The organism is Pseudoalteromonas luteoviolacea H33-S, from assembly GCF_001625695.1.
In the GTDB taxonomy this organism is placed as follows: domain Bacteria; phylum Pseudomonadota; class Gammaproteobacteria; order Enterobacterales; family Alteromonadaceae; genus Pseudoalteromonas; species Pseudoalteromonas luteoviolacea_B.
This window is the reverse complement of sequence record NZ_AUXY01000080.1, coordinates 1-57671: the sequence shown is the minus strand read 5'-3', so window position 1 is coordinate 57671 and position 57671 is coordinate 1. Positions and strand designations below refer to the sequence as shown.

56 protein-coding genes are annotated in these 57671 nt (G+C 40.5%); 30 read left to right on the top strand and 26 right to left on the bottom strand.

All coding sequences use genetic code 11. The features are described from left to right. Positions 1 to 256: 256 nt before the first annotated feature. From N477_RS15140 to rluF, 3 genes are all read left to right on the top strand, one after another. A complete protein-coding gene (locus N477_RS15140; RefSeq protein WP_196760634.1) occupies positions 257 to 1027 on the top strand; it encodes a DUF418 domain-containing protein in 771 nt (256 codons plus the stop codon). Beyond that, positions 1028 to 2116 carry an ABC transporter substrate-binding protein gene (locus N477_RS15135; RefSeq protein ID WP_063363701.1) on the top strand — a complete coding sequence of 363 codons (1089 nt, stop codon included), beginning with the start codon at positions 1028 to 1030 and terminating at the stop codon, positions 2114 to 2116. 118 nt (positions 2117 to 2234) lie between these two features. Then, the gene (gene rluF / locus N477_RS15130; protein ID WP_063363702.1) at positions 2235 to 3131 is read left to right on the top strand and encodes a 23S rRNA pseudouridine(2604) synthase RluF; all 897 of its coding nucleotides are present in this window, start codon (positions 2235 to 2237) and stop codon (positions 3129 to 3131) included. Between the two features lie 33 nt (positions 3132 to 3164). On the opposite strand, the gene N477_RS15125 is transcribed toward rluF, so the two are convergent. Both N477_RS15125 and N477_RS15120 read right to left on the bottom strand, forming a co-directional pair. Continuing rightward, the gene (locus N477_RS15125) at positions 3165 to 6230 is read right to left on the bottom strand and encodes an efflux RND transporter permease subunit (protein ID WP_063363703.1); all 3066 of its coding nucleotides are present in this window, start codon (positions 6228 to 6230) and stop codon (positions 3165 to 3167) included. 2 nt (positions 6231 to 6232) lie between these two features. After that, positions 6233 to 7312 (bottom strand): efflux RND transporter periplasmic adaptor subunit, encoded by a 1080-nt coding sequence (locus N477_RS15120; RefSeq protein ID WP_063363704.1) that lies wholly within the window; start codon positions 7310 to 7312, stop codon positions 6233 to 6235. Positions 7313 to 7419: 107 nt separating this feature from the next. On the opposite strand from N477_RS15120, the gene N477_RS15115 reads away from it, so the two are divergent. From N477_RS15115 to hupB, 14 genes are all read left to right on the top strand, one after another. Beyond that, positions 7420 to 8310: a LysR family transcriptional regulator gene (locus N477_RS15115; RefSeq protein WP_063363705.1), complete on the top strand. Its 891-nt coding sequence runs from the start codon at positions 7420 to 7422 to the stop codon at positions 8308 to 8310. Then, on the top strand, positions 8303 to 8608 hold the full coding sequence (locus N477_RS15110) for an MGMT family protein (protein ID WP_063363706.1): 306 nt from the start codon (positions 8303 to 8305) through the stop codon (positions 8606 to 8608). The genes N477_RS15115 and N477_RS15110 overlap by 8 nt, the downstream gene beginning before the upstream one ends. A gap of 107 nt (positions 8609 to 8715) precedes the next feature. After that, positions 8716 to 9288 (top strand): LON peptidase substrate-binding domain-containing protein, encoded by a 573-nt coding sequence (locus tag N477_RS15105; RefSeq protein WP_063363707.1) that lies wholly within the window; start codon positions 8716 to 8718, stop codon positions 9286 to 9288. A 58-nt stretch (positions 9289 to 9346) separates the two neighbouring features. After that, on the top strand, positions 9347 to 9970 hold the full coding sequence (locus tag N477_RS15100; RefSeq protein ID WP_063363708.1) for a sigma-70 family RNA polymerase sigma factor: 624 nt from the start codon (positions 9347 to 9349) through the stop codon (positions 9968 to 9970). Continuing rightward, entirely contained in the window at positions 9963 to 10643 is a 681-nt protein-coding gene (locus N477_RS15095; protein ID WP_063363709.1) for a ChrR family anti-sigma-E factor, read from the top strand. Before N477_RS15100 ends, N477_RS15095 begins: the two co-directional genes overlap by 8 nt. Before the next feature lie 14 nt (positions 10644 to 10657). Then, the gene (locus N477_RS15090) at positions 10658 to 11614 is read left to right on the top strand and encodes a YbgA family protein (RefSeq protein ID WP_063363710.1); all 957 of its coding nucleotides are present in this window, start codon (positions 10658 to 10660) and stop codon (positions 11612 to 11614) included. Continuing rightward, entirely contained in the window at positions 11611 to 12993 is a 1383-nt protein-coding gene (gene phrB, locus N477_RS15085) for a deoxyribodipyrimidine photo-lyase (RefSeq protein ID WP_063363711.1), read from the top strand. The genes N477_RS15090 and phrB overlap by 4 nt, the downstream gene beginning before the upstream one ends. 2 nt (positions 12994 to 12995) lie before the next feature. Continuing rightward, positions 12996 to 13421 carry a nuclear transport factor 2 family protein gene (locus N477_RS15080; protein WP_247686794.1) on the top strand — a complete coding sequence of 142 codons (426 nt, stop codon included), beginning with the start codon at positions 12996 to 12998 and terminating at the stop codon, positions 13419 to 13421. Between the two features lie 2 nt (positions 13422 to 13423). Beyond that, positions 13424 to 14137 carry an SDR family NAD(P)-dependent oxidoreductase gene (locus N477_RS15075; protein ID WP_063363713.1) on the top strand — a complete coding sequence of 238 codons (714 nt, stop codon included), beginning with the start codon at positions 13424 to 13426 and terminating at the stop codon, positions 14135 to 14137. Then, the gene (locus N477_RS15070; RefSeq protein WP_063363714.1) at positions 14134 to 15387 is read left to right on the top strand and encodes an NAD(P)/FAD-dependent oxidoreductase; all 1254 of its coding nucleotides are present in this window, start codon (positions 14134 to 14136) and stop codon (positions 15385 to 15387) included. Before N477_RS15075 ends, N477_RS15070 begins: the two co-directional genes overlap by 4 nt. Next, positions 15384 to 16109, top strand: a complete 726-nt coding sequence (locus tag N477_RS15065) for a DUF1365 domain-containing protein (protein ID WP_063363715.1) — start codon at positions 15384 to 15386, stop codon at positions 16107 to 16109. The genes N477_RS15070 and N477_RS15065 overlap by 4 nt, the downstream gene beginning before the upstream one ends. A 1-nt stretch (position 16110) precedes the next feature. Continuing rightward, on the top strand, positions 16111 to 17376 hold the full coding sequence (locus N477_RS15060; RefSeq protein ID WP_063363716.1) for an SAM-dependent methyltransferase: 1266 nt from the start codon (positions 16111 to 16113) through the stop codon (positions 17374 to 17376). Next, the gene (locus N477_RS15055) at positions 17348 to 17866 is read left to right on the top strand and encodes a DUF2878 domain-containing protein (RefSeq protein ID WP_063363717.1); all 519 of its coding nucleotides are present in this window, start codon (positions 17348 to 17350) and stop codon (positions 17864 to 17866) included. Before N477_RS15060 ends, N477_RS15055 begins: the two co-directional genes overlap by 29 nt. A 151-nt stretch (positions 17867 to 18017) precedes the next feature. Further along, positions 18018 to 18293, top strand: coding sequence for a nucleoid-associated protein HU-beta (gene hupB / locus N477_RS15050; RefSeq protein WP_023397797.1), 276 nt, complete (start codon positions 18018 to 18020; stop codon positions 18291 to 18293). A gap of 183 nt (positions 18294 to 18476) precedes the next feature. Here the strand turns inward: hupB and ilvN are convergent, their stop codons facing one another. From ilvN to N477_RS15010, 8 genes are all read right to left on the bottom strand, one after another. After that, positions 18477 to 18974, bottom strand: a complete 498-nt coding sequence (gene ilvN / locus N477_RS15045; protein ID WP_063363718.1) for an acetolactate synthase small subunit — start codon at positions 18972 to 18974, stop codon at positions 18477 to 18479. Next, positions 18974 to 20695: an acetolactate synthase 3 large subunit gene (locus tag N477_RS15040; protein WP_063363719.1), complete on the bottom strand. Its 1722-nt coding sequence runs from the start codon at positions 20693 to 20695 to the stop codon at positions 18974 to 18976. Before N477_RS15040 ends, ilvN begins: the two co-directional genes overlap by 1 nt. A 491-nt stretch (positions 20696 to 21186) precedes the next feature. After that, on the bottom strand, positions 21187 to 22194 hold the full coding sequence (locus tag N477_RS15035; protein WP_063363720.1) for an isocitrate dehydrogenase: 1008 nt from the start codon (positions 22192 to 22194) through the stop codon (positions 21187 to 21189). A gap of 201 nt (positions 22195 to 22395) precedes the next feature. Next, positions 22396 to 24081, bottom strand: a complete 1686-nt coding sequence (locus tag N477_RS15030; protein ID WP_063363721.1) for a hypothetical protein — start codon at positions 24079 to 24081, stop codon at positions 22396 to 22398. Continuing rightward, positions 24071 to 24466 (bottom strand): DUF3192 domain-containing protein, encoded by a 396-nt coding sequence (locus N477_RS15025; protein WP_063363722.1) that lies wholly within the window; start codon positions 24464 to 24466, stop codon positions 24071 to 24073. The genes N477_RS15030 and N477_RS15025 overlap by 11 nt, the downstream gene beginning before the upstream one ends. A gap of 78 nt (positions 24467 to 24544) precedes the next feature. Further along, positions 24545 to 25312, bottom strand: a complete 768-nt coding sequence (xni, locus tag N477_RS15020; RefSeq protein WP_063363723.1) for a flap endonuclease Xni — start codon at positions 25310 to 25312, stop codon at positions 24545 to 24547. 112 nt (positions 25313 to 25424) lie between these two features. After that, positions 25425 to 26768: a nucleotide 5'-monophosphate nucleosidase PpnN gene (ppnN, locus tag N477_RS15015; RefSeq protein ID WP_063363724.1), complete on the bottom strand. Its 1344-nt coding sequence runs from the start codon at positions 26766 to 26768 to the stop codon at positions 25425 to 25427. Between the two features lie 14 nt (positions 26769 to 26782). Next, positions 26783 to 28315 (bottom strand): GGDEF domain-containing protein, encoded by a 1533-nt coding sequence (locus N477_RS15010; protein ID WP_063363725.1) that lies wholly within the window; start codon positions 28313 to 28315, stop codon positions 26783 to 26785. Positions 28316 to 28489: 174 nt separating this feature from the next. Here N477_RS15010 and N477_RS15005 point away from each other — a divergent pair, with 174 nt between their 5' ends. After that, complete coding sequence (locus tag N477_RS15005; protein ID WP_063363726.1) at positions 28490 to 30268, top strand: M61 family metallopeptidase; 1779 nt, start codon at positions 28490 to 28492, stop codon at positions 30266 to 30268. A gap of 48 nt (positions 30269 to 30316) precedes the next feature. Here N477_RS15005 and N477_RS15000 read toward each other — a convergent pair whose 3' ends face one another. The 13 genes from N477_RS15000 to hisG all read right to left on the bottom strand — a co-directional run bounded on the left by N477_RS15000 (position 30317) and on the right by hisG (position 42493). Beyond that, positions 30317 to 30868 (bottom strand): YkvA family protein, encoded by a 552-nt coding sequence (locus N477_RS15000; protein WP_063363727.1) that lies wholly within the window; start codon positions 30866 to 30868, stop codon positions 30317 to 30319. 887 nt (positions 30869 to 31755) lie between these two features. Continuing rightward, positions 31756 to 31908 carry a hypothetical protein gene (locus N477_RS26110; RefSeq protein ID WP_155731913.1) on the bottom strand — a complete coding sequence of 51 codons (153 nt, stop codon included), beginning with the start codon at positions 31906 to 31908 and terminating at the stop codon, positions 31756 to 31758. Between the two features lie 427 nt (positions 31909 to 32335). Then, the gene (locus N477_RS14995; RefSeq protein ID WP_063363728.1) at positions 32336 to 33358 is read right to left on the bottom strand and encodes a hypothetical protein; all 1023 of its coding nucleotides are present in this window, start codon (positions 33356 to 33358) and stop codon (positions 32336 to 32338) included. A 3-nt stretch (positions 33359 to 33361) separates the two neighbouring features. Beyond that, the gene (glf, locus tag N477_RS14990; protein WP_063363729.1) at positions 33362 to 34480 is read right to left on the bottom strand and encodes a UDP-galactopyranose mutase; all 1119 of its coding nucleotides are present in this window, start codon (positions 34478 to 34480) and stop codon (positions 33362 to 33364) included. A 440-nt stretch (positions 34481 to 34920) separates the two neighbouring features. After that, the gene (locus N477_RS14985; RefSeq protein ID WP_063363730.1) at positions 34921 to 35418 is read right to left on the bottom strand and encodes a hypothetical protein; all 498 of its coding nucleotides are present in this window, start codon (positions 35416 to 35418) and stop codon (positions 34921 to 34923) included. Positions 35419 to 35476: 58 nt separating this feature from the next. Further along, positions 35477 to 36088: a bifunctional phosphoribosyl-AMP cyclohydrolase/phosphoribosyl-ATP diphosphatase HisIE gene (hisIE, locus tag N477_RS14980; RefSeq protein WP_063363731.1), complete on the bottom strand. Its 612-nt coding sequence runs from the start codon at positions 36086 to 36088 to the stop codon at positions 35477 to 35479. Further along, positions 36085 to 36858, bottom strand: a complete 774-nt coding sequence (gene hisF / locus N477_RS14975; protein WP_063363732.1) for an imidazole glycerol phosphate synthase subunit HisF — start codon at positions 36856 to 36858, stop codon at positions 36085 to 36087. The genes hisIE and hisF overlap by 4 nt, the downstream gene beginning before the upstream one ends. Beyond that, positions 36840 to 37574 (bottom strand): 1-(5-phosphoribosyl)-5-[(5-phosphoribosylamino)methylideneamino] imidazole-4-carboxamide isomerase, encoded by a 735-nt coding sequence (locus tag N477_RS14970; protein ID WP_063363733.1) that lies wholly within the window; start codon positions 37572 to 37574, stop codon positions 36840 to 36842. Before N477_RS14970 ends, hisF begins: the two co-directional genes overlap by 19 nt. A 13-nt stretch (positions 37575 to 37587) precedes the next feature. Beyond that, a complete protein-coding gene (gene hisH, locus N477_RS14965) occupies positions 37588 to 38178 on the bottom strand; it encodes an imidazole glycerol phosphate synthase subunit HisH (RefSeq protein WP_063363734.1) in 591 nt (196 codons plus the stop codon). Beyond that, complete coding sequence (gene hisB / locus N477_RS14960) at positions 38175 to 39236, bottom strand: bifunctional histidinol-phosphatase/imidazoleglycerol-phosphate dehydratase HisB (protein ID WP_063363735.1); 1062 nt, start codon at positions 39234 to 39236, stop codon at positions 38175 to 38177. Before hisB ends, hisH begins: the two co-directional genes overlap by 4 nt. A gap of 9 nt (positions 39237 to 39245) precedes the next feature. After that, on the bottom strand, positions 39246 to 40295 hold the full coding sequence (gene hisC / locus N477_RS14955) for a histidinol-phosphate transaminase (protein ID WP_063363736.1): 1050 nt from the start codon (positions 40293 to 40295) through the stop codon (positions 39246 to 39248). After that, positions 40295 to 41590 (bottom strand): histidinol dehydrogenase, encoded by a 1296-nt coding sequence (gene hisD / locus N477_RS14950; RefSeq protein ID WP_063363737.1) that lies wholly within the window; start codon positions 41588 to 41590, stop codon positions 40295 to 40297. Before hisD ends, hisC begins: the two co-directional genes overlap by 1 nt. A 3-nt stretch (positions 41591 to 41593) precedes the next feature. Continuing rightward, positions 41594 to 42493 (bottom strand): ATP phosphoribosyltransferase, encoded by a 900-nt coding sequence (hisG, locus tag N477_RS14945; RefSeq protein ID WP_063363738.1) that lies wholly within the window; start codon positions 42491 to 42493, stop codon positions 41594 to 41596. Between the two features lie 264 nt (positions 42494 to 42757). On the opposite strand from hisG, the gene N477_RS14940 reads away from it, so the two are divergent. From N477_RS14940 to N477_RS14900, 9 genes are all read left to right on the top strand, one after another. After that, positions 42758 to 43069, top strand: a complete 312-nt coding sequence (locus N477_RS14940; RefSeq protein ID WP_155731912.1) for a hypothetical protein — start codon at positions 42758 to 42760, stop codon at positions 43067 to 43069. A 131-nt stretch (positions 43070 to 43200) separates the two neighbouring features. Continuing rightward, positions 43201 to 45123 carry an ATP-dependent DNA helicase gene (locus N477_RS14935; protein ID WP_063363740.1) on the top strand — a complete coding sequence of 641 codons (1923 nt, stop codon included), beginning with the start codon at positions 43201 to 43203 and terminating at the stop codon, positions 45121 to 45123. Beyond that, positions 45113 to 45799, top strand: coding sequence for a tRNA (adenosine(37)-N6)-threonylcarbamoyltransferase complex dimerization subunit type 1 TsaB (gene tsaB, locus N477_RS14930; protein ID WP_063363741.1), 687 nt, complete (start codon positions 45113 to 45115; stop codon positions 45797 to 45799). The genes N477_RS14935 and tsaB overlap by 11 nt, the downstream gene beginning before the upstream one ends. 40 nt (positions 45800 to 45839) lie before the next feature. Continuing rightward, the gene (locus tag N477_RS14925; protein ID WP_063363742.1) at positions 45840 to 46130 is read left to right on the top strand and encodes a hypothetical protein; all 291 of its coding nucleotides are present in this window, start codon (positions 45840 to 45842) and stop codon (positions 46128 to 46130) included. Between the two features lie 86 nt (positions 46131 to 46216). Further along, positions 46217 to 48289 carry an EAL domain-containing protein gene (locus tag N477_RS14920; RefSeq protein ID WP_231098157.1) on the top strand — a complete coding sequence of 691 codons (2073 nt, stop codon included), beginning with the start codon at positions 46217 to 46219 and terminating at the stop codon, positions 48287 to 48289. Positions 48290 to 48584: 295 nt separating this feature from the next. Continuing rightward, positions 48585 to 49346 (top strand): acyl-CoA desaturase, encoded by a 762-nt coding sequence (locus tag N477_RS14915; protein WP_231098158.1) that lies wholly within the window; start codon positions 48585 to 48587, stop codon positions 49344 to 49346. Between the two features lie 425 nt (positions 49347 to 49771). Next, positions 49772 to 50281, top strand: coding sequence for a phosphoribosyl-AMP cyclohydrolase (locus N477_RS14910; protein WP_196760633.1), 510 nt, complete (start codon positions 49772 to 49774; stop codon positions 50279 to 50281). A 355-nt stretch (positions 50282 to 50636) separates the two neighbouring features. Continuing rightward, positions 50637 to 51377 carry a DUF4437 domain-containing protein gene (locus tag N477_RS14905; protein WP_331245844.1) on the top strand — a complete coding sequence of 247 codons (741 nt, stop codon included), beginning with the start codon at positions 50637 to 50639 and terminating at the stop codon, positions 51375 to 51377. A 255-nt stretch (positions 51378 to 51632) separates the two neighbouring features. Further along, entirely contained in the window at positions 51633 to 52115 is a 483-nt protein-coding gene (locus N477_RS14900) for a helix-turn-helix domain-containing protein (RefSeq protein ID WP_063363743.1), read from the top strand. A 106-nt stretch (positions 52116 to 52221) separates the two neighbouring features. Here the strand turns inward: N477_RS14900 and N477_RS14895 are convergent, their stop codons facing one another. Both N477_RS14895 and N477_RS14890 read right to left on the bottom strand, forming a co-directional pair. Further along, positions 52222 to 53289, bottom strand: coding sequence for an esterase-like activity of phytase family protein (locus tag N477_RS14895; RefSeq protein ID WP_063363744.1), 1068 nt, complete (start codon positions 53287 to 53289; stop codon positions 52222 to 52224). Between the two features lie 191 nt (positions 53290 to 53480). After that, on the bottom strand, positions 53481 to 54170 hold the full coding sequence (locus N477_RS14890; protein ID WP_063363745.1) for an ArsR/SmtB family transcription factor: 690 nt from the start codon (positions 54168 to 54170) through the stop codon (positions 53481 to 53483). Between the two features lie 84 nt (positions 54171 to 54254). Here N477_RS14890 and N477_RS14885 point away from each other — a divergent pair, with 84 nt between their 5' ends. From N477_RS14885 to N477_RS14875, 3 genes are read left to right on the top strand one after another with little or no spacing between them, the layout of a single operon-like run. After that, positions 54255 to 54587 carry an NIPSNAP family protein gene (locus N477_RS14885; protein WP_063363746.1) on the top strand — a complete coding sequence of 111 codons (333 nt, stop codon included), beginning with the start codon at positions 54255 to 54257 and terminating at the stop codon, positions 54585 to 54587. Position 54588: 1 nt separating this feature from the next. Next, complete coding sequence (locus tag N477_RS14880; protein WP_063363747.1) at positions 54589 to 54915, top strand: antibiotic biosynthesis monooxygenase family protein; 327 nt, start codon at positions 54589 to 54591, stop codon at positions 54913 to 54915. Continuing rightward, positions 54905 to 55564: a DUF6058 family natural product biosynthesis protein gene (locus N477_RS14875; protein WP_063363748.1), complete on the top strand. Its 660-nt coding sequence runs from the start codon at positions 54905 to 54907 to the stop codon at positions 55562 to 55564. The genes N477_RS14880 and N477_RS14875 overlap by 11 nt, the downstream gene beginning before the upstream one ends. Before the next feature lie 71 nt (positions 55565 to 55635). On the opposite strand, the gene N477_RS14870 is transcribed toward N477_RS14875, so the two are convergent. Beyond that, positions 55636 to 56988, bottom strand: a complete 1353-nt coding sequence (locus tag N477_RS14870) for a M24 family metallopeptidase (protein WP_063363749.1) — start codon at positions 56986 to 56988, stop codon at positions 55636 to 55638. Positions 56989 to 57671: the final 683 nt, after the last annotated feature.

Here is a 57671-nt window from a genome sequence, read left to right as displayed (position 1 = left end):
TCTGATTTACATGGCCAATTTCACGTCGGGCGCTATGGCTCCAAGCAGCGCATGGTCTGATAATCTACTAATTTATCTTGTTGATATATTTGCACATGGAAAGTTTAGGACTATTTTTAGTATCCTATTTGGCGTATCGATTTGTCTGCTGTATGAGAAGTACGGAACAAAGAGCACTAAAATTATAAAAAACAGACTATTAGTACTTGGCTTTTTGGGTTGTATACATGGCTTTGTAGTATGGCCTGGTGATATTTTGTTAAACTACGCTGTATCAGGTTTGCTGGTTCTTGCTGTTATTAAGTTAAAGTCTTCTACACTTATTAAACTGGCCGTTTGCGCGATATTCATTCCTATACTCACCCTTATCTTACTTATTTTGCAAAGTGGCGATACAAGTATAGAGCAGGAGCTTATCAACTTAGACAAAATCGGGTTTACTGTCCTTGAGTTACTGCAATTTAATGTTAAAAATTTTCTAGCTATGGTGGCTTTACTACCTACCATCACGCTTTGGTACATATTTGGCTTGATGCTGATTGGCGTTTTGATTTATCGCTTGTATTGGATGAGTAAAGTCCATCTTTCAAGATTTGTTTGTATATTCATTCTGATCCCTCTATCTATTTTTGGCTCGCTTATAGCGCGTTTGAACTTTGCAGAGCAACATCGCTTAGTTTATGACTTACTAAATTGGCTATGTGCTATACCATTTAGCATTGCTTTAATTTGTTTAGTACTCAAACACAAACAACCTTTTGATACGAGCGTGTCACTTTTGTCATATGTTGGGCGTAACTCATTATCACTGTACTTGTTGCAATCCTTGGTGGGTGTAGTGCTTTTTCAATTTGCCTTTCCAACGTGGAAAATTTATTTCACGCAAACAGACTATTTTTTACTATTTATTGGCTTTACTATTCTACAATTGGCAGTAGTGTGGTGGTTTAAATTTAAATCTATAAGAGGGCCCGCCGAAGTTGTGTTTGCTCACTGTCAGAACTATTTGAATAGAAGAGAGTATTAAATGTCTTCGATAAAAGTGTTGTTTCTAATGTTTGCGCTGGCTGTTTCGTTTACGTCTTATGCTAAAAACAATTTTTCTGTGCTGCTTGTAAATCCATCTTTAGAGGGGGAGCCCTTTTGGGGGAAAGTACAAAAAATAACGCAAGAGGCGGCTGCACAACTCGATATCAATATTGATGTGATTTACGGTGATGGCAATCGCCATATTCAGCTTGCTGAGCTGAAAAAATATCTAGATTATCGAGCAAGCCCAGATTATGTGATATTGATGCTTTATCCCGGTGGTGCAGAGCAAACGCTCACCATGTTAAACAACTATGGCATTAAGTTTATTACGTTAGAGCAGACAATTACTGGGCTCGAAAAAGAAGAAATAGGCATTCCAAAAGAGCGCTTTGAGCATTGGTTAGGAGAGGTTTTTTTTGATAACTACCAAGCGGGTTATGATTTAGCAAAATCATTACATCAAAGTGTACTTGCTGGTGGTCACAAAGGGCAGGTAAATGGGTTAGCCATTAATGGGCACTACGGCAGTGAGTCGGATAAGCGCAATCAAGGGGCGGCAGATTATTTCAAACAACATAATATAAATTTGCAGCAGACAGTACATGCCAGTTGGTCCAAAGAACAAGCTTACTCAAAAACTAAGCGTTTATTTAAACGATATCCGCAAACACACATTATATGGAGTGCGTCAGATTTGATGGCGATGGGCGCGCAGACTGCAGTCCGCCAATTAGTTAAAAACGATGCGGGTAAGGTTGCTATTGGCGGGTTTGATTGGCTACCAGATAGTTTAGCTTTAATTGATAAAGGCGCATTATCAGCGTCAGTTGGCGGGCATTTTATGATGGGAGGATGGGCGCTGGTTTCTATCTTTGACTTTCATAACGGCGTAAAATACTGGCAAGAAAACAGCGCAATTACATTTCACTTATCCGCTATTACACTTGAGAATGTCGATGAGTACCTTTGGATTTCTTCTTCACCGGATTGGTCAAAGTTAAATTATAAAAGCCTAAGTATTTTAGACACTACATTAAAGTCGTATGATTTTTCGCCTGATCAGTTGCGACAAAAGAAAAACTAGACCCGACTCTTTGAAAACCTTAATTATCAGTACGGAAACTAGCTTGAACTTGTGCTATCCAATTCATTTTATGTTGGAATCATTATACAATTAGCGTTTTTAGAACATTGAGAATGGCGTGGATACACCAAAGAGACTAAATAAGTATATCAGTGAGACTGGATTCTGCAGCCGTAGAGAAGCAGATACGCTGATCAGTGACGGAAGAGTTTCCGTGAATGGTCAAATTGCAGAGATGGGCTTAAAGGTCACTGATGCAGACACTATTTTGGTAGATAACAAGCCTTTAAAATCCAAGCCAAAGCGCGTTTATATTGCTTACAACAAGCCCGTTGGTGTGACCTGTACTACTGAGCGAAAAATTAGAAGCAATATTGTCAATGCAATCAATTACCCGGAGCGAATTTTCCCTATAGGGCGCCTAGATAGACCTTCTGAAGGTCTTATTTTCTTGACCAATGAAGGCGATATCGTCAATAAAATTTTGCGTGCGGGCAACAATCACGAAAAAGAATATATCGTCACAGTTGATAAAGTTATCGATGATAAGTTTATTCATGGCATGCGCTCAGGCGTGCCCATCCTCGGCACTGTCACCAAAAAATGTTTTGTGAAAAAAACTGGGCCAAAGAAGTTTACGATTACTCTAACTCAGGGCCTCAATAGACAAATCAGAAGGATGTGTGAACACTTCGGATATGAAGTGCAAACGTTAAAGCGTGTTAGGATCATGAATGTGAATCTTAACGGGCTTAGAGCCGGAGAGTGGCGCCATCTAAGTGAAAAGGAAATGGCTGAAATCAACGCGTCGATTGAGGGGTCATCAAAAACTGAGGAAGCATCGGTCGATAATAAAAAAAGAGCGAAACCAAAAGAATCGTTTAATCAAAATCGAAGCGTATCTGATAAGCCTCGCAGTAAAAATAAGAGCAATCATGCTCGCCCAGATAAACCAAACAGAAAATCAGGTAAAAAGCCTGAACGTGTGAAAGGGACGTTATCACTCAAGAGATAAAAAATGGCCGCAATTGCGGCCATTTTTTTGCAGTTATTGTGCGTTGGGTGCTTTGATCTTAAATACTAAGCAGTACACAACAGGTATCACGATTAATGTGAGGATGGTTGCAAAGCCCAGCCCAAACATAATTGTTACAGCCATCGATTTAAAAAACACGTCAAATAGCAGAGGGATCATCCCAAGTATTGTTGTGATTGCCGCCATCGAAACGGGTCTTACACGACTCACTCCAGAGTCAAATACGGCTTGGTAAGGTGACTTACCACTGCCGACTTCAAGATTTATTTGGTCCATCAGCACAATACCGTTTTTAATGAGCATGCCAGAGAGACTCAGCAATCCAAGTAAAGCCATAAAGCTAAAGGGGGCTTGGAAGGCAACCAGTCCGGCCGTTACACCAATAATTGCCAGTGGTACAGTACTCCAAATGACCAGAGGCTTTTTAACCGAGTTGAACAGTAACACCGTGATCATAAACATGCTTAAATAGCCAAGAGGTAGCGAGCCAAAGATGGCTGTTTTCGCTTTAGAGGAGGACTCATATTCACCGCCCCATTCCATTTTATAACCAACCGGTAGCTCAATGGCCTCGATATCTGCTTTTATGCGACCAAATAACTTAGCAGGGGTTTCGTTGCCAATGACATCATGATCGGCCATGACAGTAATAGTGCGTTTTCTATCACGACGCATGATCAAGCTGTCTTCCCAGACCACTTCAAACTTATCTACGATTTGGCTAACTGGTACGTAGACATTTAATACCGGACTGAACACTTGTAAGTCTTGTAAGTTTTCAACACTGTATCTCTCTGTCTCCGGAGAGCGAGCGACGATAGGCAGCATCTGAGTGCCATCACGGTATAGGCCAACTTGCTTACCCGATACACTCGTCAACAGAAGTTGGTCTAGATCGCTTTTACTTATTCCTAGACGACGTGCTTTTTGCTCGTTAAATACAGGTTGTAGTACTTTGCTGCGTTGACGCCAGTCATCTTTAATACTGTGCGCTCCTGGGTCACTCGCCAAAATGGCTTTCGCTTCTGCTGCAAGCTGGCGCAAAACTACGGGATCAGGACCAGAGAACCTTGCTTCAATTTTTGCATCTGTGGAAGGACCAATTTCCATTCGCTTAATTTTAAGCTGTCCATCGAGCTCATTTTCTGCGCTGAAGGCACGTACTCTCGCAATCATATCTGTCACGTCTTCGCGAGTTTTTACTCGAATAATGAGCTGTCCATACGCGTCATATTGCTTTTCAGGGCTATAAGTCAACATGAATCTCGGTGCGCCTTGGCCAATTGTTGCTGTCACGTCCGTTACCGCATCATGTTGTTTAAGGAAAGCCTCTAATTTTTTTACATTCTCTGATGTTGTGCGGATATCCGAACCTTGATAGTTCCAGTAATCGACGTAAAACATTGGGGTGTTAGATGCTGGGAAAAATGATTGCTTCACCGATTTAAAACCGACAACAGCACTGCCAAGTAGTACAACCATAAAGACCACGGTGCTCCACCTATTGCGCAAGCTAAAGCTGAGTAATGCTTTGTACGCTGTAAAGATGATACCTTGATATGGGTCACTTTCTTGCTCATTCTCACCGGCTTTAATTTCTTCTTTAAACAGCATGTTCGCAAAGAAAGGCGTCAGTGTAATTGCAGTCACCCAGCTTAGTAGGAGTGAAATAAATAATACCCAGAATAATGAACCTGCGAATTCGCCGCTGGCATCAGAGCTTAAGCCAATAGGTGCAAATGCTGTGATACCAATAATGGTTGCACCCAATAGTGGCCATTTAGTTTGCTCGACAATATTCACTGCCGCTTTCACTTTTGTTTGACCGCGCTTTAAGTTGATCAAAATACCTTCTGTAATGACGATGGCGTTATCAACCAACATACCTAATGCGATGATCAAAGCACCTAAAGAAATTCTTTGTAAATCGATGGCAAACAATTTCATGAAAATGAAAGTGCCTAGCACGGTCAAAAGCAGTATACCGCCGATTAAAATACCGCTTTTTACGCCCATAAAAATGAGCAGAACGATGATAACGATAGCGACTGCTTCCAATAGACTAACAATGAAGCCATCTACGGATTTTTTAACTTCAGCAGGCTGGTTGTATACGGTGTTTACTTCAATACCATAAGGTTTTTGATATTCTAATTCTGCTAAGCGCTTCTTAATAGCCACGCCCACATCAACGACATTAACACCCGATGTGAACGAAATGCCAACTAGCAATGCTCTGTCATTATTAAAGCGAGTAATATGGTTAGGCACTTCTTGATATTCTCTTGATACGGTTGCCACATCGCCAAGATAGATAAGCTCTCGTGCTCCAGGTTGGGAGATCAGTAAGTTTTCAAGCTCAGAGACATCAGAAAACTCACCAGTAGGGTGCAATCGAATAGACTCGTTACCCACGCGAATTCTGCCAGCATTTGACACGGTGTTTTGAGTTTGTAGCAAAGAGAAAATATGATTTGGAGAGATACCCAATTGAGACATTTTTTGTGTCGAGATTTCAACAATGACTTGCGCTTGTTGCTCACCTGCAACGCTCACTTTGCTCACGCCGTCCACTAACACCAGTTCGCGGCGCAAAAAGTCGACATAATCTTTGAGCTCATCATAAGTGTATCCTGCACCAGTAACGCCATATAACATCCCGTATACGTCAGCAAAGTCATCCATAATAGTTGGCGGTTGCACGCCCGATGGTAATTGTGGAGTAAGGTCATTGATCTTACGCCTTAACTCATCCCATATTTGTTTTAAATCTTCCTTCCGATAGGTGCTTTTCATCTCAACTGAAATTTGAGATTTGCCTGGCGAAGAAATTGAAGTGACATAATCAACGTATGGAAGACTTTGAATAGCATTTTCAATAGGGTAGGTCACTTCCTCTTCAACTTGTTGAGGAGAGGCGCCAGGGTAAGCGGTGATCACCATGGCTTTTTTTAGAGTAAACTCTGGATCTTCTAACTGCCCAAGGCCAAAGTAGGACACGCCACCTGCTGCAAACAGCAGTACGGCAAACATCGCACTAATGACTTTATTCTCAATGGACCAACTTGCTAAGCTCATAATTATAAGCCTCGCTCTTTTGTCCAAGGTCTAACTTTTAAATTTTCTTTTAAATGATGTACGCCAGCGGCGACAACGATTTCACCAGCCTGAAGCCCTTCAAGTACTTCAATGCTAGACTCTCTCATCTCTCCTAAGGTGATATGACGTTTATTAACCGTATTCGTTTGCGCGTTATAAACCCACACATAGTGGTTGTTATCTATTTTCTCATCTTGAGCTGAGAATACCGCTTCGTTCGGAACTAATAAGGTTTCCTTTTTTAAATTCATGACTTTGCTTGGGTCAATGTATACGTGTCCAGTCATACCCGCAAACAAATTGAAGTCTTCAGGGATTGGCAGTGAGAAAACCACTTTATACGTTAAAGTGACAGGATCTGCCTGAGTGTCCCACTCTTTAATCGTTAAAGAATATGACTTATCGGGAAAGCCATCAAAAACAACCGTTGGATGGTAGTCTAAATCTTTGTTGACTCTTGCAACGAGTTTTTCAGGCACCTGAATGACGACGTCCATTCTGTCGCGTGTTTCTAATCGAAGGATATTTTGCTTAGCAACAATATTTTCAAAGTTTTTGACGAAGACCTTAGCGACCGTGCCATCAAAAGGCGCTCGCAACTCGCTATTTTGTAAATTAGTTTGTGCAATACGATAAGCAGACTCTGTAACTTGCTTATTAGCGAGCGCTTGATCGTACTCAGCTTTACTTGCAGTCGACTTATTAAAAAGTGATTCAATGCGGTTAAGTTGCAAGGCGGCTAGCTCATACTGCGCTTTGCGTTGTTGGAATTGCAGCTCAAAGTCTTCAGGATCTAATTTTGCGAGTAATTGACCTTTCTTTACCTCTTGGCCTGCTAAAATGGGAAAATCGATAAGCTCGCCATTAACTCTAAAAGCAAGATATGAGCCTTGGTTTGCGACGACTTCAGCGGGGAAGTGCCTAATTGTGGCAGCTGCAGGATCACTGACCGTGTGTAGTTTTACGGGTCTGACCAAGTCCTGTTTTGGTGATTGGATAACTTCATCTTGGCATGCGCCAAGTAAAAGTGCGGAAGATAATACGAGTACGCGTTTAAACACTTAAGTTACTCCGAAATATATGACTCCTAAGATAATGTAGTGCAGGATATATAAAATAGTACTAAAATAAAAATTATAAATAATTAGGGTTTTAATAAATAAAATTTATGAAGTTATCGGATTTAGAAGTCCTTCATGTTGTGGCACATTCCCAAAGTCTCAATGATGCTGCCAAGCGCTTATTTAAAACGCAGCCCGCAGTGACCCAAGCGCTCAAAAGGCTCAGCACAGAGTTGGGTTTTCCTTTGGTAACAAGGGAGGAGTATAGAATTAAGCTTACTGAGCAAGGGCAACGATTTTACAAAGAAGCGGTAAAGCTGATAGAACATCACGAGAACCTAAAGTCTATGGCCGCGGATTTTGCGCAAGGAAATGAGCCTAAATTCAATATTTGCTATGAAGCGATGAGTTACGACTATAGCTGTAATGAACTTATCAAACGTACATTCAGGCAATTTCCCTCTACAGCATTTGAAATAACCAGCGGTAAACGCTTTGTAGCACTAGATAGAGTAAATCAAGGCCTGTCGGATATTGGTGTCGGGCCTTGGTTTAATTTGTTTCACGCGACTGGTGATTTGGAATCTGTGGCCATCGGTGAAGTAAAGCTTGGGTTAGTTGCTAAAAAAGGGTTGATACCAAATAGGCTTACATTTGAAGAGCTCAACCAATATCCTTGTCTGGCAATGACCGAAAGTGGTTTTGAGTTTGATAGTGACCGTTTAGAGTATTCAAAAAGTCGCAGTGTGATGAAGCTAGATGATATAGCGACAATAAAAATGTTTTTACTACAAGGGTTGGGTTTTGCGATTGTGACTTTAAATCATTGTGAGAAAGAACTTGAACAAGGGTTACTTGAGCAAATTAGAGTATCTGATAGACAAGATCAGTTTACAGTAGATATTCATGCATTTAGAAGGCAGTTACCGCATCATGGTTCTGTCGCGCAATATTTGTGGGAAGGATTTAAAGAATTAGGTAAGCAATATCGTGAATGATGAATTCAAGCAAAAAGTATACACGCTAATAGGTGCGATCCCTGAAGGGAATGTTGCTACATATGGCCAAATAGCTAAGCTAGCAGGAGCTCCTAGACATGCACGTGCTGTGGGCTATTTATTAAAACATCTCCCGAATGACAGCTCATTGCCTTGGCATAGAGTCATAAATAGTCAGGGGAAAATTTCATTTCCTGTAGAGAGCGACAAGTTTAATTCTCAAGCGTTGAAATTAAAAGCTGAAGGGGTGGAGTCACTCAACGGCAGAGTATCTCTTAAAAAGTATCTTTGGTATTAAGATTTCAAACGAAATGGCAATTATAGAAGATTAATTCAGAATTAGGGTTGATCGGTTTGTTTTACATTGGCGTAAATAGACTTAGAGATTATCATTACTAAGTCAATATGAAACGAGCACTTTTTCCTTTACCAGTTTATATTTTACCGCAGGGATACACACGGTTACGTATTTTTGAGCCTCGCTATTTGCACATGGTCAAAGTGGCTATGAGAGAGCAAAGCGGCTTTGTGTTATGCCACGGTGATAAAGCCTCAGACACAGCAGTGTCCAGAGAAGGGGTATTTGTGGAAATTGTTGATTTCTCTCAAGACAATGGCGGACAACTGTTGATAGATGTGTATGCCAAACACAGAGTAGTGATAACAGATGTGACAGTGGATGAGATGAATTTAAAGCATGGATGGTGTCATACAATTGATGAGCCATTATGGGAGCTAGATAGTGAAAACTTTGCCTATCACGAACGCTTAGCTGATTTGCTCAGAGATTTGTTTGTTGTTAATGCAGAGCTTAATGATTTATATAAGAAAAAGAATTACGCGGATCCGATTTGGGTTGCGGCCAGATGGTTAGAGTTGTTGCCCTTAACACTGACTCAAAAGCAAAAAATACAAAGCTGCCAAACTTATCAAGCTGTGGCTGGTGTTTTGTTTGAAGTTTTTGATGAACAAGAGTGATCTGGATGTTAAAGCCTAACGTATAGTCTAATATGTTACTGGCTGAGAGCGTTAAATTATGGTTAGTTTAGAGCAATCGCGTGATTGCCGCACAAAAAAAGGTATAAACCAAGGGATGCAAGAAACCCCTTCAGAACAGTTAACTCAAGCATTAGTCAATGTCGCTAATAACGCGGATAAAAAAGCTTACGCTTATTTGTTTTCTTATTTTGCCCCTAAAATCAAACGTTTTGGAATAAAGCAATTTGGTTCAGAAGCTATGGCGATGGAATTGGTACAAGACACCATGACGTCAGTTTGGAGAAAAGCCAAGCTCTATCATCAAGATAAAGGCGCAGCAACTACGTGGGTATATACGATAATGAGGAATGCCTCATTCGATGCGCTCAGAAAAGTTAAAAGTAACAGAGAAGATAACTTAAGCGAAGAGATTTGGCCGCTGTTCCATGACGAACAAGTGTGTGAAAAAAGTTTCAAAGACCACTTACAAACTAATCAGCTTAAAGAAAAAATTAAAAACTTACCAGCAGCACAAAGAGATGTGGTTGTTGGTGTCTATTTTGAAGATATGACTCAAGAGCAGTTAGCTCAGCATTTGGGTATTCCTGTTGGTACGGTGAAATCTAGGTTGCGCTTAGCGTTGAAGAAGTTAAAAGTAGAGTTGGGAGAGCAGCATGATTAGGTATCATCCCTCTAAACAGTTAATGCATAAGCACGTAGCTGGTGAGCTGCCAGTCGGTTTAAGTGTTGCTATAGCCGCGCACGTTGAGCTTTGTGATAAATGTAGAGCTGAAGTTGAAGCAATTGAAGCTAAACAAGCCGATATGTTTTTCACCAGTGAGATGCATGTCGACAGTGATACAAAAGATGTGTCATTGGCAGAAGACGATCTGTTATTTGATGCAATGCTCAGTGATATTACATCACTTGAAGTCGAAACTGAGGTTGTGCCTAATGAAGTAACCATGTTTGACTATCAGGATAGGTCTGTTCAATTGCCAAGAGCAATAGCCGCGCTAAAACTGGGCAGCTTTATGAACGCCGGAAAAGTCTCCCGAGCTCGATTTGAACTTGATGAAGGTCCCATGCGCAGTAGTTTATTACATATTAAGCCAGGTGGGGAAATACCAGAACACACACATACTGGTTTTGAGCTAACATTATTGTTAGATGGGACGTTTGAAGATGAAAGTGGTAAGTACGTACCGGGCGATTTTATCATGCTCGATGGCCGCCACAATCATACGCCTAAAACAAAAGACGGATGCCTGTGTTTTACTTTGGTTGACAACGCATTGCACTTTAATAAAGGCTTAAGCAAACTCCTAAATCCTATTGGTAAGCTGATTTATTAGGGAGTGTGAAGAGTATGAAATTTAAGACACCTATACAGATTGGATTAAGCGCCTGTCTTGGCGGAGAAAGGGTACGTTTCGACAAAGGTCATAAGCGTTCTAATTTTTGTATGGATGAATTCAGTAATCATGTGGAATTTGTAAAATTTTGTCCTGAAGTTGCGATAGGTATGCCGATCCCCCGAGAAACCATAAGACAGGTTCGATTTGGCGACACGATTAAGGTGTGTCGTCCTGACGGGTCTAATGATGTTGGTCCAAAGCTCACTGAGTATGGTAAAAAAATTGCGCAGACCAAAGCAAAAGAACTGTCAGGGTTTGTATTTTGCGCAAAAAGTCCAAGTTGTGGCATGGAAAGGGTCAAAGTTTACAATGACACTGGAACTGGGGCCACTGCAGAAGGCATAGGTGCGTTTGCTGCCGAAATTATGCGCCACAATCCATTATTACCATGCGAAGAAAACGGTAGGCTAAACGACATTCATTTACGCGAAAATTTTGTAATGCGTGTATTTGTCTATAAATCATGGCAAGAGCTGATGCAAGGTGAAGTTAATAAACACAGGCTGACTGAGTTTCACGCTAAACACAAGTACCTTTTGATGAGCCACAATTATGCAGCATATCGAACACTAGGGCGTTTGCTTGCGCAAGGCGATCCGAAAGAATCTATGCTTGTAGCTGACGAATATATAGCAGGGTTGATGGCAGCACTTAAAAAGCCAGCGAGTCGAAAAGCGCAAGCAAATACACTTGCACACTTGCAAGGTTATTTTAAAAACGAGTTATCAGGTATTGAAAAATCTGAGATGGTGGAAGCAATCGAGGAATACAGAATGGGACTAGTGCCACTTAATGTGCCTTTGACATTACTAAAACATCATTTACGTGTCCACCCAAAGTCGTATTTGGAACAGCAGGTATACTTCGACCCGTATCCACATGATTTAAAATTAAGGTTCGCAATTTGAGTAAGGTACTTTTTTGGTTCAGGCGCGATTTAAGGTTATCAGGTAACCAAGCGCTTGAAGACGCAATTAACAACGGCGCCACTGAGGCGCTGTTTTTTGTTTGTGAAAAACAATGGCAATTACACAATACCAGTGAGATACAAATTGATTTGGTAAAAAGGCGAGTAGATTACCTTGGTAACGAGTTAGCAAAGCTGGGTATTAAGCTTCATGTTATTAATGGAGAGTCTTTTGACGTTTTACCGAGTAAGCTTGAAGCGTTTATAAATGAGCATAGCTTTACTCAAATTTTTGCCAACAGAGAGTATGAAATTAATGAGCTAGACCGTGACACAAGATGTGCATCATTGGGCGCACAGTTGCACTTATATGATGGGGATGTGCTTTGCTCCCCAGGCAGTATTGTGACCAAAGGCGGCGAAATGTTTAAGGTTTTTACACCATTTAAAAAAGCATGGTTAGCTCAGTACTCGCAATATATATTTAAAATAAGCGAATTTATTCGCCCAGTTGGCGAGTCTATTCCTTGGCAAATGCCTACTTTATTAACTTCAAATGGTCTATCTGATAAATGGCCTGTAGATGATGTAGTGCTTTCACAGGTTATTGAACAGTTTTTAGAAGATAAAATAAACGAATATAGTGAATATAGAGATATACCTAGCATTAAAGGTACATCTGGATTAAGCCCTTATCTGGCTTTAGGGATTATATCTTCTACTGACTTAATTGCCAGAATTCAGCAAAGAATACCCGATGTTTTATATAGAACAAAAATATCAGCTTTTACTTATATTAACGAATTGCTTTGGAGAGAGTTTTATAGACACTTGATGTTTATATTTCCTAAACTTTGCAAAAGTAAAAACTTCAATGAAAAATATAATGCCGTACAATGGTTAGATGATGAAAATGCGTTTGCGGCTTGGTGTGAGGGCAATACTGGTTATCCAATTGTAGATGCAGCTATGCGCCAGCTAAACCAAACCGGTTGGATGCATAATCGACTTCGAATGATTGTTGCTAGTTTCTTAACTAAACACTTGCTTATTGATTGGCGCAGGGGTGAAGCATATTTCATGAGCAAGTTGATAGATGGTGATTTGGCAGCAAATAATGGCGGCTGGCAGTGGGCTGCAAGTACAGGTTGTGATGCTCAACCATATTTCAGAATATTTAATCCAATAACCCAAAGCGAAAAGTTTGATCCTGATGGCACTTTTATTCGTAAATATGTCCATGAATTAGAATGGGTGCCAGCGAAGTATATTCACTTTCCACATGATTATATTAACGCTGTTGGAAGACAATGTTATACGGCACCAATCGTTGAACATAAAGAAGCAAGAGCCAGGGCGCTTGATGCATTTAAGGTATAGAAATGGAACAGCACCTTAACAATTTCGTAGATATATATAATCAGCTTTCAGACAAAAACCTAAACTTATTAAAAAACATTTACGATGACTGTGTGGTATTTTCAGATCCGTTACACAAAGTCGAAGGAATTGAAGCACTGACAAAATATTTTGAAAACTTGTATGCAAATGTAAGCTCAATTTCTTTTGACATAAAAGAACACTATGTTGTAGATAACAAAGGTTTTTTATATTGGGAGATGCACTTCTCCCACAGCAAACTTAATAATAAGAAAAATATCACAGTCGCCGGTCATAGCCATCTTACCTTTAAAGGCTCTAAAGTAATAAACCATAGAGATTACTTTGATGTTGGCGCTTTGCTTTACCGAAACATACCTTTACTAGGTAGCGTGATCAAAACGCTAGAAAAAAGGGCGGTGTCTTAAGTATGGAAGCAAAAAGTGTACTAATAACCGGTGCTACGTCTGGAATTGGAGAGGCTTTAGTTAATCGTTACGCGCAGTCTGCCCAAGTAATAGCATGTGGAAGAAACCAAGATAAACTGTCGAAATTTGAATCAAGTGGCGTCAGCACTTCAAGGTTCGACATGACAGATAAAGAGCAAGTGTTCGATGCTGCCAACAAAATAGAAGCGCAAGATGTAATCATTCTAAATGCAGGGGTTTGCGAATATATAGACGATGCGAATAACTTTGATTCTGCATTGTTTGAACGAGTTATTCACGCCAACTTGATAGCGACAGGGTATTGCTTAGAAGCTTTCATCCCGAAAATTAAGCCTGGTGGGCAACTCGTAATAGTCAGTTCTAGCGCGAGCTTTTTGCCGCTGCCCCGTGCGCAAGCCTACGGTGCGTCAAAAGCGGCATTAAGCTATTTAACGCGTGTTATGCAGGTTGAACTTCAAGGCATTGATGTGACTTTGGTTCACCCTGGTTTTGTAGAAACACCGTTAACTAATAAAAACGATTTCCCTATGCCTTGTTTAGTCACTGTAGAGCAGGCATCAGAGAGAATATTTCAAGGTGTATTTAAACGTAAAAAGGAAGTGCATTTTCCAAGGCGCTTTACCTTGTTTTTAAAGTTATTTTCATTACTACCATTTAACTGGTGGCTGCCGTTAGCAAAAAGGATAAAACGTTGAAAAATATTGCAATAATAGGAACTGGGATTTCTGGACTTAGTGCAGCCTACTTACTGAATAAAAAACACAATATTACCGTATTTGAGAAAGAAGATAGGCTAGGCGGTCACACCGCTACTATTGATGTGGACACACCTGAGGGCTCAAAAGGCATTGATACCGGCTTTATCGTATTTAATGACCGTACTTATCCTTTATTTGAAAAGCTGCTTGATCAAATAGGCGTTGGGCGTAAACCAACACAAATGAGTTTTAGTGTGAAAACGGCAGATACAGATTTTGAATATAACGGTCACACCTTTTTCTCGTTATTTGCGCAACGTCGCAATATTTTGTCACTCAAATTTTGGCGGTTTTTGTATAGCATTGTTAAGTTTAATCGGCTATCAAAAGACTTATATCACAGCGGCGATTACTCTAATTACACAAACCTGGGCGACTTTTTAAACGCGCACGGGTTTGATGACTTTTTCAAAAAGCATTATATCTTGCCCATGGGCGCTGCAATTTGGTCTACCAGCTTAAAAGGTATGTTGGATTTTGAAATACAGTTCTTCATCCAGTTTTTTTATAACCACGGGCTGTTGGATGTCGCAGGTCGCCCTCAATGGTATGTTATTCCGGGCGGGTCAAAGCAATATATTGGTCCGTTAACGCAATCTTACAAAGATAAAATAAAGTTAAACACGGACATAAAATCAGTTGTTCGTAATGATGACTATGTTGAAATCATTTTTCAAGATGGCCATACAGAGCAATTCGACGAAGTCGTATTTGCGTGCCACTCAGATCAAGCCCTTAAGCTACTTGGAGATGCCAGTGAGATTGAACGTGAGGTGCTTGGTGCAATCCCGTATACGCCAAATAGCGTTGTGCTGCACACTGACGTGTCACTTCTACCCAAACGAAGAGCAGCTTGGGCGAGCTGGAATTATGCGTTAGACGAAAGCCAAACTCGCCCTGCTAGTGTGACTTATCAGATGAATATTCTCCAAGGGCTATCATCCTCACATCAGTACTGCGTGACGCTGAACAATGATAGTCAGATTGACCAAGGGAAAGTAATACAAAAGTTTACTTATTATCATCCGGTATTCAATACACAAAGTATTCGTGCGCAAAAAAGAAAATCTGAAGTAGATGGTGTAAATCGTACTTATTTTTGCGGTGCTTATTGGTTTAATGGCTTCCATGAAGATGGTGTTCGTAGCGCAGTTGACGTTGCCAAAAAGCTGGGAGTGGCATTTTGAATAGCGCCATCTATTTAGGAGATGTTAGGCATCGTCGCTTTGCCGTTTCTGAACATAACTTCAGATATCCTATGTATATGATGTGTATAGATTTGGATGAATTAAATCAGCTCGATGATATTCATCCTTTATTTGGCACCAAGGGGAAAAAGCTACTACGTTTTGAACAGGCTGATTATTTAGATGGGTCTGCTGGTAGTTTGAAGCAACGTGCATTAGATAAAAGTTTGGCGTTAGGTGTGGATGCATCTGACAGTAAAGTTTATTTAATGGGGCAGTGCCGATGTTTTGGGTATTATTTTAGCCCAGTTAACTTTTATTTTTTTTCCAAGGAAGATGGCGAATATACTCACATGTTGGCCGAAGTCAGTAACACTCCATGGAATGAGAGACACTATTACCTCGTGCCTCTTGGAAAAAAAGTGAACTTTGAAAAGACCTTTCACGTATCACCTTTCATGAATTTAGATATGGAATATCATTGGCATATCAAAGCTCCAGCGCAACATGCCTTTGTCCATATTGAGAACAAAAAAGAGCGTGAACTCTTATTTGACGCGACTTTAAGGCTGCGTAGAGTGCCGTTAGAAAAGCATTCTATTAGTAATTTATTAAAGCAGTTCCCGGCGATGACCTTTTCAATACTTAAGGGCATTTATTGGCAAGCGTTAAAGCTTTTTTTGAAGCGAGTTCCTTTTATCAGTCATCCTGGAAGTTTGTAAGATGGAAAAAACGACACAATCCTATAATAGTGAGAGCAGTGACAGCTTTTTAACAAAGATGTGCAGAACCTTGGTTTTAAAAGCGTTTGATCAAATCACTTGGGGACATATAAAATTAATCGATGGTGGACAAGAATTCTCTTTTGGCGACCAAAGTAGCGACGACAGTACCGTTATACATGTTCAGTCGAATCAAATGTATAATAAATTTGCACTGGGTGGCAGCGTTGGTGCTGGCGAATCTTATATACTCGGTCATTGGAGCTGTTCTGATTTAACTAAGTTAATAGAGATTTTTGTAGTCAATCAGGATGTTCTAGATGCCTTTGAAAAAAAATTCGCACTAATCTCTGGCTTGTTTAATAAAGTCTCACACTTTAAAAACCGTAATACAAAATCAGGTTCAAAGAAAAACATAGTTGCTCATTATGATTTGGGAAATGATTTATATAGTTCATTTTTGAGTGAAGAAATGCTTTATTCAAGCGCTGTATATCCGACTCATGATGCGTCCTTAGAGCAGGCTCAGCAGCACAAACTTAAAGAAATATGCGAGCAAGTAGACTTACAAAAAAGTGATCACGTAATTGAAATTGGAACCGGGTGGGGTGCTTTTGCGATTTATGCTGCGCAACATTATGGTTGTAAGGTGACGACGACGACAATTTCTGAAGAACAGCATGCCTATGTCAGTGAGAAAATTGCTGAGTTGGGGTTAGAAGGGCAAATTACGCTATTAAAAGATGACTACAGAGAGCTTAATGGTAAATTTGACAAGCTTGTGTCAATCGAAATGATTGAAGCTGTAGGCCATGAGTACTTATCAGGCTTTTTTGAAAAATGCAGTAGTTTACTTAAACCAGATGGCATTATGCTGATACAGGCTATCACGATTGCTTGTCAGCGTTATCATCATTATTTGAAGAACTCTGATTTTATTCAGCAATATATTTTTCCAGGTGGGTGTTTACCTTCGATCACTGAAATGAGCAAACAAATTTGCAATAGTACTGATTTGGTCGTTCATTCTATAAAAGATATCGGCTTACATTACGCTAAAACGTTGTTTGATTGGCGGGAGCGTTTTGATAAGGCGTGGCCGTCTTTAGACAATCAAAAGTTTGATCAGCGTTTTTACAGACTTTGGGAGTTTTATTTGTGTTATTGCGAGGGCGGTTTTAAGCAAAGAGCGACAAGTGCAGTGCACTTAGTAGCAAGAAAACCAAGGTTTGTGAGTGATGATGAAAAAGTATTCTGTCGTTACTAATTTTGTTTTATTTCAGCTAGCTTGGTTTGCCGTCTTTTTCTTAAAAGAAGAGTCTCTACTTGTCGTGCTCACTACAATAGCATTAATGTTTGCACTCAGTCCTGCTAAGTCTAGAGATGTAAAGTTTGTGTTAGTAGGTATATCCGTCGGCATGGCCATTGAGTTGGTCGCCGTCACTGTAGGGGTTATCGATTATGGTCCTGCCGTCATCCCATTATGGCTTTTACTATTGTGGCTGGCGCTATTGTTTTCGTTTAGAGAATCTCTAAATAAGCTTTTTCACTTACCATTAAAATATAGGGCACCCATAGTTTGGCTGTGCACGCCTGGAAGTTATTACGCGGGCTCTAAGGCTGGTGTTTTGTCTACTTTAGAACCACTTTGGATTTTCTGGATTGTGTATGGAGCAATATGGTTTGTCGGTTTTGAATGTTTGCGTTGGTTAGATGCTCAATCTCATATCAGACGCAATGGCGAGGTATTGAGCTAAATAGTTCCCTTTTTAGCTAAATATATGCGGTACAAGCACAATTTGTTTGATTAATTTCGAATATAGTTGAATTTTGGCTTGCACTCATGGTTAAAATGAATAAACATAGAATTTGCTCCGGCAGAAAATAAAAAAATATAGGAATTTTAAAATGAACAAAGCTCAACTAGTTGAAAAGATCGCGAACGACGCTGATATCTCTAAGACGGCAGCTGGCCGTGCATTAGACGCTTTAACTAGTGCTGTAACTGAAGCTCTAAAAGAAGGCGACTCAGTAGCACTAGTTGGTTTTGGTACTTTCTCTGTGAAAGAGCGCGCGGCACGTACTGGTCGTAACCCACAAACTGGCGCTGAGATCCAAATCCCAGCAGCAAACATCCCAAGCTTCAAAGCGGGCAAAGGCTTAAAAGATCAGGTTAACCTATAGTAAACCAATGAATCATTCGGCTTTGAGTTGCTCTTGAAGCCAACACTAAAAAAGAGCCCAATGGCTCTTTTTTTAGTTTAAATACCGCTCATATTTGGCGTATACATTTAGTATAAATTCCAATCAAGACTTGCGTCGTTATCACGGGCGCAGTGGCCCGCACTAAAACGAAGCAATGTTTCCTTAGCTCTTAAGTGCCTTGTCACCTCTGCCAATACCAACGGCACCCGATCTGACAAGTTCAATTAAGTCGCTTTCGTGGCGTAACATATCTAAAAAGCTCTCGATTTTATCGGTACTACTGGCTAGCTGAAGCGTATAGCTTTGCTTTCCCATATCTACAATGGTTGCACCGAAAACGTCACTCACACGTGTTACAGCGGCTCTCATTGCTTCGTTCCTGGTGAATACCTTAACCATTAAAAGTTCACGTTCGATGTGATTGATTTCTGTTAAGTCGAATACTTTAAGTACATCCACCAGTTTATTAACTTGCTTTGTGATTTGTTCGACCACTCTATCATCTCCATGCGTTGTGATAGTGATTCGAGAGAGCGTTTTGTCATCAGTTGTACCAACGGTCAAGCTATCTATGTTGTATGCTCTTTGAGAGAAAAGACCAACTATTCTGGATAGGGCACCTGGCTCGTTTTCCAATAAGATTGCTAATATACGTCGCATTATGCTTTCACCCCTTTTTTCAACCACATTTCATCAACTGCACCATGCTTAATTTGCATTGGATATACATGCTCACTTTCATCCACACGAATGTCTAAAAATACCAAGCGATCTTTAATCGAGAATGCTTTTTCTAATGCACCATCGAGCTCATCTGGATGATCAACGCGGATCCCAATATGGCCATAGCTTTGAGCTAAAGTCACAAAGTCTGGTAAGGATTCCATGTAAGAACTTGAATGGCGGCCATCGTAAAGCATATCTTGCCACTGTCTTACCATGCCTAAAGAGCGGTTATTGAGCGAGACAACTTTTACGTTTAAACCATATTGCAAGCAAGTTGATAACTCTTGGATGTTCATTTGAATAGAGCCATCACCCGTGACGCATACCACTTCATCTTGTGGGAAAGCGACTTTGACACCCATTGCAGCAGGTAGACCGAAGCCCATGGTGCCGAGACCGCCAGAATTGATCCACTGACGAGGGTTTTTAAACGGGTAATATTGCGCTGCAAACATTTGGTGTTGCCCAACATCTGAAGTGATGTATGCATCACCATTTGTGATCGCATGAAGTTTTTGGATAACGGTTTGAGGCTTAATTTTATCTTCCTCGGTTTCAAAGTCTAAGCACTTCATTTCACGCCATAATGTAATATCTTGCCACCATGCTTCTTGAGCGCTTCGGTCTATGGTCATGCTACTCTGATCTATGCCCTCCAGAAGCTGAGTTAAAACTGTGTCCAAACACCCCACGACTGGAATATGCGCCTGAATAGTTTTTGAGATAGATGTTGGATCTACGTCCACATGAACAATTTTGGCGTTAGGGCAAAACTTTTCAACATTATTTGTTACTCGGTCATCAAATCTTGCTCCTAAAGCTAAAATGGTATCTGCATTGGCCATTGCTTTGTTGGCTTCTAAAGAGCCATGCATGCCTAACATACCGATAAAGTTTGGATGATTTCCGCTTATTCCCCCTAACCCCATTAGTGTATTTGTAATAGGCGCGTTAAGCTTTTCAACAAGTTCAGTCAGCTTATCTGATGTATCTGATAGGATGATCCCACCACCAGAATAAATGACCAGTTTTTTAGCTTGTAAAATTGTTTCAACAGCCTTCTTAATTTGTTTCGTATGGCCTTTTTTGCTCGGGTTGTAAGTCCTCATATCCAACTGTTGAGGCATTACATAGTTGAATTTTATTTGAGGATTTAATACGTCTTTTGGTAGCTCAACGACTACAGGCCCAGGTCGCCCGGTACTGGCTAAGTAAAACGCTTTAGATAAGATCGCGGGAATTTCTTCTGCGTTTCGACAGTTAAAACTGTGCTTTACGATTGGTCTTGAGCAGCCAACAATATCTGTTTCTTGAAACGCATCATCACCGATTAAACTAGAGGGAACTTGGCCTGATAAAACAACCATGGGGATGGAGTCCATGTAAGCTGTTGCAATACCTGTTATGCAGTTTGTCGCTCCTGGTCCTGAGGTTGCCAAAACTACGCCTGTTTTTCCGGTAGCACGTGAGTACCCATCAGCCATATGTGTGGCAGCTTGTTCGTGGCGTACCAGAATATGTTCAACATCGCTTTGCTCGAATAATGCATCATATAAGTCCAATACAGATCCGCCTGGATAGCCAAATATGAATTCTACCTCTAAATCTTTTAGCGCCTTTACAACTAACTCGGAGCCATTAAATTGCTCATTCATTACCTCATTCCTCAGCCAAGCCAAATCTTGGCATAAAAAAACCCCGCATTTTGCGGGGTCGATGAAAGCGTATACTCACACAGGCCCCTATGGACTTAATACTAAGACCACCACGAGAACCATTTGTACAAGCTTAACTAAAGTCATTTCAAATCTACTAAATTATTTAAACACTGTTTATTTAAAGGGCAATCGATGTTTATGTCAAGGGGATGGGGCTTTCGTTTGCATAATATAGCCCTTTTTCGTGTTGATAAATTTGAAAGGTAGTGTTTCAGTTTATAAAAACCAAAAAATGCGCATAATTTATTGTGTTTTCTAGTTCTGAAAACGCAATAGTTGGATATGTATTTATGGAGAAATGGCTTATCTCACAATTAGTTAAGAATATGTGCTAATCGTATTAATTTGAATAGAGGGATAGGAAGACGTAATAGTGGGTAGTTGTTTAAAAGATAGCGCAAAGTGCGCTATCTTATTGGGGTGCGTTATTATAGACGCTCAATTACAGCTTGTGTAAAGTCTGTTGTTCCGTGGTTTCCACCAAGGTCACGAGTTGTGCGATCGCCTGATTTGATCACATCTGCAACAGCGCTGCGAATACGCTCAGCTGTGTCACCCATATCCAAGTACTCTAGCATCTGAATAGACGCTAGGATAACTGATGTTGGGTTTGCAAGGTTTTTACCCGCGATGTCAGGAGCACTACCGTGTACCGCTTCGAAGATTGCCGCATTCTCACCAATGTTTGCGCCCGGAGCCATGCCTAAGCCACCAACTAGACCCGCACATAGGTCAGAGATGATGTCACCAAATAGGTTAGTTGTCACTACAACGTCAAACTCATCTGGATTCATAACTAGTTTCATACAAGTTGCATCAACGATCATTTCTGCAGACTCGATGTCAGGGAAACGCTCACCCACTTCACGTGCAACTTTAAGGAATAGGCCTGACGTTGATTTTAAGATGTTTGCTTTATGAACAGCAGTTACCTTTTTACGACCTTCGCGCTGTGCAAGCTCGTATGCGAAAGTAACAATCTTTTCTGCACCTTCACGTGTAATTTTAGACATTGCTTCAGCTTCAGTACCATCTTCAGATGTTACTTGGCCTAGGCCAGAATACATACCTTGCGTGTTTTCACGTACTGTAATGATGTCAATGTTGTCGTAACGCGCTTGCGTGCCTTCGAAAGATTTCACTGGGCGTACGTTTGCATATAAGCCAAATTGCTTACGTAAAGTTACATTGATAGATGTGAAACCTTCACCTACAGGCGTTGTTAAAGGACCTTTTAATGTAAGCTTGTTGCGCTCAATTGCTTCTAGGGTTTCAGGTGGAAGAAGTTCACCTGTTTTTTCTAGCGCTGCAAGACCTGCGTCAACATATTCGTATTCGAAGTCACAGCCTGCTGCGTTTAAAATTTCAATCGCTGAGTCGATGATGCTTGGACCGATACCATCGCCACGAATAACGGTAACTGTTTGCTTAGCCATTTAGTTTTCCTTTATCAAAATAAATTGTACACACATAAAAGAAGGACTTGTTTATTGTAGTCAATCAAATAAAAAGTGTGTGTTCGCTTGAAAAATTAAGCGCGTTTTATAGCAATTTATTCATAGATATTCCAGCAAGGAATGATAAAAAGGCATAAATATTATTTATGTTTGTTATATTCTATATTTATAGAATAAATATTATTCAATCACACTGTATAAAGATAGCTCGAGTATTGCATCGTTCAACTGTGCCTCATCACGCCAACCAAACATACTTATTTGATTTTCTAAAACAAGGCGTTGCCAGCTAGTGGGCTCAAAATATGCGCTGCTCCATTGCATAGCGAGTACCTTTATAGCGACAAATGTCTTAGCTTCTTCACTTAATGCATTATGTTTTTCTTTTTCTGATTGCATAAATGCGTTATGGGGGGCGCTGTTATCAAAATGGTGAGTAAAGTACTCGTTTAATTTGGCGGAGTTGAATTCTAAGAAGCCAAATAGTCTTGCTAGAGAATATGGCGTGTTATCATCACTTTGTTCACTAACACAGGTAAAGCGTTTAATGTCTATATCATGGTGTTTGAGCATAAAAGCAATAACAGCACTAATTGGAGAAAGAACACTTTCATAGTCTTGTCCATTGGCTTGCTTTGTCAATGTCGCGAGGATCAGAGCGAGTTGTTGGTACTTATGCCAAATATCCAAAGCAAAAGGGTGCTTTAATTGAGAAATAACCTGCTCTATGAGCACGCGTTGGCATAGTAAGCTGGCGGTGTTAAGCCCAACCATCGTTAAGCAATGTCGTGTGTTTGCGCCTTTTTGCGATTCGCGATTATATTGTTTGGCAGCTTGCTGAAGCGCTTGTTCAATATATGGAAAGGGCGCAATGGTTTTTTCTATCGCTCTAAAGCTACTAAAACTATTTTTGCCGAGCTTGTCTATTACTGAATACGTAGGTTCAAATGCATCATTATCAGCTTCTAGTATTTGTGGCTCTATGTGACCCCACACTTTAAATATCAGGTGTTTGTCAGCAGTACTAAACGGTCTGAACACTAGTCTTAGAGGGTGCTGTGTTTTAACTAGTCGATCTATTTTTTTATCTTTAAAAGTGCAAATTATTTGATTCTTGCCATTTACTTGCAATAAAAGCGCTGTTTGCCCACGATACTGAGTCGAGCAGCCGACAGGGAAGTAACTAAACTGAGTGGCTAATTTGTTTAATGTATCGCGAGTGAACTCATCTTGGCTTGCCAAATACAGCTTTTTAACCGCTTGAGCCAATACGTTGGGCGTGGATTTTTTTATTAGTGACGTTGCAATAATTTGCGCTATGGCCACAATTAAGGTGATGTTGTCATACAAAGGTGTATTGAGTTTGCTCTTTAATGTTTCACAGTACGGATGTAACCTAGACATTATTCTTGCCGCTTGCTTATTGATGGAACCGCCATGCTCCAGCACTTTTACAGCAAGTTGATACCTGACTTTCCATATCTTCTTTCCCTGTTCTGTTAATGATTGACCACTAAGTAGCTTATCACTCTCATTCTTGACACATAAGAAACTGGCCAAGCAGGCCACAAGGAGCTCTTGGCGGATTTTATGGGAGTAGCCATGTCCTTGCGCAATCATACAAACTAGTATGCATTTCTTAACGACAAGATTAGTAGTTGGAGATAATTGCTTAAAGTGTAACGATAGGTAGCTATGAAGTGCATTTGGGCTGTGCTGATATGTTTCGGTATATAGCTGTGCTAACTCTGCAAGGGTTGGGAAAATACTTGGCCATTTTTGCTTGTTATAGTATAGCCTCAGTATTTGCTCAGTTTTGTTTACCAGTTCAAACAGTTGTTTAGATACGTCTTTATTATTCGTCATTGGTGAGCGCTTTCTCGTAAGCTACTATGGCACCTGCACCCCATAAAATAAGTTGACCATTTTTAAACAGCAAACCGGTGCACTCATCTTGAGTAGTAATGCCATCAGGCTTCATTAGTTGTGTTCTGTAATACACAATTTGAAATACGGTTTCGTCGTCAGACTTCACATAAGTAAGGTCTGGGCTTCCTAAATTATCTAACACGGCCTCTAAGTTCATTTTTGTGTCAGGCCTAAGTTTACTGATAAACCTTTTATTGAATGCTTCTCTATCTTTCCAAAGCATGGCTCTTGGGTCATCTTTATAAAAGTTGATAACAAGATAGACAATGCCCGCGTACACGGCGAGGCCGAGAAATATATATTGTAGAACTTTTTTTATCATTTAAGTCACCTGAATACAGCACGCTAAGGTTATCTGAAGCATGTATCTATAACAAGTAATTTGAGTTTAACGCAACAACTACAGTCTAAGTTCTTTTAAAGTAAAGCCAACCTCAATATCCGTTCTAAGTGCCACAAGTGATTTGCTTAATATAAAGTTATCGATATCAGACTCAATTTTCTTTCTCGCAGTGGCATTAAGGTTTTGGCTTTCAAGCGCGTTTTCAACGGAACCAAATTCACTCAATACATCGATAGCTGTCTTTTTTCCAACCCCTTTGACGCCAGGAATATCATTGGTCTTATCACCCATTAGGCCCCAAAAATCATGAAGTTTATTTTTATCTATAGAAAACTTTTTCTGTACATCGTCTGCATTGATGGTTTGCTGCTTAAAATAGTCGTAAACACTGATATGTTCACTGATTAAAGGTAAAAATCCTTTATCAGTCGACACTATGGTAGAGCTAACGCCATGGCTTGCCGCTTTAAATGCCAAAGTAGCAAGAATATCATCTGCTTCATCCTGCAAAGGAAAGTAAGCTTTGACATTGTGTTCGGTAAACCCTGTTGCAACCGTTTCTAAACTTGTTTTTAGTTCGCTAGGCATGGGCTTTCTAGTTGCTTTGTACTGTGGGTAAAGATGATATCGCCAGCTTCTGTCACCATCAAACACGGCAATGGCGTGGCTTGCTTGAGATGCTTTTAGTAATTTTCGGGTCGCATTTTTTACCCGTTGGGTACAGCTTTTAATGATTTGCTCATCTGTCAGCCCAGATTGTTCGCAATCAACAGCATAAATACGACGAATTAGGTTCAGTGCGTCAATCAGAAGTAAGTGAGCCATAAATATAATTTAATTAACAATAAGTTGCTGGTGTGGGGATTATAACAGAGGGGAAATGAGAGTTCATCGCCCCATATTGGTTTTGTTTACTGAGTTGACAGGTGTGCTGTAACTAAGCCTGAATTTTATAACAGGGTTCGTATTTGCTACCAGGCAATTTCATTCGGCCTTGACTAACAAAAGCTTGTAGCAGCCTATCCATATCTGTCATAAGTGATTTATCACCAGACAGAATATAAGGGCCATGTTGTTTAATGGCTTTTACACCGTTGTCCTTAACATTCCCCGCAACGATCCCTGAAAAAGCGCGTCTTAGATTTGCTGCAAGTATTTCCTTGGGCTGATTTAGGTGTAAGTTGAGTGAAGCCATGTTCTCATGCGTTGGTTCGAAAGGCATTTGAAAAGGCTCTTCAATTTTAAGTGTCCAGTTAAAATAGTAAGCATCACCTTCCGACTTTCTGTACTCTCTCACATTGGGCATTTCTGATTTGATGTATTTTGCTACACGTTCAGGGTCATCAATGATGATTTCAAATTTATCGAGTGCTTCTTTACCCAGAGTTTTTTCAACAAATTTTGCAATTTCGTCAAAATAAGCCGCGCTAGAGGAGGGGCCCGTTAAGATCACTGGCAACACTTGCTTTTTATTTTCTGGGTGGAGCAAGATCCCTAGTAAATACAGCAGCTCTTCTGATGTACCCGCGCCACCAGGGAAAATAATAATGGCATGTGCAGTTCTAACGAACGCTTCAAGTCTTTTTTCAATATCGGGTAATATGACCAATTCATTGACGATTGGGTTTGGTGGTTCAGCTGCGATGATACTGGGTTCTGTCAGGCCCAAATATCGGTTGTTGGTGATACGTTGTTTAGCATGCCCAATTGTAGCGCCTTTCATAGGCCCCTTCATTGCGCCTGGCCCACAACCTGTGCAGATATTTAATCCTCTCAGGCCTAGTTGATAGCCTACTTCTTTGGTGTATTTATATTCTTGCTCGTTAATTGAATGACCACCCCAGCATACCACCATATTAGGATCTGTATTGACCTCTAAGGCATCTGCATTTCGCAACATGTCAAATACCATGTGGGTAATTTCTTTAGGGTCAATCAGGCTATCTTGGTGTCGTTGACAAATGAATAAAATGTCGCGAATAACAGAGAATATGTGTTCGTGGATCCCGTTGATAATTTTGCCATCAACAAAAGCAGACTCAGGCGGGTTTGTTAACTCTATTTTTATGCCGCGCTCGCGCGCAACCAATTTGACATTAAAATCCTCAAACTTGCGATATATTTCATAGCTTGAGTCTGTGTGGCTTCCTACGTTGAGAACAGCTAAAACGCAGTTTCTAAATAATTGATACCTTTCAAAAGTGGATGACTGTTGTAATAAGTCGACTTCTAGTTGTGATAGTAAATTAAGAACTCCAGTGGGGTTTAGCTGTACATGCATAGGCATTCTCCATGTTATTCTCTAATGCAAAGTTTATCTCTACCTGAGTTTTTTGCGTCATACAAGGCGTTGTCTGCACGGTCAAATGCCGATAGCGTTGTATCACCTTTTTTAAGCTGTGTTGCACCTAGTGAAATTGTTATCTGTACTTCTTTTTCTTTAAATTTAAAGGGAATAGCTTTCACCGTGTTACGTATTTTCTCCAGTGGACTTTGTGCCGAGCTCAGTGGCATGCCCGGCATCAATAGAACAAACTCTTCACCACCGTAGCGGGCAATAAAGTCAGCTTTTCTAATAGACTTTTTAAGTGCCCTTGCAATTACTTGCAAGGTTTTATCACCGGCGCTATGACCATATTTATCATTAATTGACTTGAAATGATCTACATCTATGACGACGAGCGTCACGTCACTACTGTGAACTTCGAACAAATGAAATTCTTGATTATATCTATCATCAAATGCGGCACGATTAGGTAACTTAGTAAGTCCATCGAGTAAACTTTTAAACTTCTGCTCGTTGAGACGCTTTTTATAATTAGTGACCTTGGTTTCAAGCAAGTTTATGCGGTCATTAATTTTATCAAAGCTTTGCAGTAGTACTTCTTTGTCACGGCGCTCGATACTCTCTCGCTCAATTAAGTCTTTACTCAGCTCTTTAAGCTCGTTATCAACAAGTTGTTTTAGCTCTGTGATTGATGTTGCTTGTTGTGTTTGAGTATTTAACGTGGCGATTTTGTCTTCGATGCGTTTATTTAAGGCAGAGACTTCTTGGTTTACTGATTTTGATTGACTCGTTGTCTCAACAATAGACTTGTGGAGCTCTTCGAGAGTTTGGTTTAAAGAAACTAAAAAGCCTTGTGCCGATTGCCGCTCACGAGCAATTGACTTGGCAAATATGCGGATAATACTGACTGCGTTATCTAACAAAGAGTCCACCGTATCATCGGATGAGAGGCTTTGCTTTATTTGTTTGATTTGCTCAGAGACATCTTCTTCGAATACCAACTCATTGGTCAAAGAGAGAAGTTCAATTGCTAGTTCAGGGTTGCTTTGTGAAGCATTAAATTCTGGGGCTGCTTTTGCTTGAAGGGTTTGCATATAAAATTGCAAAATCTTTTCAAGTAGTGGTACAAATTCCGCAACAGATTTAACATCAGCAAGCTCATGGTCGAGCACATGACGAAGTTTGCGGCGGGTGTCATCAGGTAGACCTTTGAGTTTTTGTAATTGTTTACCTGCAGTCTGAATGTGTGTTGTAAGTGCTCGCTCATTAGTTTCGTAAACAGCTTCTTGTTGTTTTAGTTGTACTATGGCTGTTTCAATGAGTGGGGTGATCTGCTCAATTTCCATGCCCTTGTTCAACGCACTCCTGAACTTGGCGAGTTGATTGTCTAGTGCGACATCTTGGCCTCTACAACTGAAAGATAAACGCGTCGCAAAGTCAGATAACATCGAAACCTGCGTCTTTTTCGCTTCTTCAAGCGCTTTTCTTGCAGAGATAGCCTGAGAAAGTTTTTTTTCCAATAGTACAGTTTTATCAGTCACAAAAATCCAACGTCTTTATTTACTATATCAATTGCAAGTTTACATCAAATTACTGAAAAATGTGGGAGAATTTGAGGAGCAACTGAGTTTTTTATCTTGTCGCTTCAACGAATTTATTAGCTCAAGTATAAAGATTTTTGCTAATTTTAAGAAAACTATTTATTTTTTTCTAATATGATAAGAAACCTATCCCTAATAACCTTGGCTTTAGCCAGCCACCTATCACATGCAAATGTGGAATACACATTATCGATTACGGAGCCTGAACATCACCTTGGACAGGTAGAAGTAAGCTTCCCTAAAACGGCACAATCTTATATCGACGTTCAATTACCTGATTGGCGAACTGGACGATACGAAATATTGAATATGGCCAATGGAATTCGCTTTTTTTCAGCAAGTAGTTTAACTGGTCAAGCATTAAACTGGCATAAAATTGACAAAAACACTTGGCGTATACACCTCAACAAGCCAACAGAGGTAGTTGTATCCTACCAGGTTTATGCGAATGAATTAGGCCTCAGGTCTCGGCACATAGATGACACGCATGCATTTATCGATGCATCGGGATTTTTTATGTTCAGTGATTCATTTAGACAAGAGCCTGTAAAAGTAAACCTAGAAGTTCCAAGCGAGTGGCGCTCAGTATCCGGAATGGATTTTGCTGACTCTAAGCACAGTTTTAAAGCGAATAATTATGATGTATTACTCGATTCGCCAATTGAAACAGGCATAAATCAACTTTATAAGTATTCGGTTGATGGTCGTGATTATGAATTAGTCATTTGGGGAGAGGGTAACTACGATGTTGAGCTAATGATCAGGGACTTAAAAAAGCTTGTAAAAACAGGTAGCTCAATTTGGCATGATTACCCTTATGAACGATATGTATTTATGGTTCATGCGACTAGCGGTGCAAGGGGAGCAACAGAACATTTAAACTCGACGATTATTCAGCGGCACAGAGATAAATTTGCGTCTAGAGATGACTATATTGGCTTCATCTCCACGGCTGCGCATGAGTTTATCCATATTTGGAATGTTAAAAATTATCGACCTGATGGCTTGGTACCGTACGACTATGTAGATATTAATTACAGTGACTTATTATGGCTAGTCGAAGGTTCAACCAGCTATTTAGAGAACTACTTACTGCTTAGTGCTGGTATCACAACCAACCAAGAGTTTTATAAATCACTTACGAATACGCTTAATCGGCATCTCAAAACACCTGGTCGAGAGGTGCAGTCGGTGGCTCACACCAGTTACGATAAATGGATCAATCAAGCCGGTGATCATGGCAAGAACTTTAGCACCAATATTTATCTTGAGGGTGCTTTAGTCTCTATGGCGCTGGATATTGATTTAATTGATAAAACCGATGGTAAAATGAGCTATAGAGATGTGCATAGTGAGCTGTATAAGCAACACAAGCTGCCTCACTCGTATAATAGTGGCGATGTTAAGCGGATCTTAAAAGAGATTAGTGGACATGACTACAGCCAGTGGTGGAGTGTACATATAGATAGCCCTGCACTTATTGATTTTGATGCGTTGTTTTTAAAAGTGGGACTTGAGCATGTTTATCCGGCTGATACAGTGATTGTTGCAAGTTTTGATGGTACAGCAAAAAATACTGGGCAACTGTTAGAGTTGACACATGTAGCGCGTGGCGGAAGTGCGTGGCAGGCCGGCTTAACATCTGGTGATAAGATTGTTGCAGTGAATAAACACCATGTTCGAAAAGACTTACCGCATACACTCGCACTGTTTGAACCTAAGCAAACAGTTGAAGTTGACTTTATTCGCCGAGATAAGTTAATGACTACAAAGCTTAAGCTAGGTGGACAGGGGAGCAGGAGTAAAGTTGTGAGGCCCGTATATTCTCCAACACCGAGACAGGCTAAACTTTACAAAGCTTGGTTAGGCGTGACCCATCCCAATGCTAGATAAAAAATAGGGGAACAAATTTGTTCCCCTTTATGCTGTTGGCTCTATGTTTTACATGATACGAGAGAAAAAGCGTGAGCCTTTTGAACCTGAGCGGTTTCTTCTCATTGAAGAACGTATTTGTGCACGTGTGCTCGCTAACCAGCTTTCACGGTTCACTTTTGCGTGGTCGCCTCGTCTTGCTTCTTCAGTTGCTCTAAAGCCACAGAATTCACGGTATGCTTTAAGGTCTAAAGATAAATCTTGAAGAACAAGCTCAATCATAATTGCGTCATCGATGTAACCTAGTACAGGTACATTGTCTGGTACGATATCTTCTGGCTCGCCAAAGTACGCTAAAGATAGCATGATTTCTTTCTTCTCATCTTCAGGCATTTGCCATTCTTCATCTTGAACTGCGTCTATAAGAGCTGATAAAGACATCATTCTTGTTCTAACGAACTCAGGTACGTTAGTGCCTTCCATTTGTTCAACAAGTTCGCGTGCTTTGGTGATAATTTCTTCTTCACTGAGGTGAGTACTGCGCTCGACTGCTGATTGCATCATTGAACGAAAATGTTCTAAATCGATATCTGTGAGTTCAAAATTTACTTGGATGGACATTATTTCTCCCTTACGCACTTTAAAATTATTTTTATATCCGTCAGGTATTACAAGGTATGTAATTACCTACTTTAGTAACGACACTATGCCATTAAATCATCACTAATTTAAGCTCAAATTAACAATAATTGAAAAAAAGTCAAAAGATGGTCGAGTAGTGTGCAACTCTATAAATATCTTAGTAAATAAAAAGCATTTTGGGAGAAAAAGTCGTGTTTTTTAATTCTGAATTGAGTGAAATGTAAAATTTAATCGTCAGGTCTTTGTGTAGTAGTACAGTTTCCCCGGTGAATTGAATTATGTATCTAGGGGAAGAAATAAATGTTAATTATTGAATTAAGGATAAAAAAATGAACATTCGCACGTTATTTTTATTCATTGGTTTTACTGTCTCGGCTAATTTGCAGGCCATAGAGTGCTCTACGCAGAAAACTTTTCAATTGCCACAATGGACTAAGAGTGATAATTAAAGTTATCGGTTTTATGTCAGTAATGTATCGACTACAGATATTAACATCCGAATACATTTATTTGATGCTGCGGGTAGGCTGTATACTGAATCTAGAGAGCCTGGGCAGCAAATATTAGTTGCCTCACAATTTCGAAGCAGTCCAGTTGATGGTTCCGCTATATTGCCAGCTGGCAACACGGGTCAAATTACCATTTCAAGGGGCGGTCAGACACATTGGGGAACTGCCAAATTAACTTGGCCGTCGGATTCATGTTTAACACATGCGGTGCAAGCCAGTGTGATGTATTGGACTGCAGGTGGTAGCTTGTCGTGGCGTGACATAAATCAAGGGAAACCTTTTTAAATGAGGAGACTTTGCCTCCTCAGCATTGGGGAATTATTTAGATAAAATTATCTATATATTTGGTGCTTCGGTTTAGCACAATTTAGTGTCAGTACATAGCCCAGTAGTCCAACACCAAGAGCGACTAGTAGTAACACCACCGGCAATAAATGGCGTCATTTTTTTATCTACTAATTGCTTATCATCCGACAAATTTTTTAGTTTTCTTTTATTTAGTTTTAACATGATTATTTCCTTTCCTAATTTAATAAATAAAAAATACACTTAAATGGATGCACGTTTTAGCTTGTAGTGCAGAGTTGAGAATTTTGTCTGCACAACTGTAACGCTGTTAGCGTCAGCTACAGCTACAGCGAAGACAAATAAGCCTCACAGTGAAACAACTGCTACATCAGTGTAAATTCAAAGTTAACATGATTGTTTAATTAATCAACATTTTGTTTATTCTAATTAGGTATATATTTAGGAATAAAATAAACATTTATTTGAGCAGCAATATTGGAGTGCTATCTCATGGTGTTGTTTTTGTGATACTGAAAAGTTATAGCTGAGTTACTCTAGAATAAAGGAGGGCTGTAGAGTATGTTTGTCACTTATTATTAATGACTCTTTCAGTATAGAAAGAGTCATTATAAGCTTTTATGTAAAGTACTTACGACAGCTTGTTTAATGCTCGAGAAAGGTACTGACCTGATTGAACATCAGCTTTTACGCGCTGAACATTTTGTTTCATTTGTTCTATTTGCTCAGGAGTGAGCTCTGCAAGACGTTGCTTAATATCACGTAACGAGCTTATGCTAAAACCAATACCTTCTTTTTCAACAAAGTCAGCCATTGCAGCTTTGTCCCAAATGATGATTGGCATATCACATAATAAGTATAACGAGAGCTTATGCGGATTGTTGTACATTAAATATTTACCTGTAACACCATCGCAAGAATCTAACGTGATGCCATACCAAACAAGACCAAAATCGCCATCAATATGGTCGATAACTTCATTGGAAGGGAAGCAACCCTTGTAGTCCAGCACGGTATCGTTGATGTTTTTGATTTTTTTCTCATCATAGCCAACACCGTATAAATCGAATTTGAAATTACCGCGATCTAGGCCGTCGAGTTCGTATATAAACGGCCCCATATTACCAGCAAACACAATGCGTATTGCATTGTAGTCAGTCTCAGTTCTTTTTGCGTTTGGGTTATCAGTGTGCAAATAGTCAAATGCTTCGATATTCGCTATTTCAGCATTAAAGTTTTGCTCTGCAAACCAAGCGGCCATTTTGTCATTGTGTACAATCAGCTGATCCGATTGCTTTAGTAAATTGACTTCTTTGTCTGAGTGTCCGTATTTACCTTTTAAACTTTTAAGGTCGTGAACCAAGGTAATGACTTTACTCTTTTTAAGTTTTGCGCCCCACAAGCAATATCCGTAAAACTTATTGAATGGATACTGTAAACAGACGGTACTACCAGATTTCAACCTTAAAATAGCCCATGTTACACCTAACGCACTAATTAATGTGCCTAAAATGGAGTTGGCTATCCAAGTTTGCTTAAATCCAATATTCTTCCAGCCGTTATTCTCCAAGATGGTTTCACAGTCCATTTTGGCTTTGCCTGCTGCATCAAATTTAGAGCGGTAGTTTCGAGCTATGTATACCTTCTTAGTCATAATTTACACAAGCTCCTGAGCAGTAAGTGCTAATGCTGCTTCAATTGTGTCATCCATGTCATAGTATTTGTAATTTGCTAGTCTTCCACCAAAGATAAACTTATTGACGTACGGTTCGGTCTTAGCCAGCTCTTGGTAGCGGGCTAAAAGCGCATTATTTGTTTCATCGTTGATTGGGTAGTAAGGCTCGTTATCTTTACTAAATTCATGCGGGTATTCTTTAGTGACTACCGTTTTATCTTGTGTGCCAAATTCAAAATGCTTATGTTCAAGAATGCGAGTATAGGGTACATCACGCTCAGTGTAGTTAACCACCGCATTACCTTGATAATTTTCTTGATCTAACACTTCAGTTTCAAAGTGTAGGCTTCTGTATTCTAGCTGACCGAATTGACAGTCAAAAAACTCATCGATCTTACCTGTGTAAAGTACTTTGTCCGCTAATTCATTGTATTGTCCAGCGTTTTCAAAATAGTTTACGCCAGTTCTCACTTCGACACCTTCAAGTAGTGCGTCAGTGAGTGCATTGTAGCCCCCGATTGGAATGCCCTGGTATAAGTCATTAAAGTAGTTATTGTCGAAAGTAAACCTAAAAGGCAAACGCTTAATGATGAACGAAGGGATCTGAGTGGCAGGGCGCCCCCATTGCTTCTCAGTATAGCCTTTAATTAATTTTTCGTATAAGTCTTTACCGCCTAAGAATAAAGCTTGTTCTTCAAGGTTTTGCGGTTCTAAGTCTGCGTAAGGCGCGCGCTCTTCGGCAATTTTATCTTTTGCTTCTTGTGGTGTGGTTACTCCCCACAATTGATAGAAAGTATTCATGTTAAAAGGCAAGTTATATAGCTTATCTTCATAACGTGCGATAGGAGAGTTCACATAATGATTGAATGAAACAAAGCGGTTTACGTAATCCCAAACCTCTTGATTACTAGTGTGAAAAATATGCGCGCCATATTTATGTACGTTGACACCTTCTACATTCTCGCAATAGATATTGCCGCCTGTATGATTGCGCTTATCAATCACCAATACTTTTTTTCCTTGATCCGTAGCTTCTCGGGCAAACACTGCACCAAACAAACCAGCACCGACTATAAGATAGTCGTATTGAGTGTCTTTCATTCGAATTAGCCTCGCTTTATTTATTTCGAAGATAGCAAAATCGGATGATACCATAATCGAGCGTCATTAAACGTTATTAGTTGTAAATTATTAGTTCGAAAGGTGGTTGTCGATCAATAAGCGAACTTTATTTCTATCTTCATGATTTAATACGGATAAGTATAGAAATTTATATACCTTGCATTGACGCATTTTTCCCTTTTATACCTGCAGGTTAAGCAGTAAAAAATCAATAATGAAAAGCGGGGTAGGTGTTGGAACTATGTTTATGAGACTGGTATTGGTTTTTGACTTTAAGTATGCATCGACTATTTTACTAAGTCTAATATGTTTGAGTTAGCGGGCGTTTTGAGTGCGCCAGCTAACTAGTTTATGTGTGTTTGGTAGTTTGAGTATTCAATGGTGAGTTTCTTTAACCATAAAGAAGATTAGCCAACAGGTTATTTGACAATTTCTAAGCTCACTGCCCAGGGCTTTTGCTTATCTAAAGTAGTGCCAAAATTGACTGCGACTTTTGTCTCTGATAGTTCACTGGTAAATGTTGAACGGCTACTTTCTTTACCAAAGTGCTGCTTCTCTTCCCAGTCAGGGCTTAAGCAGGTTTTAAGCTTTTCGTTCACTTGTTCAAACCTAACTAACGCTTGTGTTTTACCTGCAAACGCTTTATTACATTCGTAGGCAGTATTACCGCTTGTATACAAGTTAATTTGGCAACTATCTTCAATTAAATGCGCTTTAGGTCGCCAGCTCTTCATTAATTTGCCGTTTATTTCGCTGCCTTTCAATATAGAAAAGCCATCATCAGCACCTGTGATAAGTGCATTGATTTTTTCACAGTCAGTCATGTTTTCAACTTTTTTTTCTACGTCATTTGGCAATGTATTACAGCCAACTAACGTGATAAAACCAATAGAGTAAAATAGGTTGCGAAAAACCATGGCAGCTTCCTTTTCAAATTTTCCCTAAGCATACCATGGTCATTTAGGATGAGGTAGGTTATTGGTGCCTTTTGGCTAATGTCTCGACAACTTGAGAGAAGTTGAGATCAGTTCGTTGTAAAAGTACTAACAAGTGGTAAATTAAATCTGCAGATTCGTTAAGCAATTCTTCTTTATCCTGCTTCATGGCAGCAAGTGCCACTTCTACGCCTTCTTCTCCAACTTTTTGACAGCTACGACTTAAGTCTTTTGCGAAAAGTGATGCTGTGTAGCTTGATTCAGGGTCGGCGTTTTTACGCTCTTTGATGACTTTTTCTAAAGTGCCTAAAAAGGCAAGATCTGGTTTGGCATCTTTAAAGCAGCTTTCAGTACCTAAATGGCAAGTTGGCCCCGCTGGATTTGCAAGAATTAAAATGCTGTCTCTGTCGCAATCCGTGTGTGCTTCAACTAGTTTAAGCACATTATTTGATGATTCGCCTTTAGTCCACAATCGAGATTTAGATCGTGAGTAAAAAGTGACAAGCTTTTTCTCAAAAGTCACTTGTAGCGCTTCCAAGTTCATGAAGCCTTGCATTAAGATCACGCCGGTTGCGTAATCTTGTACGATGGCTGGAATTAACTCTGATTTACCAAAGTCAACTTTGCTTATGTTGTCCGGCGTTAATTTCATAATCTTGTCGCTACCTTATTATCTTTTAAATATTTTTTTAGCTTTGGTATTTCTATGACTTGCTTGTGGAAAACACTGGCTGCCAATGCACCATCCACATTGGCTTGTTTAAATACGTCCACAAAATCTTGCTCTTTTCCTGCACCACCTGATGCAATAAGAGGAATGTCACAAAGTGCTCTCATTTCGCTTAGTTGAGATAAATCATAGCCTTTGCGTACACCATCTTGGTTCATACAATTTAGTACAATTTCACCAGCGCCTAAATCCTGCACTTGCTGGATCCATTCTTGGGTTTTATAGCGTGTTTGACTGGCTGCATTTGGGTCACCAGTCAGCTGATACACTAAATACTCGCCACTTTTATCATCATAAAAACTATCAACACCCACAACTACGCATTGCTTGCCGAACTCGTCATGTAGCTCTTTGATAAGTTCAGGTCTTGCAATAGCAGGACTATTGATTGAAATTTTATCAGCGCCTTGCTCTAACACTTTTGCGGCATCTGCCACGGATTTGATACCACCAGCAACACAAAAAGGAATGTCGATATTTTTGGCGATGTCTCTGACCCAAGTTAAATCAAGTAAGCGCTTTTCGACGCTGGCACTGATCTCATAAAAAACCAGCTCGTCAGCACCTTGCTCACTGTATAGTTTGGCAAGTTCAATAATATCGCCAACTACTTCGTGCTGTTTAAACTTGACCCCTTTAACGACTTGGCCATTTTTCACATCAAGGCAGGGGATTATGCGTTTCGATAACATGCAATTGCCTCCTCAACAGTAAATGCGCCATCTAATAAGGATTTACCTAAGATGATGCCTGTGACGCCAATTTCAATTAGCTGTTTGATGTCGTCTAATGAGCTTACACCACCAGAAGCTTGTACTTTTGCAGCAGGACTGTATTGCACGATTTGCTGATATAGTTCAAATGAAGGGCCTGTCATTGTGCCGTCTTTACTTATATCCGTGCACAAGAAGTCGTATACGCCTAATGCCAAATAAAAGTCAATTAACTCAAATAATGACACGCTAGAGTCGCTTTGCCAGCCGTGCGTAGCCACAGACCATCCATCTGTGGTTTTATTTACATCTAATGCTATGACAAAACGTTCAGCGCCAAACTCTTGGATCCACTGAGCCAGTTGCTCTTTTTGGTCGACGGCTAATGACCCAATAACAACTTGGTTTGCACCTGCTTTAAGCCATTGCTTTATATCTTCATAAGCGCGGATCCCACCACCTACTTGGTATGGTGTGTCAAGTTTGCTCGTAGCTGCTTGAATTTGTTGCCACTGCTTTTTACTCGGATCGCGCGCGCCCTCTAAATCAACAAGGTGTAATTTGATTGCTCCTGCATCTTGGTATTCATGTAGGCGAGTCTGCAAGTCAAACGGGTAAAATTGCGCTGTATCGTATTTGCCCTGATAGAGGCGAACAATTTGGCTATCTAAAACATCGAGTGCTGGAATTATCATGTTCGTTCCTTTATTAAACTTGCCATTGCATAAAATTAGTTAAAAGCTGTGCGCCCACTTTGGCGCTTTTTTCAGGGTGAAATTGCATGCCTGCGTAGTTATCTTTAGCGATGATGGCAGAAAATGCCTGCCCGTACTCGCAGCTTGCTAGGGTTGTGTCATTGAGTTCATGTGCAAAACTGTGCACAAAATAAACCTGGTCATCATTGCTGATCCCTTGCGTTAAAGGGTGTGCCTTGGTGACATTGATATTGTTCCAACCCATGTGTGGACTCGTTAAATCACCGGTTTGCAGTGCTTTAATACTGCCATCGATGATCCCAAGCCCCGTGACATCACCTTCTTCACTGTAATCACAAAGCATTTGCATACCTAAACAAATTCCCATTAGGGGCCTTTGGTAAGCGTTAATGGCGTCTTTCCAGCCTTGCTCGTTCAAGCGTTTGATGGCCACATTGGCATGGCCAACACCTGGGAGGACAGCGCGGTCAAACTTAGCTAACTGATTAGGATCAGATAACACTTCAGGTGTCACGCCCAAACGCTCGAAAGCAAAGCGTACAGAGTTGATATTGGCGCACCCGGTATTAATTATGGCTATCATAAACACCCCTTTGAGCTAGCAGTAAGTTGAGACGCATCTTTGGCTATGGCCATTCTTAAAGCGCGAGAAAAAGCCTTGAATAAGCCTTCAACTTGGTGGTGACAGTTACCGTCTGAAACATTCAATATCAGGCTTACTTGGGCATTATCCGATAGCGATTTAAAAAAGTGCTCCACCATTTGCACATCTAAGTCACCAACATTTTCACGACTAAAGTTGGCATTGAGTACAAATGATGCACGGCCGGATAAATCTAATTGGCACTCCGCTTTACATTCATCCATCGGCAAGGCAAAGCCGTATCGTGCGATTTGTGATTTAGTGCCAAGTGCTTCTCGTAATACTTGCCCAAGCGCGATACCGACATCTTCGACTAAGTGGTGCTCATCTATGTGTAGGTCGCCCTTTGCTTTAATGTCTAGACCAATATTGGCGTGGGTACGGATCTGATCAAGCATGTGGTCGAAAAAGCCAAGGCCTGTATTTATTTCGCCATTGGCGGTCTGGTCTAGGTTTGCTGCAACGGAGATTTGCGTCTCTTTAGTATTTCTGATCACACTGGCTTGACGGTTTTGCGTGGTCAGCTCGGTGACAATTTTGTTCCAATCTCCGTCGTACAAGATGCCTTGAATACACAGGTTTTGCGCAAGTTGGATGTCTGTTTGGCGATCCCCAATCACATAAGAGCGAGCGAGGTCGACTTTACCTGAGCGCATAATAGAGGTGAGTAGACCTGTTTTTGGCTTGCGGCAATCACAGTTGTCTTCGTCAAAGTGCGGACAAATCAGTACTTCGTCAAACTTAATGCCTTGTGATGAGAAGATTTCCATCATTTTGTTGTGTGGTGCGGCAAAGTCTTCTTCAGGGAAACTGTCTGTGCCTAACCCATCTTGGTTAGACACCATGACAAGGCGGTATCCTGCGCTTTGCAAAGCCAGCATTGCTGGGATCACATTAGGTAGAAGCGCTAATTTTTCTAGGCTATCTACCTGCTTGTCTGTGACAGGTTCTTCAATTAATGTGCCATCACGGTCGATGAATAGATATGGCGTGCTCATTTTACTTCCTTACTCGCTTTGCTCTAGCCAAAGTTTGACTTGTTCTAATTCTTGCTCGCTGCCGATAGATATTCTGAGCCAGTTGTCTTCACCAAATAGTGTAAACGGGCGCATAATGGTGCCGGCTTTCATTGCTTGTTCGATAAGTGTTTTGTCACTTAACTGCAGCGTGACAAAATTGCCCTCACCGCAAAGAACCTGAGTGACTTTAGGTGAGTTACTCAGCCATGTTTTTAATTTCGCTTTATTACTATTTAAAATATTGACCTGTCGGCGCATTTGCGTGATTGCATCTACAGACAGTGCCTGTTCTGCTATTTTTGCCACTGCGGTTGATACCGGGTAGGGGGCGATGACTTTGCGTACAGGGTTTAATACCGCATCATTGGCCAGCAAGAAGCCTGTTCTAAGCCCTGCGAGGGCAAACGCTTTAGAAAGGGTTCTTAGCACCACGACATTATCGAAATCTTGAAGTAAAGACACCGTACTTTGCTCTGGCGCAAACTCAATATACGCTTCGTCCACGACGACTAGTGCAGAGTTTTCAAGTGCTTTGGCGAGCGCTGCAACTTTATCTACCGGAGTTAAGCTGCCAGTTGGGTTATTTGGGTTACAAATAAATACCAGTTTAGCGTCGCCGACAAGTGCGCTTAGTTCGCTGATTTTCGCTTCTTTCAATTGATCTTGCGACAGCGCATTAATGGCAATGTTTTGTGTATCAGCTGAGACTTTGTACATACCGTAAGTCGGTGTGAAAATGGCGATACTGTCTTTGGCTGGTTCACAAAATGTGCGCATTAACAGCTCAATGCCTTCATCGGCACCTCGGGTCATCAACACCTGAGCTGGCGACAATTGTGCATACTCACTATATGCGTTAATTACGGATTCAGGCTGAGGCTCCGGGTAGCGATTTAAATCATCAATAGAAACCTCAATGCTTTTACTAAATGGACTTTCGTTGGCATTTAGCCAGGTATTTCCTGTGAGCTTTTCACTCTTTGCTGAGCTATATGCTTTCAAGCTCTCGATATTTTTTGGTAGCAATGAAGTAGCCATTATTGTGTTCCACCATTTAATCTAATTGCAACGGCATTGGCGTGTGCATCAAGTCCTTCGGCTTCTGCTAACGGCAAGATAGCCTTACTTAGATCAGACAAGCCCTGTTTAGTGATTGACTGAACGGTATAGGTTCTAAAAAAGTCCATTAAATTTAAACTGGAATAAGTTTTAGAGTAACCATACGTTGGTAGTACGTGGTTGGTTCCTGATGCATAGTCGCCAGCGGACTCTGGCGTGTAGTCGCCGACAAAGACAGAGCCCGCGTTTTTCACCAAATCAACACGAGACTGCGCATCTCTTAATTGCAGTATTAAGTGCTCTGGACCATATTCAGCAGATAATTCAAAGGCTTTATCGATTGATTTTACTAAGACCAATGCACTGTTGTTCATGGCTTTTTTTGCGATTTCAGCTCGAGATAATTCAGCCAGTTGCCTTGTGATTTCAGCTTCTACCTCAGTGATAAAGGTTTCACTGTCACTTAGCAGCAGTACTTGAGAGTCAGCGCCATGCTCAGCTTGTGATAGTAAATCTGCTGCGGCGAAAGCAGGGTTAGCGCTTTCATCTGCGATGACCAGTACTTCTGATGGACCTGCAGGCATGTCGATAGCAAAGCCAGGGACAGACTGGGATAACAGTTGCTTTGCCATGGTGACAAACGCATTACCAGGACCAAACACCTTATCCACTTTTGGTACACTCTCAGTACCCAATGCCATGGCTGCTATCACACCGGCACCACCGCTTTCTATGATGATGTTTATACCGCATTTTTTTGCTGCATATAAAATAGCAGGGTGGATTGGCTCTTCGCCTTTTACTGGGGTCGCGAGCACCACAGTTTTTGCACCGCTTAGTTGTGCGCAGACACCTTGCATTAATACGGAAGAGGGTAAAGGTGCGCTCCCGCCCGGTACGTAAATCCCGACAGCTTCAATGGCCTGATATTTTAGCTCGCATACCACGCCGGGCTGCGTTTCAAGCTGTTTAGGCTCTGGTAGCTGCAGCTCGTGAAATGCGCGTACATTGTTGTAAGCTTGATCGATGGCGCTTTTTAGCTCATTGCTGAGTTGAAATTCACTTTGTGTGATTTCATCTTCAGGTACTCTTAGTCTATCTGATTGGCGGTTATCAAACTGTTTGGCCATTTCCAATAATGCCTGATCGCCTTTTTGACGCACGCAGTCAATGATGTCTTCGACTGCTGCTTGCACTCCCGCTCCTGCACTAACGGCAGGGCGAGTGAGTATTGCTTGCTGTGCTTGTTGGTCAAGTTGATCCCAAACTAGCATAAGTTACTCCATCATTTTTTCGATTGGCATGACGAGGATAGAGTTCGCACCAAGTGCTTTTAGCTCTTCCATGGTTTCCCAAAATAATGTTTCACTACTTACCATGTGTAGGGCAACATAGTCGTCACTGCCCGCAAGTGATAACAGCGTTGGTTGACCTGTGCCTGGTAGCAATTCGCATACTTCTTCAAGCTTTGCTTTTGGTGCGTGTAGCATGATGTATTTGCTTTCTTTGGCTTGGCGCACGCCTTTTAAACGCGGTAGTAACTTGTTGATTAAGGAAAGCTTACTGTCGTCATTCAGGTTTGCATTTTGGATTAAGCATGCGTTTGATTCTAAAATCGTATCACCTTGCATTAAGCCGTTTGCTTCGAGGGTTGCACCTGTTGAGACTAGGTCGCAAATTGCATCTGCAAGGCCTGCACGTGGTGCAACTTCAACTGAACCCGTCAGCATAACCACGCTGGCATCGATATTTTCTTTAACAAGGTATTGCTTAAGGATTTCAGGGTAGGTGGTGGCAATGCGTTTACCGTTAAACCAGTCTTTTGACTGTTCACCTAACTCTTGTGGCCAAGCAAGTGCCAGCCTGCAATAACCAAAATCAAGTTTCGACAGTGTTTTAACAGCGTTGGATTGGCCTGCGCGCTCTCGTTCTGCTTGCGTTTCTACCAGTACGTTTTCACCAACAATGCCCAGGTCACAAACGCCGTCCATTACTAAACCTGGAATGTCGTCATCACGTACACGAAGTACATCGATTGGCATATTTGTTGAATGCGCGATTAAGCGTTGTTCACGCAAGTTCAGCTTAACGCCGAGTTGTTTTAATAAAGATTGGCAGTCTTTTGACAATCTGCCTGATTTTTGGATTGCGATACGTAAGCGATTAGATGTATTCATAATTTATTTCCCAATATTCAAAAACGAAAAACCCCGAGGGAACCTCAGGGCGAAATAAATTTTAAATACGTTGAATGATTCGCCGGAGGTTCCTTTTAGGAATAACCCACCAGCGAAATACCTGACAGGCTATCCCGATGTATGATGGTGATGATGTACTGCTGTCAGATTTAAAAGCATGTTTTTACCTGTTTGTAAAAAATTCTGTAATTCGATTAACTTTTTATAGATAATCATGAAATTACCAAAGCATGCAAGTACTTTTTGAAAATAAATAAAGAATACTTTATGCCTGTCGATAATAAGTATATAGGTCAGTGGTTTATTTTGTTGGGAGGTAAGCTTATGGATATTTTTAAGCCTTACATGGCACCTATTGTTCGATTAAAAGTTGCGCATAATGGGCCGTTTAAAATTGTTGGTGTGCTTGATAACAAAGCTGAAAAGATCAAAGGGAAATCTCAAGCTAACAGTGTAGATAGCGAATTAAAACACCAGCGGGAGTTGCCTCCAGATGACGATGATGAAAATAGTAATAGTTCAGATGATGAAAAACATCTGGATACTTGGGCTTAGTTTAAGCGAAAAAGTATGCATCAACTTACTAATTTGGCATAAAAACAAGGGCTGAGTTGAACGGGTGCCTTGCTCTCGCTTTGATTTAAAATTAGAATTGCCTGAGTTATTTAGTCAGGTAATATTTTTCTTTGTCCATAGAACAGTACTTCTCAAAGACGGGCCCACTAGCTAATCATTTTAGTGGATACCAACCAAGACAACCTCAAATTGAAATGGCTGTTGCGATTGACGATATAGTCAAAAATGGCGGTCAATGCGTGGTAGAAGCTGGTACGGGTACTGGTAAAACTTTCGCATATCTTGTTCCTGCACTAATAAATACAAAAAAAATTGTCATTTCTACTGGGTCTAAAGCCCTTCAAGAGCAGCTCTATCACAGAGATTTACCAAATCTCTTAAAGGCGCTTGGTAAAGGGCGCAAAACAGCACTGCTTAAAGGTCGTGCAAACTATTTGTGTACTTATCGCCTAAATCAGCATGTTGCTCACGTGCCAACAGACGACCCAGATGTCATGCATCAACTTGCAATGGTTGCAAAGTTTGCAACTGAAACACAAAGCGGTGACCTCGCTGATTGTGTTGGTATAGAGGAAGATGCCAAAGTCTTACCTTATGTCAGTTCTACTGCAGATAACTGTTTAGGGAAAGAGTGCCCAGATTTTGCAGAGTGTTATATACGTAAAGCTCGCCTAAAAGCCATGGAAGCCGACTTAGTGGTGATAAACCATCATTTATTCTTCGCTGATATGGCGGTTAAGGATTCTGGTTTTGCTGAGTTGATGCCAACTGCCGATACCTATGTTTTTGATGAGGCACATCAGGTTAATGAGATTGCGAGCGACTACTTTGGCGAGTCAATCAGTACTAAGCAGCTCAATGATTTAGTCAATGACATTCGTGTTATTTATCTGAGTGATATGCCTGATATGCTGCAATTGGGGAAAACGCTCAATAAGTTAACCACCAGTATTGCTGATTTAAGGCTAGTATTTGGCGGTGATGGGGCTCGTGGAGATTGGCGGGAGGCGCTTAAAGATAAAGTAATTTGTGAGGCGCTGCACCGAGTAATTGGTAATTTAGATTTTTTGTATAAAGTGCTGAAGCTTTGCCTTGATAGAAGTGACAAAATTGAGCATCCATTTGAACGCGTATTAGCGTTTAAAGGCCAGATGGAGCGGGCATTTGATGTTGCTCAAACTGGGTATAGTTACTGGTTTGAAACCACACGTAGATTTGTAACCATTCACATTACCCCACTGGATGTTTCAAACCGTTTTCAGGAATTAGTTAAAAAAACAGAGGCCGGTTTTGTTTTTACCTCAGCGACGCTGTCGGTTGACAATAAGCTTGACCATTTTAATGCAAGCCTTGGTCTAAAACCGGATTTTCACAAAATTGTAGACAGTCCGTTTGATTATCAAAAGCAAGCATTATTGTGTTTACCTCGGTATTTACCTGAGACCAAAGATGAACTTATGCCGCACTCTTTGGTTAAAATAGCAAAGTCGGTTATCAATGCGGCCGAGGGGCGAACATTTTTACTCTTTACTAGTTATCGTGTTATGCATCTGGTATATGAGGGGATCAGTACTGCGACTGAATATCCCGTATTTATGCAAGGGCAGTCGTCAAAGCGTATTATACTTGAGCAGTTTATTCGTCATGGTAACGCGGTTTTGCTTGGTACCGCCTCGTTTTGGGAAGGGGTGGATGTACGAGGAGATGCTTTAAGTTGTGTTGTCATCGATAAACTGCCTTTCACTTCTCCAGATGATCCACTGTTACAAGCTAAAATGAAAGATGCAGAGCTCAGCGGTAAAGAGCCTTTTGAGGATATTCAATTACCACAGGCAGTCATTGCACTCAAGCAAGGAGTAGGGCGCTTGATCCGAGATAGGTCTGATAAAGGCGTGCTTATTATTTGCGATAATCGCTTAGTTACGAGAAAATACGGCGAAACGTTTATTAAAAGTCTTCCACCTATGACGCGTACGCGAGATTTGGAGAAGGCATTGAATTTTTTAGAGAACATCGATAAACATGAAACATAATTTGCTAGCAATAGATGCTTCTACAGAAGCTTTGAGCCTTGCCCTTCACTTTAAAGGTAAAACTTTTACTCACTTTGAAGTGTGTCCACAGCAACACAGTCAGAAAATTCTGCCACTTGTAGATGCGTTATTATCTGAAGCAAATTGCTCATTAAAAGAATTAGACGGCATTGTTTATGGTCGCGGCCCAGGTAGTTTTACTGGTGTTCGAATAGGTGTGGCAGTAGCACAAGGCCTTGCGTATTCTGCAGGGTTGAAATTACATGGTGTGTCTACTTTACAAGCTATGGCGCAAGAAGCCCTGCAAACACAAGATTGTAAAGAAGTCGTCAGTGCCATAGATGCGCGTATGGGGGAGATTTACCTTGGTCACTTTGGGGCTGACGAGCATGGTAATGCGGTTGCTAAACAAGACGAAATTGTGATTAAGCCTGAAATCATCAATGATGATTTTAATGGGGTAAAAGGTGTTGGTACTGGATGGCAGACTTATGCTGACGATGCAAAGCGCTTAAATGTCTCTGTCATTGATTCAGTTTCGCTGCCTAATGCGCGATTTATGCTTGCAATTGGTGATATTGGGTTCACCAATGGTGATACAGTTGCGGCGCAGGATGCACAGCCGCACTATGTGAGGGATACCGTTACTTGGAAGAAGTTGCCAGGTAGAGAATAAAGCACTATCCTTATATTAGGCACAAATATAGGCGCGTGTAATGCGGATTAATCAAGTTGTTCAAAATCAGGACACTTATCAATTTAACTCCAAAGTAGTTAAAACTCAGGAGAATGCGCGCTCTAATGATATTGCTAGTCCAGTTAGCGATATAAAATTCAGCCCTCAAGGCATCAAGTTGGCCGAGCAGTTTCAACAAGATAAGCGCTCGGTCATCTATGACCAACCTACCTTCAATTCAAACAAAGCTGTTCAAGCTTATTCCTCAGTGCAAAACGAAAATAGACGGTCCGAAATTCAATCTCTCATTGGTGTTGATATATACGCTTGATCAGGTTGAATTATTTTCAGTAAAAAAATGCAAGAACCGATTGTAATCTAAATTTATTGGGGTAATGTAAAAAGAAAAACAGAGTTGTGACAAGAACGTTGCTTAATAAATTTAACCAATATGCATTTAAAATCTCTTCAAACACAGTGATACTTTCACTGCGTGAAGGCTATATTGCGTTAATTCCATTTTTCATCGTTGCTTCGCTTATAACACTCATCAATCAATGGCTTAACATTTCCATGAAGGGGGTTGAGCATCAGTTTTTAGAAGACTTTAATGTATTGGTATGGGGAATATTCCCGGTATTAACCTTGATGTCCTTTAGCTACTACTTATCTAAAAACTTAAAAGTCCACTCAATTGCTAGTCCCATATTAGTTTTTACTTGCTTCACAGCGACAACAGGTTACATCACCATTTCTGATGGAGATTTGGCTATCAACCACCGCATGGGGGCTTTATATTCCTTACTGATGCCTGTTGTTTGTTGTTATTTTCTGTCCTATTTGGAAAGTTTGCGGGTTTTTCGCTTAGTTGGTGTGAGCTCAATCAGTTTATTTTTACGTAAGCATTTAAATTTAATCTTACCTTATCTCATTGTCACAAGCGTGGTGTTACTGCTTTTTCCTTACATTGATTTAGCCGCCGAAGCCATTGTAGAGGTACTTAAAACCCTTAACCCGCATTGGAATGTATTTGAAAAGTTGTCGATGCAACTTATTATTTCTCATTTGTTGTGGTTTATTGGTGTTCATGGTGATAACACGTACCAGCTACTTGTATCGAGTGAGCTGACGGGCTACTTCGTGTTACCGGACTTGATCAGCTATAACTTTTTTACAGGCTTTGTGATTTTAGGTGGTACTGGGTGCCTGTGGGGATTGATTGTTGCGGCGATGTTTTTAAAAAATGGCCAACATGAAAAGCGCATTGCTGCTATTTCTTCTCCACTTGCGTTATTTAACATCAGTGAAGTCATGATCTATGCCTTGCCGATTGTATTTAACCCCTATATTTTATTGCCCTTCTTACTATGCCCATTGGTGAATGCTTCTATTGCATACTTCGCATTTTACAGTGGTTTTGTAACGGTGGAATATGCTGATGAAATTCCATGGTTTACCCCCATCTTTGTCAATGGCTGGCTGCTCACTGAAAGCGTGAAAGGTATTGTGTTGCAAGTGGGCTTAGTGTTAATTAATGCATTGATCTATTTTCCATTTTTAAAAGCCAATAGAGATAATAACTTATCGGGTAAAGCGCTTGACGTATTGATGAAGCGTTACACCGCGGGGCGCTTGATTGAAGAAGGCGCGGAAGGCTCATTCAGCGCCACACAAAGAAAAGAGCAAATTAACGCGCACAGTCTTAAAGAAGTGACCGAGGCACTAAATCAAGGCGCTTTGACGTTATTCTATCAACCTAAAATTAACCCTTATAACAAGCAAGTTGTTGGCTTTGAGGCACTTTTAAGGTTAACAAATAAAGATGGAACTGTATCAGGTCCATGGTTCTTAGAAACTCTAGATCAGCATAACTTACTACACATCATTGATAACTACGTCATTGACCAATTAGAAATAGACTTAGAGCAGTTTGCAAAGCATGGACTAAAACCAAAAATCAGTTTTAATATCTCACCACAAAACCTATTAACTGGAGGATATCGTCGTATTATTAAGGCGTTTGCTAAGTTTCCAGGTCAGGTTGAAGTGGAGTTGCTCGAGTCCAGCTATATTGAAGACTTTAATAAAACAGTGACCATAGTTGATGCTTTGAAAAAGAATAAAATTGATTGTGCGATGGATGATTTCGGCACCGGATATTCTTGTCTGTCCGTTTTGTCTAAGTTAAATATTGAGACCATCAAGCTAGATCGTAGCTTGTTACCGGAACAATTAAACAGTAAATCGATTTCGTTATATACCAACTTGTCTGAGATGATCTCTAAGTTAGGCTTTAAGCTGGTGGCCGAAGGGGTCGAAACTACTGATGAAGAAAAGGTTGTAAAGCAGTCTCATATTGAGTGTGTGCAGGGGTTTTTATACTTCAAAGCCATGCCAGTGGAAGAAGCCATTTATTTGTATATGACCAAAGGTGACTCAGTCGACACCGACAATACAGCAAAAGATAAAGGCGAGCCTGTAGAGGAGTAGCTAGCTGTTTAATTTTGCATTGAGCTTAAATTTAAGATGCTGTTATAAATTAAATTAGGTAAGTATTACAATGATGGAATTACAGGGGGTTATATTGAATACGCACAGGGTTAGCTCCCAAAATTTCACAAGTGCATATGCTGGTTTTGTAAAATGGAAGCCAGTAAAGTCTATTTGGTTTTTGACGCACTTAGCATTAACCCTTTTTATTGCCCCTTTTGTTATCTCACTTTCTTCAGTCCTTATCTTTATAATTCTTACAGCGATCACTTTATGTTTTGGACATTCTCTAGGCATGCATCGATTGCTTATTCATCGTGCATATGAGTGCCCTAAATGGATGGAGTATCTATTTGTCTATTTGGGCGTGTTAGTCGGTATGGCAGGCCCCATTGGGATGATGATCCAACATGATCTTAGAGATTGGGCGCAAAGACAAAAGGCATGCCACGATTACTTATTGCATGGTTCAACGATGATAAAAGATGCTTGGTGGCAACTTAATTGTGACCTTGTCTTAAATAACCCGCCTAAATTTGAAATAGAGCAGAGCGTATCTCAAAGTCGGTTTTATCAATTGCTCGAAAAAACTTGGATGTTTCAACAGTTAATTTTAGCTGTGCCTTTATATATTTATGGTGGATTAGCTTGGCTGGTATGGGGTGTATCAGTAAGGATTGTCATATCTGTTGGAGGCCATTGGTTGATTGGGTATTTTGCGCACAACCAAGGTGATAAAACTTGGGAAGTTGAGGGAGCCGCAGTGCAAGGGCATAACATCAGAATGGCAGGGTTTTTATCGATGGGGGAAGCGTGGCATAACAATCACCATGCTTACCCAGGATCTGCCATGTTAGGACTTTATAAGGATGAACCGGATCCCGGTTGGTGGGTGTTAAATGCTTTGCATAATCTTGGGTTCGTAAAAAACATCAAATTACCTAAGCAGTTACCTGTGCGCACTGAGTTAGTGACTGTGTCTAACAATATGGCACAGCGAGTTGAACGAGTCCCACAAGGTTGCAAAGTCGCACAGTTTCTTCGTAAAGGTATTTAACCAGCTACCGCATTGAATGAATTTGGGCTATGTGATTTCCAATAGATGGAGCCAAAGCAAGTAAGTGTATTATTGGTTGCACAAGCCTTGCTCCATTGTTTTTATTATAGGTGGTCTACCTCATGGCTTTATAGCTTAAGGTGTTAATCTCTAATGAGCTTACTTGCCGATGCCTGCCATAACGGATCAACCAAGATGAATCTTTTTTATATAATTTTGTAGAGTTTTTTCTCCATTTCTTTATTCGAATCCACTAATCGTGAAACTTTGTAATGTTACACAAAGTTAATTGTTATATAACTTATTTTTAACGACAATGGGTGTGCCTTTTACTGTAGTCCTTTTGAGCGAGGAATTGGTACTCGCATTAGGGTAATAGGTTTAACTAGCGATAAAAAATAAAGAACATTCAAAAGGAGAGTTTCATGATTAAGTTAGCTGCATTATCTCTAGCAATTGCGTCATTGGTGTCTGTGGGTGCGCAAGCCGCGCCAATTACAACGGTTGAAGTAGAGGCTGCGCAAAAAGGCTGGGGTGAAGGGATCGTAAAAATTGGTCAAGCGAAAAACCCTAAAAAAGCGGCAGTTAAGCATTTAGAGCAGTTTTATGCATTTAATGACGGTCAGGTATTATTTAAGCCGACTTTGGCGTCAGTTGATCAATTTAGAGGCACTCAAAAAGAGGCATTGTCTTACTTTGTAGGTCAAGATTTGGCGGAAGATAAAGGCTTTGCATTGGCCCCTTATGTTAAGGTTCGTTGGGAAAATGAAGGGATCATCACAGATGGTGACTCAGCTATGTCGATGGGTAATTACTACTTTACGAAGAAAAATGGTGAAGAAATTAAAGTAGAGTATTCATTTGGTTATATCAAAGATAAAGAGGGTAATGTAAAGATTAACCTTCACCACTCTTCACTTCCTTTCAAGCTATAAACGGCTGATTAGTGCTGTCTAATATCTGTTTAATACAGGCATTAGACAGTCATCTTGTTCATCAACTTTTGTGCAGTTTAACCTATTCATTCCTTCAGTTTGGCTTTTATCAAAATTAAAAACACAAAATAGAGTGAGTTAAGTACTCGCTAAGCATGGCGCTTAGCACTGGTTTGCTATGCGTATGGTTATTATCAAAGTGTTTATAGTGTTTATGCGCTTATCTCAGGCTGAGGTTTACCATAAGATAGCGGCATTAAAGTCATTATCAGATAGTATTATGCGATCAGTTTTTTCAGTTTTATTCAGTTTTTCATTTATATTGCTGCCTCTTGGGCTTTCAGCGAGTGCGCGCGTGTCAGAGGTTGTTACTACAGAGAACTTAGAATGGGGGGATCTTAATCCGCTTCGGGGTAAGTTGAGTCCTGGTGCAGTGAATTTATGGGGGGATAGAACACAAGATACTGCGACAGGTATGTTGGTGCGTTTTAATAAAGGGTTTGAGTCCCCGCCGCATATTCACAATATCCTGTATCGTGGCGTGGTCATTGATGGACTATTGCACAATGATGATCCGAGTGCTGAAAAAATGTGGATGCCCAAAGGGTCATTTTGGACTCAGCCAGCCGGCGAGTCGCACATAACCGCCGCAAACGGTCACACCAATATGATTTATCTTGAAATTGATTCAGGTCCTTACTTGGTAAAACCTTCTAAACAAGCGTTTAATAGTGGTGAACTGCCACTTAACCTGCATAAAAACAATATTGTTTGGTCGGAAAAACAAACGATAAAGCACATTAAAACGACTGGGGTAGAGCAAGCTTTCCTGTGGGGCAGTTATTCAGCCACGAGAGGGGTGATGATTAAGCTACCTGCAAAATTTAGTGGCGTGATATCGAGTAAAGCCAATGAGTTTAAGGCTGTATTGATTGCTGGTGGAGTTGTATATCAGTCTAACGAACAAACGAAGATCACGCTTAGCAAAGGGAGTTACTTTGGGTCTACCACTGAGTTTCAGCATGTTATAACGAACAATGGTAACGAAGATGCCATTTTTTACATTCGAACAAACGGTCAATTTGAAGTTTATTGACGGGGAGTCCACTGAAGCGAAAAGTACTTTGTAAGTCTAAGCGCTAAGCTTTTACTGTTCCAAAAATGATTGAAAATCTCTAGCCGTGCGACTCGAGAGCCACTAATCGGTTTTTTCATATAATACACTCTATTTCATAGGGTTGTCGCTTTTGTGTCAGGACAATGTCACGATGACGGCAGGTCTCTGTCAGGACAAATTTTACTTACAGTTAGTATCATAACCTTTTATTATCATGTTAAAGGATGGTCAAAAATGAGTCAGGATGTGAAGCTAAGTAAAGAAAAAATCTATAAGCTGCGTATGGCCAAATGTTGGAGCCAAGATGAACTCGCTGCTGCGAGCGGGTTAAGTGTACGGACTATTCAACGAGTGGAAAAAACGGGTGCTTCATCGTTAGAAACCACAAAAGCACTGGCGTCTGTTTTTGGGGTTTCACCGGTCGCACTTCAGGCCTCAAATCGAGTCGAAAACATTACTTTTAGATTTATATGCAAATACGCATGGCTATTGGCATTTGCTGGTGCAAGTCTGTTCTTTGGGCTGTGGATTATTGATATTCTAATTCCGACACTCAAAGGTGCTGACTTTAACCAACAGTATGAAATGCATGGCAACTTTAGATATTTAGATTTTGGCGGAGTGTGCTTTATAGCTGGCTTTGTGTTGCTCGGGTTGAACATACTCTATGACTTTTTAAGTCAAAAGAGGTTACTTAATAGCAGCGATAAAGAGTAAGGCAATAGCATAGCCTAAAGACAGAATCGTTTTGTCAGAGAGCTTATGATTTGCCAGAAAAGTTATGTTGCTCATTCTTGCCTGACAAATCATTTGTTCATTCGACTTATTTGATATTCACATCAAACAATAAAATCTGACTAAGCTGCTTACCGTGAATATTGAAATTATTGTCAGACACCATTAATAAGCTTGGATTTCCATTTGAAAGCTGAGGGCCAAATGTCATGCCTTCTAAATTATCGATATGTTTTGAACCCAGTTGGTGTTTGATTGACTCCATATCCAATACCAAGGTTTTTTTCGCAGCTTGATATTGACCTGTTTTTAATGATGCTAGTTGCGATGTATCAGTTGCACCTTTGATATCAATGAGGAAAATACTGACGCTATTTCCGCCATCAGGAATACCAGCGGTGTAAGAGCGCTCCATGGTCAAGAATTGATGCTCATTGATTTGTAAAATTTCGACAAGGCCAGTTGTGCGAAATGCATCAGGCTTTGCTTCAGGTCGATTAACCATAGGCTCTAGGAAGTAAGCAAATTGCTTTTGCATTTGCTTTGAAGCAAAATCAAAATAAGATATACGGAGCATACTGCCATGCTTGACCGTTGCTTTTTTACCATCTTGTTTAAGCGGGCCTTCCATTGATACCCACATCCCTTTTCCTGAAGGTGCAATTGTGAGCCCTTCGAATACGGCATTATGCCTAGGACCCGATGACTTATTGATATCAAACATGTTTGGTAGTTCAAACTGAGTCAAACCAGTGCTTGTTTGCAAAAACACAGCCGGTGCTTTGTTGTATTTTATACTGCCCTCACTACTCCAAGCGATACCGCCATCATTTGGCAGTGCTCTCAGGCTTTCGGGATCTGCAACAACGGATGGGTTATTTTTATCAATGAGTTGGACAGACTTGTCAAATGTTACATCTTTAAATTTATTTGCTTTGACTTGAATACTTGCACTAAAGTACCTTGGTTTGTCAGCATCATCCGCTATCATCAAATATTTGCCATTGGCGTATTCGATACTTGATAAGCCACCGACAGTGTCTCCATCGACCTTTAAGTCTTCAGGTACAATGAACTCATCTAAATAGGAGAGCTCAATCGTGGTTGAGTGAGCAATAAAAGGGGCGAACAAAGCCAAGAATAAATAATTGCGCATAATGTTTTATCAACAAATGAAATAGAACCGAGGAATATACGCGGGTAACGTGAAGTTTGCATCACAAAAAGAATAAAAAATGAGTTGATTTACACTTTTTTATGGCGAATAGGTATCTTTTTATGTGGCTCATGGCAAAGCGTAGGCAGTTTGTATATGTATCTAGTTACACGTTGCTAAGTAAACACAGATTAATTCCGGACATCTGGCTTTATTAAAAATGTGTTGTGGAAAGATTTCAGCCCTTTGGCAGAAAATGCAATAGCACGACTATCTAAGTCTCTTTCTGCCCATTGTTTTTCAAATATGAAATCCAATATCCACTTTCCTAAACTGCCAGCCAAGTGGTTTCTTCTTTCACTCCAATCTAGGCAGGATTTACAAATAGGTCGATTCGCTTTTTCAAGGGCTGCTACATCAACGCCTAAGCTAGCAAAGTGCTTTTTACCTTTTTCAGTGAGTACAGACTGCTCCCCCATATCTTGAAGCATGCCCTCAGATACCAATGCGTCATAGAGTTTAACGCCCAACTCACCAGCTAAGTGGTCGTAACAGACTCTTGCAAATTGCAACCTAGGATCACTTGGGCCTGTTGTTGTCTGTGGTTTGGATAGGGAGGTGATAACCAATAGCTGCTCTAGCATCACAGCAATGTGTTGCCCTTTTAATTGAAAATACTTATGACGGCCTTGCTTTCGAACTTGCAATAGCTCGCCATCGACTAATTTACCCAAGTGACTACTGGCTGTTTGCGCAGTGATCTCTGCTTCAATTGATAGCTCGGTTGCAGTCAAAGCTTTTCCACCCATTAGGGCCATTAACATTTTTGAGCGAGCAGGATCTGCAATTAGCCCAGCGACAAGAGAGATATTTGGTTCCATAACTTCTTAATAGTTCGATGTGCATCGAAGCATAACATTTTCAAAGCGTTAGACTGCCTCAAAACAATAAAGGAAGCAAATCCAATGTATATGACCTGTTTTATAGAATACGAAATCGATCCAAGTAAATTAGCGCAGTTTAATCAATACTCGAAAAATTGGGGTGAAATTATTCCGAGATTAGGGGGGGAGTTGATTGGCTACTTTATGCCTTACGAAGGGGACAATAAGCGAGCTTATGGGCTGATTGCATTTGCCAGCCTTGCAGATTACGAAGCCTACCGCCTCAGATTAAGCGCTGATGAACAAGCTCAAGCAAACTTTGAATTTGCGCTACGAGAAAGTTTTATTTTGCACGAAAGACGCTACTTTCTCAGTGGCGTTGAGAGCACTTTAAAGCAAATTGGAGCCATGTGAGATGATGGCAGTCATATTTGAAGTCACTCTAAAATCTGAGGGTAAAGAGGCCTATTTCGATATCGCCACTGAGCTTAAAAACCTGCTCGTTAAGCAAGCTGGTTTTATTTCGATTGAGCGCTTTGTCAATGTCTCTGACCCGGACCGCTACGTATCTTTATCATTTTGGGATAACAAAGAGTCCGTTTTAGGCTGGCGAGACCAATTTGAACACAAGCGTGCTCAGGCTCTGGGCAAAGCTGAGCTGTTTGTGGATTTTAGATTACGCGTTGCGAATGTCATCAGAGATTATGGTATGAGTAATATGAAGGCTTCAAATGAGGTCTAAAACGCAGAACAATGCCTGTAATTTGTCGCTGATTAAGTATTTAACGGAGTATTTTTATACCGGCTCAGAATTATTGAATCGCAGTAATGTGTCAGAGTCTGAGTTCACTCAATTACAAATGCGCTCTATCATGCCAAAAGCGTCTTACAAACTTGATATGTCACTCACGTGTCATTCTTATTTTGGCTGCCATGATAGCCAACAGCTTGTATATTTTTATCCCAAAGCATACACAGGCTGGTTAAAAAAGTGCGTTAGTTATGATACACAGCAAGAAGCATTAACTGAGTTTTCTCGGTTATTCTACGAAGCAAAAAACAGACTATCAGAAAATGTGTTTTGGTTGGATGACAATAAAATCATGACTGCATTTGATGGATTTATTGCGCAGCAGTGGCCGCACTTTTTAGCAGGCACCTATGGTGTGTGTACGAAAAGGGGGTTACCGTTTGATATTTTAAGTAAAGAGCTGGCGGTGACAACCATCCGTGCTTTACTGGATAAAACATCTTTATCTGTCACAGAGAAAGCGCATTTGTCGCGAGCAGTACGTTGTTTAAAAAAAGTGGGAAGTCAATTTGCGCCGCACGAACGTGCCTTGTCTCAACAGCATCAATTATTAGCGCAGTTAGAAAGTTTATCTCGTTGAGGTTTATGAATAAAACATAAAGCCACATAAAGTGGCTCTATGTTTTTCGGTAAAAAGACTGAGTTAAGCCTTTATCTAATTAAATGCCATTTGGTTTGTCTACCTGCCAAATACCAAACTTGTTTACCATCAAACACTGCGTCTTGTTCTAGTTTGACTTGGATCCATTGATTATCCCATTCTGGCAATTGCACCTTAATGTTGCCTTCAATTGCGTAAACTGTATTTGGGTATAGCTTCCAGTCACCTTGAATTGGGGTTGGACCTTGGTTATCCCACATACCAATTGTTGGGCCTGGAGCATGGCCTACAAAACCCAGAGGGTGCGTGTAGGTACTACTGATAATATTAGCAGCTTGGCTATCTTTGATGGTGTCGGCCAAAATTTGGTTGCCCGTTAGCCCAGTTTTAAAGTTGTCTGTGAGGATATCTTGCCAGCGATTGCCCACCGACATCGCATTTTTCAATCCTTTTGGCACATCAGTTTCATTGAGCTTTAAAACGTAGCCCATCTCTTGCGTATCGGTACATTGATTTAAGTAGCATATGCCAACATCGGTATGAATAATGTCTCCAGGCAAAATAACGCGATTGTATTTGCCCATAAACACTTCATCTTTTGGTGGGTTATCACCGCGGCGCTGAATATTTACATAGGGTTGGAACCAAGGTCGCAACTGCAACTCTTCAAAACGTTCACGAAGATACCACTCAACATCTGTTGTTGTAGTGACGCCCGGGGTGATCACTTTATTCGAGAATGCTTCCGCTATCACGCGTCTTGCAATAGTAACAGCTTGAGGATAGACGTTAAGCTCTTTGTCACTTCTTGTTTCTAGCCATCTAATTACCAAGTTTTCTGCACTCACCAAGCGTTTTTCATATTTTCTAGGTAAGTACTTTTTCAGTTGATTATGCAGGCCAACACTTAAGCCATCAGCTAATGCCCAATCTTCACTGATGTTTATACCGATGCGTTTTGGATCTTTCTCAGCAATCACTTCAGCTAAACGCTGCCATTGCTCTTCTTTGCTGCCGCCTTTCCAGACAGTAGGGTATAGATCCCCAATTGGATAGCGGCTAACACTGAATCGCTCTACGCTGCCATCTGGCTTTTTAGAGAACACTAATAAGGTTGTGCGTCTTGCTGCAAAAGTGGGCTGTGGCACAAGTGTATAAAACAACTTATCTTCACCATATTCACGATTAATGACGAGCCACATGTCTAAATCGGCTTCATCCATGAGCTTTGGTAATAGATTGTCGAGCCTATCTGTGACCATTTGATTTATCGGCTCTACACGCTCTTTAAAACTGAGGATATCGGGCAGCTCTGTTACTTCGCGCCCTTGTGTAAATTCTTGTGCAGACAATGATGTGCTCAGGCCTAGTACGGCCCCAAATAGTCCAAAAAACTTGTGCATAATGGTCCTACCGTTTATTTGCTTATATAGACCTTAAAGGTCTGCATTGAATTAGCTTACCTAAAAGATCGAGTATTTATTGTTAGTAAGGGCCTAAAATAGTATGGCAATGTGTATTTAACAGCAACATAAATGCTACGAATTACAACTAAGTACTATTTACACAACTAATAGAGAGTAGAAATAATGATATGAATAATATAATCCTGCCTTTTAGTCATTATTCATAATAGTTGAAATAGACTGGCTTAACTGTGACTTGTAATTTAGTATTTGGTTGCAAAAGAACTAGGTTTCAATGACTTGAGTATGTCAAGTAGTAATGATAAAGCATTGATTAAATTACTTATCTTTCGTTTTTTATTGATTGGCACTAAAGCTGTTTATAAAATTAAAAAGCTTCAAAAAAGTCGTTTATTTATCAGATAAATAAAGTTTTATCTGTAGTCTATAGATAAGCAAATTGCTTTTATCAAGCCAAAATGAAAGACGCGATATTTATGTAAATTAATGACAAAGGAGAATCTTTATGGGCTGGCACTTTGACCAAATAGTACTGCAAAATCCAACGGGTTTAGGTGGGAGTGAAAATAATCCAGTGATACTGGGAGAGGAAGTGACGCTTACATTGCCTCTCGAGAAAGTGAGTGGTAGTCCAATTGGGCCTTGTTTCCTAAATATTT

Coding starts and splice junctions, on each gene's coding strand:
- hisH (WP_063363734.1), bottom strand. CDS start 38,178: ATGATAGCCATAATTAATACCGGGTGCGCCAATATCAACTCTGTACGC.
- N477_RS15035 (WP_063363720.1), bottom strand. CDS start 22,194: ATGGCTAAGCAAACAGTTACCGTTATTCGTGGCGATGGTATCGGTCCA.
- glf (WP_063363729.1), bottom strand. CDS start 34,480: ATGAAAGACACTCAATACGACTATCTTATAGTCGGTGCTGGTTTGTTT.
- ppnN (WP_063363724.1), bottom strand. CDS start 26,768: ATGCATGTACAGCTAAACCCCACTGGAGTTCTTAATTTACTATCACAA.
- N477_RS15005 (WP_063363726.1), top strand. CDS start 28,490: ATGATAAGAAACCTATCCCTAATAACCTTGGCTTTAGCCAGCCACCTA.
- N477_RS15095 (WP_063363709.1), top strand. CDS start 9,963: ATGATTAGGTATCATCCCTCTAAACAGTTAATGCATAAGCACGTAGCT.
- N477_RS14970 (WP_063363733.1), bottom strand. CDS start 37,574: ATGATAATTCCAGCACTCGATGTTTTAGATAGCCAAATTGTTCGCCTC.
- N477_RS15100 (WP_063363708.1), top strand. CDS start 9,347: ATGGTTAGTTTAGAGCAATCGCGTGATTGCCGCACAAAAAAAGGTATA.
- hisF (WP_063363732.1), bottom strand. CDS start 36,858: ATGTTATCGAAACGCATAATCCCCTGCCTTGATGTGAAAAATGGCCAA.
- xni (WP_063363723.1), bottom strand. CDS start 25,312: ATGGCTCACTTACTTCTGATTGACGCACTGAACCTAATTCGTCGTATT.
- N477_RS15105 (WP_063363707.1), top strand. CDS start 8,716: ATGAAACGAGCACTTTTTCCTTTACCAGTTTATATTTTACCGCAGGGA.
- N477_RS15075 (WP_063363713.1), top strand. CDS start 13,424: ATGGAAGCAAAAAGTGTACTAATAACCGGTGCTACGTCTGGAATTGGA.
- N477_RS15055 (WP_063363717.1), top strand. CDS start 17,348: ATGATGAAAAAGTATTCTGTCGTTACTAATTTTGTTTTATTTCAGCTA.
- N477_RS14875 (WP_063363748.1), top strand. CDS start 54,905: ATGAGGTCTAAAACGCAGAACAATGCCTGTAATTTGTCGCTGATTAAG.
- N477_RS14995 (WP_063363728.1), bottom strand. CDS start 33,358: ATGACTAAGAAGGTATACATAGCTCGAAACTACCGCTCTAAATTTGAT.
- N477_RS14925 (WP_063363742.1), top strand. CDS start 45,840: ATGCGGATTAATCAAGTTGTTCAAAATCAGGACACTTATCAATTTAAC.
- N477_RS14985 (WP_063363730.1), bottom strand. CDS start 35,418: ATGGTTTTTCGCAACCTATTTTACTCTATTGGTTTTATCACGTTAGTT.
- hisB (WP_063363735.1), bottom strand. CDS start 39,236: ATGAGCACGCCATATCTATTCATCGACCGTGATGGCACATTAATTGAA.
- N477_RS14910 (WP_196760633.1), top strand. CDS start 49,772: ATGATTAAGTTAGCTGCATTATCTCTAGCAATTGCGTCATTGGTGTCT.
- N477_RS14890 (WP_063363745.1), bottom strand. CDS start 54,170: ATGGAACCAAATATCTCTCTTGTCGCTGGGCTAATTGCAGATCCTGCT.
- hisC (WP_063363736.1), bottom strand. CDS start 40,295: ATGGCTACTTCATTGCTACCAAAAAATATCGAGAGCTTGAAAGCATAT.
- hisD (WP_063363737.1), bottom strand. CDS start 41,590: ATGCTAGTTTGGGATCAACTTGACCAACAAGCACAGCAAGCAATACTC.
- N477_RS15040 (WP_063363719.1), bottom strand. CDS start 20,695: ATGAATGAGCAATTTAATGGCTCCGAGTTAGTTGTAAAGGCGCTAAAA.
- N477_RS26110 (WP_155731913.1), bottom strand. CDS start 31,908: ATGTTAAAACTAAATAAAAGAAAACTAAAAAATTTGTCGGATGATAAG.
- N477_RS14880 (WP_063363747.1), top strand. CDS start 54,589: ATGATGGCAGTCATATTTGAAGTCACTCTAAAATCTGAGGGTAAAGAG.
- hupB (WP_023397797.1), top strand. CDS start 18,018: ATGAACAAAGCTCAACTAGTTGAAAAGATCGCGAACGACGCTGATATC.
- N477_RS15000 (WP_063363727.1), bottom strand. CDS start 30,868: ATGTCCATCCAAGTAAATTTTGAACTCACAGATATCGATTTAGAACAT.
- N477_RS14870 (WP_063363749.1), bottom strand. CDS start 56,988: ATGCACAAGTTTTTTGGACTATTTGGGGCCGTACTAGGCCTGAGCACA.
- hisIE (WP_063363731.1), bottom strand. CDS start 36,088: ATGAAATTAACGCCGGACAACATAAGCAAAGTTGACTTTGGTAAATCA.
- N477_RS14885 (WP_063363746.1), top strand. CDS start 54,255: ATGTATATGACCTGTTTTATAGAATACGAAATCGATCCAAGTAAATTA.
- N477_RS14895 (WP_063363744.1), bottom strand. CDS start 53,289: ATGCGCAATTATTTATTCTTGGCTTTGTTCGCCCCTTTTATTGCTCAC.
- N477_RS15135 (WP_063363701.1), top strand. CDS start 1,028: ATGTCTTCGATAAAAGTGTTGTTTCTAATGTTTGCGCTGGCTGTTTCG.
- N477_RS15030 (WP_063363721.1), bottom strand. CDS start 24,081: ATGACGAATAATAAAGACGTATCTAAACAACTGTTTGAACTGGTAAAC.
- hisG (WP_063363738.1), bottom strand. CDS start 42,493: ATGAATACATCTAATCGCTTACGTATCGCAATCCAAAAATCAGGCAGA.
- tsaB (WP_063363741.1), top strand. CDS start 45,113: ATGAAACATAATTTGCTAGCAATAGATGCTTCTACAGAAGCTTTGAGC.
- N477_RS15025 (WP_063363722.1), bottom strand. CDS start 24,466: ATGATAAAAAAAGTTCTACAATATATATTTCTCGGCCTCGCCGTGTAC.
- N477_RS15080 (WP_247686794.1), top strand. CDS start 12,996: ATGGAACAGCACCTTAACAATTTCGTAGATATATATAATCAGCTTTCA.
- N477_RS15060 (WP_063363716.1), top strand. CDS start 16,111: ATGGAAAAAACGACACAATCCTATAATAGTGAGAGCAGTGACAGCTTT.
- N477_RS15125 (WP_063363703.1), bottom strand. CDS start 6,230: ATGAGCTTAGCAAGTTGGTCCATTGAGAATAAAGTCATTAGTGCGATG.
- N477_RS15090 (WP_063363710.1), top strand. CDS start 10,658: ATGAAATTTAAGACACCTATACAGATTGGATTAAGCGCCTGTCTTGGC.
- N477_RS15115 (WP_063363705.1), top strand. CDS start 7,420: ATGAAGTTATCGGATTTAGAAGTCCTTCATGTTGTGGCACATTCCCAA.
- N477_RS14915 (WP_231098158.1), top strand. CDS start 48,585: ATGCATCGATTGCTTATTCATCGTGCATATGAGTGCCCTAAATGGATG.
- ilvN (WP_063363718.1), bottom strand. CDS start 18,974: ATGCGACGTATATTAGCAATCTTATTGGAAAACGAGCCAGGTGCCCTA.
- N477_RS14900 (WP_063363743.1), top strand. CDS start 51,633: ATGAGTCAGGATGTGAAGCTAAGTAAAGAAAAAATCTATAAGCTGCGT.